The sequence below is a fragment of the Streptomyces cylindrosporus genome (assembly GCF_022698165.1).
GTDB lineage: Bacteria > Actinomycetota > Actinomycetes > Streptomycetales > Streptomycetaceae > Streptomyces > Streptomyces cylindrosporus.
Genome location: NZ_JALDAY010000010.1, coordinates 284,739 through 341,899 on the forward strand (window position 1 = coordinate 284,739; position 57,161 = coordinate 341,899).

Below are 57,161 nucleotides of genomic sequence, written 5' to 3' on the forward strand. Positions count from 1 at the left end.
AACCGCGAGGACATGATCGACCCCGCCATCCTGCGCCCCGGCCGCCTGGACGTGAAGATCAAGATCGAGCGTCCGGACGCCGAAGCCGCCAAGGACATCTTCGCCAAGTACCTGACCGAGCGCCTCCCGCTGCACGCCGACGACCTCGGCGAGCACGGCGGCAGCAAGACGACCACCGTCGAGAGCATGATCCAGACGGCCGTCGAGCACATGTACGCGGAATCCGAGGAGAACCGCTTCCTGGAGGTCACCTACGCCAACGGTGACAAGGAAGTCCTCTACTTCAAGGACTTCAACTCCGGCGCCATGATCGAGAACATCGTCGGCCGCGCCAAGAAGATGGCGATCAAGGACTTCCTCGACCACAACTCGAAGGGTCTCCGCGTCTCCCACCTCCTCCAGGCGTGCGTGGACGAGTTCAAGGAGAACGAGGACCTGCCCAACACCACCAACCCGGACGACTGGGCCCGGATCTCCGGAAAGAAGGGCGAACGGATCGTCTACATCCGTACCCTCATCACCGGAAAGCAGGGCGCGGACACCGGACGCTCCATCGACACGGTGGCGAACACCGGTCAGTACCTGTAACGAACAGGGCGGCTGCGGGTGCCCTCACCGGGGTACCCGCAGCCGACTGTTTTGCGGGCAACTAACCGGAACAAAGGCGAGCAAGGCAATGACGCAAATGATCTCCCCACCAGCGCAAAGCCGTTCTAGGCTCTTCGGTACCGCCGAGTCGCGCAGTGCGGGGACGGGCACCGCACACGCACCGGAGCGCCAGCGGTACTTGAGCGCCGCCCCCGACCGAGGGCGCCGCCGGGCAAGGAGGGCCGCATGACCGTACGGCGAGTAATGGGCATCGAGACGGAGTACGGCATCTCCGTCCCCGGCCACCCCAACGCCAATGCCATGCTCACCTCGTCCCAGATCGTCAACGCCTACGCGGCGGCGATGCACCGGGCCCGCCGGGCCCGCTGGGACTTCGAGGAGGAGAACCCGCTGCGGGACGCGCGGGGCTTCGACCTCGCCCGCGAGGCCGCCGACGCCAGCCAGCTCACCGACGAGGACATCGGCCTCGCCAACGTGATCCTCACCAACGGTGCCCGGCTCTACGTCGACCACGCACACCCCGAGTACAGCGCCCCCGAGGTCACCAACCCGCGCGACGCCGTGCTCTGGGACAAGGCCGGCGAGCGGATCATGGCGGAGGCCGCCGAGCGCGCGGCCCAGCTGCCCGGCGCCCAGCCGATCCACCTCTACAAGAACAACACCGACAACAAGGGCGCCTCCTACGGCACGCACGAGAACTACCTGATGAAGCGGGAGACCCCCTTCTCGGACATCGTGCGCCACCTGACGCCCTTCTTCGTCTCCCGCCAGGTCGTCACCGGGGCCGGCCGCGTCGGCATCGGCCAGGACGGGCACGAGCACGGCTTCCAGATCAGCCAGCGCGCCGACTACTTCGAGGTCGAGGTGGGCCTGGAGACCACCCTCAAGCGCCCGATCATCAACACCCGCGACGAGCCCCACGCGGACGCCGAGAAGTACCGCCGCCTCCACGTGATCATCGGCGACGCGAACCTCTCCGAGATCTCCACCTACCTCAAGCTGGGCACGACCGCCCTGGTCCTGTCCATGATCGAGGACGGCTTCATCGCCGTCGACCTGGCCGTGGACCAGCCCGTCCGCACCCTCCACCAGGTCTCCCACGACCCGACGCTCAAGCGCCTGGTCACCCTCCGCAGCGGCCGCACACTCACCGCGGTCCAGCTGCAGATGGAGTACTTCGAGCTGTCGCGCAAGTACGTCGAGGAGCGCTTCGGGTCGGACGCGGACGAACAGACCAAGGACGTCCTGACCCGCTGGGAGGACACCCTCAACCGCCTGGAGAACGACCCGATGAGCCTGGCCGGCGAGCTGGACTGGGTCGCCAAGCGCGAGCTCATGGAGGGCTACCGGCGCCGTGACGGCCTCGACTGGGACGCCGCCAAGCTGCACCTCCTCGACCTCCAGTACGCCGACGTACGGGCCGAGAAGGGCCTCTACAACCGCCTGGCGGCCCGTGGCCGCATGAAGCGGCTGCTGGACGAGGCGGACGTGGAGCGGGCCCGTACGAAGCCGCCGGAGGACACGCGCGCGTACTTCCGCGGACGCTGCCTGGAGCAGTACGCGGACGACGTCGCGGCCGCCTCCTGGGACTCCGTGATCTTCGACCTGCCGGGCCGCGACTCCCTGCAGCGCGTCCCAACCCTCGAACCGCTTCGCGGAACGCGAAATCACGTCAAGGAGCTCCTGGACCGCTGCCGGACGGCGGAAGACCTGGTCAGGGTGCTCTCCGGCGGCTGAGGGGGTACCCGGACGACCTCGGCCGGACAGGGTGGAAAGTCCGCCGTCCGGGAATCATCGAGGTGGTCCTCGTACGTTGGAGAAACTGCAGGGCCATTGTCGGACCCGGCTTGTAGGGTCTGATCATCACCGATCGGCAGGAATGCCGACCTGTCGACCATGTCGGGCGAACTGAGCGGGGTGAGGGTTATGGCAACCAAGGACACCGGCGGCGGCCAGCAGAAGGCGACGCACTCGACCGAACAGGCCGAGGAGCAGACGCAGGAAGCACAGGCCTCCGAGGACCTCAAGGAACGACACGAGAAGCTGTCCGACGACGTGGACTCGGTTCTGGACGAGATCGACGACGTACTCGAGGAGAACGCCGAGGACTTCGTTCGAAGCTTCGTTCAGAAAGGTGGCGAGTAGCCTTCGGATCGAAGGTTGCGGGGGATGTGGAGTTGGCAAGCGAAGGGGACGTGAAGCGCTGCTCGCGGTGCACAGCAGTCAAGCCGCGAGCAGCCTTCGCCCGTAACAAGTCAGCCCGAGACGGCCTGCAGGCTTACTGCAAGGAGTGCTGGTCCGCATATCACCAGGCTCGGCAACTGGCCAAAGGGAAGAACGTCCGGCCCAGGGTGGAGACATCAGAGGGACACAAGCACTGTCGTGGCTGCGGGCAAACCAAGCCGCACAGCGAATGGCACCGCAACGTGACGGCGTCGGACGGTCTTGCCACGTGCTGTAAGGCGTGCAAGGCGGCGCGAGGCAGGCGGGGCCACCTCAAGCGCCAGTACGGCATGACCGAAGCCGAGCGTGACGAAATGGTCGCCTCTCAGATGGGGCTCTGTGTGATCTGTCTGAACGCTCCGGCCGTTCATGTGGATCACTGCCACAAGACGGGTAAGGTCCGAGGCGTACTGTGCTTCAACTGCAATTCGGCCATCGGCAAGTTGGGAGACGATCCTGACGCCGTCCGCCGGGCCGCCGCTTACTTGGAAGGAAACGCGTGGAAGCCAACACTCGTAGCACCGGGCGTCTACCAGCTGCCTTCCTGACGCCTGGGTCCTCGTCGTTCATGGACTTTCTCTCCGAGCACCAGCCCGAGATGCTTCCCGGCAACCGGCAACTGCCGCCCACCCAGGGCGTGATCGAGGCGCCGCACGGCACCACGATCGTCGCCGTGACCTTCCCGGGCGGTGTCGTGCTCGCCGGTGACCGCAGGGCCACCATGGGCAACGTCATCGCGCAGCGGGACATCGAGAAGGTGTTCCCGGCGGACGAGTACTCGGCCGTCGGCATCGCCGGCACGGCGGGCCTCGCCGTGGAGATGGTGAAGCTGTTCCAGCTGGAGCTGGAGCACTTCGAGAAGGTCGAGGGCGCGCAGCTGTCCCTCGAAGGCAAGGCGAACCGTCTGTCGACCATGATCCGTTCCAACCTCGGCATGGCCATGCAGGGCCTGGCCGTGGTGCCCCTGTTCGCCGGATACGACGTGGACCGCGCGAAGGGCCGCATCTTCTCCTACGACGTCACGGGCGGCCGCAGCGAGGAGCACAACTTCGCGGCCACCGGCTCCGGCTCGATCTTCGCGCGCGGCGCCATGAAGAAGCTCTTCCGTGCCGACCTGACCGAGGACCAGGCCACCACCCTCGTGGTCCAGGCCCTCTACGACGCGGCCGACGACGACTCGGCGACCGGTGGTCCCGACGTCGCCCGCCGGATCTATCCGATCGTCACCGTGATCACCGAGGACGGCTTCCGCCGGCTGAGCGAGGACGAGTCCTCCGAGATCGCCCGCTCGATCCTGGAGCGGCGTCTGGAGCAGCCCGACGGCCCGCGGGCCGCGCTGCTGTAGCGGCGGCCGGATCTTGTGAAGGTGATCGCAGTGACCTCGACAGAAAGGGACGGATAACCGGTGTCGACGCCGTTCTATGTCTCACCCCAGCAGGCCATGGCCGACCGGGCCGAGTACGCCCGCAAGGGCATCGCCCGAGGACGCAGCCTCGTCGTCCTGCAGTACGCCGACGGCATCGTCTTCGTCGGCGAGAACCCGTCCCGCGCGCTGCACAAGTTCAGCGAGATCTACGACCGCATCGGCTTCGCGGCCGCCGGCAAGTACAACGAGTACGAGAACCTGCGCATCGGCGGTGTCCGCTACGCCGACCTGCGCGGCTACACCTACGACCGTGACGACGTGACCGCCCGGGGTCTCGCCAACGTCTACGCCCAGACCCTGGGCACCATCTTCTCCTCGGCGGGTGAGAAGCCGTACGAGGTGGAGCTGGTGGTCGCGGAGGTCGGCGAGACGCCGGACGGCGACCAGATCTACCGGCTGCCGCACGACGGTTCGATCGTCGACGAGCACGGCTCGGTCGCGGTCGGCGGCAATGCCGAGCTGATCAGCAACTACCTTGACCAGCGTCACCAGGACGGCATGTCCCTGGCCGAGGCCCTCAAGCTGGCCGTCCAGGCCCTGTCCCGCGAGTCGAACGGCACCCAGCGGGAGATCCCCGCCGAGCGCCTGGAGGTCGCGGTGCTGGACCGCACCCGCCCGCAGGCCCGCAAGTTCAAGCGCATCGTCGGCCGTCAGCTGGCCCGGCTGCTGGAGGCCGGTGGCGCGGCCACCGAGGCCGAGAGCGCGGAGAACGGCGAGAGCTCCGAGAGTTCCGAGGACGAGTAGCCCGCCTCGCCTTCACCCCTTCTGTGCCCCGGCCGGTCCTCGGCCGGGGCACAGGGCGTTCAGGAGGCCCCCGGAGGCGCTGTGGAGCCCCGTACGACCAACTCGACGGGGATGTCCCCGCCCTCGGGCGTGCGGCCGTCCAGGACCGCCAGCAGGGCCCGCATGCCGCGCTCGCCGAACAGTTCGGCGTCCAGGCGCACGGTCGTCAGCTCGGGGTCGAGCGCGGTGGCCAGGGCGAGGTCGTCCAGGCCCGTGACGGAGACGTCGTCGGGGATGCGCAGGCCCAGGCGGCGGGCTGCCTTGTAGGCGCCGGCGGCCAGCTTGTCGTCGTCGCAGACGAGGGCGGTGGGTCGGGGGCCGGGCGCGGCGAGGGCCGCCGCGGCGGCGGTCAGGGCGTCCTCGATGGAGATCGGTGCGCGGACCGTGCGGATGGAGGTGCCGGGTACGGCGGCGAGGCGGGCGGCGAGTTCACGCGCGCGTACCTCGAAGGTCCAGGAGGGCACGTCCGCCGCCAGGTGCAGGAAGCGGCGGTGGCCGAGGTCCAGCAGATGCGCGGCGACCTGGCGGACGCCGTCCGCGATGTCCAGGTTCACCGTGGCCGCGCCCAGGCTGCCCTCGGGGTCGCTGTCCAGCATCACCAGGGGCAGCTGGTCGCCGCGGATGGCGGTGAGGGCGTCGGCGGCCATGGAGGAGGCGATCACGCCGTCCAGGGCCGCCTGGGCGGACGCGAAGGGGTCGCGGGCCGGGCCGACGCCCTCGGGGGAGGGGTACAGGACGACGCCGAAGCCGTGGTCGGCGGCCACGCGCGCGGCTCCGGTGTAGACGCCCGCGAAGAACTCCGTCGTGAGGGCCGGGACGACCAGCAGGACGGTCCGGGTACGCCCGAGGCGCAGGTTGCGGGCGGCGAGGTTGGGCCGGTAGCCCAGGTCGCGGGCGGCCTGGCGGACCCGCTCGGCGGTCGCCTCCGCGACCCGGCCGCGCCACTTGTCGCCCAGGACGAGCGAGACGGCCGCCTGGGAGACCCCGGCCGCCTGGGCGACGTCACGGCTGGTCGGGCGCGTGCTGCTGCGTGCCACCGTGGACCCGCTCCTTCGCCTGGACGTGTGAACAGCGCACATGGTACGTATGGGAGGCGGGGTTATACGTAAAACTTGGAGGCGGGACGACATGGCGGCGGGATACGTCGAGATCCTCAGGACCAGGCACGCCGCCCGACTGCTCGCCGGGACGCTGGTCGGCCGGCTGCCGTGCGCCGTCGCCGCGATCGCCGTCGTGCTGTTCGTCCGCGCCGAGGGCGGCTCCTACAGCCTGGCCGGCGGACTCGCCGCCGCATACGGCGTCGCCAACGCCGCCGGGCAGCCGCTGCTCGGCCGGCTCGTCGACCTGTACGGCCAGCCGCGCATCCAGCTGCCCGCCGCGGTCCTGTCCGCGCTCGCCATGTCGGCCTTCGCGTTCACGGGCACCGAACCGGCGGCCCTCGCGTACGCGTGCGTGGCGCTCTCCGGGCTCTTCACGCCGCCCCTGGAGGGCGGGCTGCGGGCACTGTGGTCCTCGGTGCTGCGCGGCGAGAGCCAGGTGCAGACGGCGTACGCGATGGACGCGGTCGCCCAGGAAGTCATGTTCACCGTCGGACCGTTGCTGGTGACCCTGTGCGTGTCGCTGTGGTCGGCGCAGGCGGCCCTGGTGCTCGTCAACGTCGTCGGCGTGCTGGGCGCCCTCTCCGTGGTCCTCTCGCCGCCCTCGCGCGCGTGGCGTTCGGCGCCGCGCGAGGCGCACTGGCTCGGCGCGCTGCGCTCGCCCGGACTGCTCGTCCTGCTCGGCGCGTTCCTGGCGGTGGGGATGGCGCTCGGCTCCATCGCGGTCGCGGCCGTGGCGTACGCCGACGACCACGGCGGGGACGCGGTGTACGGCTGGCTGATGGCCGCCATCGGGCTGGGAGCGCTCGTCGGCGGCACGGTGTACGGGGCGCGGCAGTGGAGCGGGCCGCCAGAGCGGCGACTGCGGGTGCTGGTCGCCCTTCTGGCGGTGTGTTACCTGCCGCTCACCCTGACGCCGGGCCCGGTCGCCATGACGGTGCTCACGGCCGTCGCCGGGCTCTTCCTGGCGCCCTGTCTCGCGTGCGCGTTCGTGCTGGTCGACCGGCACGCCCCACGCGGCACCGTCACCGAGGCCTTCTCGTGGATTGTGACGACGTTCACAGTCGGTTCCTCGGTCGGAACGGGCCTCGCGGGCCCGGTCGTAGAGGCCGGAGGAGCCGTGTGGGGCTTCGCCGTACCAGGTGTCGCGGGGGCCGTCTCACTGCTGGTCCTGCTGGCCACAGGACGGGTCCTCGCAGCTCCCGCGGGCCGGGCGGTCGTTGCGGCTTCATCGGAAAATGATCCAAACCGTGCGGTCGAACCCCGTTTCAGCACAGGGGATCGGGCGTAATGTTCACTCATGGACCGCCGCATTTTCGGGCTGGAGAACGAGTACGGCGTCACATGTACGTTCAGGGGACAGCGCCGCCTGTCTCCCGACGAGGTGGCGCGGTACCTCTTCCGCCGTGTCGTGTCATGGGGCCGCAGCAGCAACGTCTTTCTGCGAAACGGCGCCCGCCTCTATCTCGACGTGGGATCACATCCGGAATACGCGACACCCGAATGTGACAACGTGACCGAACTGGTCACCCACGACAAGGCCGGCGAACGCATTCTGGAAGGGCTTCTGGTAGACGCCGAACGACGCCTGCACGAGGAAGGAATCGCGGGCGACGTCTACCTCTTCAAGAACAACACCGACTCGGCGGGCAACTCCTACGGCTGCCACGAGAACTATCTCGTCGCACGCCACGGGGAGTTCTCCCGGCTCGCGGACATCCTCATTCCGTTCCTCGTCACGCGCCAGCTGCTGTGCGGCGCGGGCAAGGTGCTGCAGACCCCGCGCGGGGCCGTCTACTGCGTCAGCCAGCGCGCGGAGCACATCTGGGAGGGCGTCTCCTCGGCGACGACCCGCTCCCGGCCCATCATCAACACCCGCGACGAACCGCACGCCGACGCCGAGCGCTACCGCCGCCTGCACGTCATCGTGGGCGACTCCAACATGTCCGAGACGACCATGCTGCTCAAGGTCGGCGCCACCGACCTGGTGCTGCGCATGATCGAGGCGGGCACCGTGATGCGCGACCTGACCCTGGAGAACCCGATCCGGGCGATCCGCGAGGTCAGCCACGACATCACCGGCCGGCGCAAGGTGCGCCTGGCCAGCGGACGCGAGGCCTCCGCACTGGAGGTGCAGCGCGAGTACTACGAGAAGGCCGTGGACTTCTGCGAGCGCCGCGGCATCCGCACCGGCACCGTCGAGCAGGTCCTGGAGCTGTGGGGCCGCACGCTGGACGCGATCGAGGCCGAGGACCTCGACCGGATCGGCACCGAGATCGACTGGGTCATGAAGTACAAGCTCATCGAGCGGTACCGGGCCAAGCACAACATGACCATGTCCCACCCGAGGGTCGCGCAGATAGACCTCGCCTACCACGACATCCACCGCCGTCGTGGCCTGTACTACCTGCTCGAGAAGAAGGGCCAAGCGGCCCGGATCTGCAACGACTTGAAGATCTTCGAGGGCAAGTCCGTTCCCCCGCAGACCACTCGGGCCCGGCTGCGCGGCGACTTCATCCGCAGGGCCCAGGAACAGCGCCGGGACTTCACCGTCGACTGGGTCCACCTCAAGCTCAACGACCAGGCACAGCGCACGGTGTTGTGCAAGGACCCGTTCCGATCGGTGGACGACCGGGTGGAGAAGCTCATCGCGGGAATGTGAGCAATGTGAGCAACGCGTTCCGGTGAAAGGCCGGAACGCAACACGGGCGCCGTACGTTTCCAGTGCGGCGCCCTTCTCACGCCGTAGAGTTGCGCGCACGCCATCCACAAGATCGACCGATACGAGGCCCCAACCGTGCGCCGACGCTCCCTACTCATCGCCGTACCCGCAGGACTGGTCACGCTCGCCGGCTGCGGCGACGACAAGAAGTCCGACTCGAGCAAGGCGAGCGACAGCGCGTCGCCCTCCGCGTCGGCCACCTCCGCCGCGCCCCCGCCGAAGATCGTCGACGGCCCGCTGCCGGCCATCACGGCGGGCACCACGTTCGGCACCAAGCCGACCGTCGCCAAGGGCACGGGTGACCCGTCGAAGCAGCTCGCGGTGAAGACGGTCATCGCCGGCAGCGGCAAGAGCGTCGCGGAGAACGACTACATCCAGGCCCACTACCTCGGCCAGATCTGGGACACCGCGAAGGTCTTCGACAACTCCTACGACCGCAAGACCCCGCTGCTGATCCAGCTCGCCCAGGGCAGCATCATCGACGGCTGGCGCTACGCCCTGCAGGGCAAGAAGGTCGGCAGCCGCGTCATGTTCTCCGTCCCGCCCACCTGGGCGTACGGCACCTCGGGCAACTCCCAGGCGGGCATCAAGGGCACCGACACGCTGGTGTTCGTCGCCGACATCCAGGACACGTTCAACGCGACCAGCTCCGCCAAGGGCACCGACGTCGCGCAGAGCGACGCGAGCCTGCCCAAGGTCGGCACCAACACCGACGGCAAGGCGCCCTCCATCGACGTCCCCAAGACGGACGCGCCCACCAAGCTGGTCGCGAACTACGTCATCGAGGGCGACGGCGACAAGGTCACCGCGGACAGCACGGTGCTCGTGCAGTACAAGGGCGTGCTCTGGGACGGCGGCAAGGAGTTCGACTCGACGTACGGCCGCAAGGCGCTCACGTCCTTCTCGCTCCAGCAGGTCGTCAAGGGCTGGGCGCAGGGTCTGACCGGCAAGAAGGTCGGCAGCCGCGTCCTCATCGTCGTCCCGCCCAAGCTGGGCTACGGCGACAACCCGCCGTCCGGCAGCGGCATCAAGAAGGACTCCGTGCTGGTCTTCTCCGTGGACATCCTCGCGAAGATGTAAGGCCCACAGGGTGTAAGACTGTGTTGTTGCCTTTCCGCAGACAAGCAGGAGCTAGAGACGTGAGCATCGAGAAGCCCGAGATCGACTTCCCGGGCGGCGAGCCCCCGGCGGACCTCGAGATCAAGGACATCTGGGAGGGCGACGGCGCGGTTGCGCAGGCGGGCCAGACCGTCACCGTCCACTACGTGGGCGTGGCCTTCAGCACCGGCGAGGAGTTCGACGCCAGCTGGAACCGCGGCCAGCCGTTCCGCTTCCCGCTGGGCGGCGGCCGGGTCATCAAGGGCTGGGACCAGGGCGTGCAGGGCATGAAGGTCGGCGGCCGCCGCCAGCTGACCATCCCGGCGCACCTCGCCTACGGCAACCAGAGCCCGACCCCCGCGATCAAGCCGGGCGAGACCCTGATCTTCGTGGTCGACCTGGTCGCCGTCTGACCGTCGGTTGTGACCGGACCCGATCAGCTGGGGCCCATGCCTGTCCGGGCATGGGCCCTCGGCTTTTGCCACGCCACTTCGGGGCGGTACGGTCATCGTCGTAAAGGACCATAGGGAGGCGAAGGGCGTCGATGGCCATTGCCAAGGCCGAGCGGCTGATGAACCTGGCGCTGTGTCTGCTCGGGACCCGGCGGCCGCTCAGCAAGCGCGAGCTGCGTGAGTCCATCGAGGCCTACCTGGAAGCGAGCTCCGAGGACGCCTTCAGCCGGATGTTCGAGCGCGACAAGGACGATCTGCGCGAACTCGGCCTGGTCATCGAGACCGTCGAGAACCTCGACGGCGAAATGGGCTATCTGGCACGCCGTGACAGCAACCGGCTGCCGCCCATCACCCTCGACGCCGAGGAGGCCGCCGCCCTCGGTCTCGCCGCCAAGGTGTGGCAGCAGGCCCGGCTCGCGGGCGCGGCGAGTGGAGCCCTGCAGAAGCTGCGCGCGGCCGGCCTGCCCGAGGACGTCGACCCGTACGAGGCCCACGGCGCCCTGGAGCCCCGCATCCCCGTGCACGAGACCGCGTTCGAGCCGCTGATGCTGGCCTGCCGCGACCGCCGCCCGGTCGTCTTCGACTACCGCAAGGCCACCGCCGCCCACCCCGAGACCCGGCACATCGAGCCCTGGGCCCTGGAGTGCTGGCGCGGACACTGGTACCTCGCCGGCTGGGACCGCGACCGGGGCGCCGAGCGGGTCTTCCGGCTGTCCCGGATCACCGGCAAAGTGCGCAGCCGCAACGGCGCCTTCACCGTCGAGGTGCCCGACGTCGTCACCGTCCGCGAGACCGTCGCGAGCTGGGCCGGCGAGACCGCCGACCGCTCCGCGCTGATCCGGCTGCGCTCCGAGGCGGGGTACCCCCTTCGGGCGAAGGCCACCGCGGTACGGGAACTCGGGGACGGCTGGGACGAGTTGGAGATTCCGTACGGCCACGGGCTCGATGCCTGGCTGGTGGAGTTCGGGCCGGACGTGGTGGTGCTGGAGCCGGCCGAGCTGCGCGCGGACGTGGTGGACCGGCTGCGTGCCGTGGCCAAGGGCTGAGGGGGAGCGAGCAGGACAGTGGCAGGCAAACCGGTCAGGCCCGTGAACGCCATCGACCAGACCCGGCGGATGCTCTCCCTGGTGACCTATCTCAAGGAGCGGCCCGGGGCCCGGGTCGAGGACGTCGCGCGTGCCTTCGGCATCACCGAGGACGAGCTGGTCTCCGACCTCGATGTGCTGCCCATGTGCGGCACCAGCTTCCGCGGCGGCGACCTGCTGGACATCGACACCGACGGTGAGCGCATCTGGTGGCACAACCCCGCCGCCCTCGGCGAGGAGACCGCCGATCCGCTGCGGCTGGCCGCCGACGAGGCGACCGCGCTGCTCGTGGCCGCCCGGGCCGTGGCCACGCTGCCCGGCCTGCGCGAGGGCGACCGGCAGGCGCTGCTGCGGGCCACCGCCAAGGTGGAGGCCGCGGCCGGCGAGGCGGCCGGGGCCAGCTCCCGGCTGTCGGTGACCTTCGAGGCCGAGGGCGGCGTCTTCGCCGACGTCGACCGGGCCATCTCCGAGCGCCGCCGGCTGTGGATCCGCTACTACTCGCCGGCCCGCGACGAGGTCACCGAGCGCGAGATCGACCCCATCCGCCTGGTCAGCGTCGGGCACACGTACGTGGAGGCCTGGTGCCGCCGCTCCGAGGCGCGCCGTACCTTCCGGCTCGACCGGGTCGCCGAGATCAAGATCCTGGACGAGCCCTCCGCGCCGCCCGAGATCGAGCTCAGGGACCTCTCGGAGGCGCTGGTGCAGCCGGCCGCCGAGGACCCGGAGGTCGTCGTCGAGGTCGGTCCCGGCGGCCGCTGGGTCGCCGAGTACTACCCGCACGACAGTGCGGATGAGCTTCCGGACGGCGGGCTGCGTATTACCCTGCGCACGCCCGACCCGGCCTCGCTGCGCCGCCTCGCGCTGCGGCTCGGGCGGGACGGCCGGATCGTCTCGCCGCACGACCTCGCCGACAGCGCCCGCCGGGCGGCCCGCGAGGCGCTGGCGGCGTACGACGGGGTCGAGGCGGGGCACGACGGGCAGCAGCGGGACCACGGGCAGCGGGACCACGGGCAGCGGGACCACGGGCAGTACGACAGGCGGGAGCAGGAGCTTTGAGCGAGTCGTCGGTGGCTGGTGTGCAGGGGATGTCGGTGGCGTCCGCGTTCGCCGGGATGAGAAGTGTCTCGGCCGTGGTGTTCCGGGCCGGCTGCCCCGACTGCCGGGGCAGCTTCGAGCTCGCCGCGAGTGCCCTGCGACTCGCCATCGGCGCCACCAGCCGCTCCACGTTCTACTCCTTCACCTGCCCCGACTGCGGCGCCTCGGTCCGCAAGCCGGCCGGTGAGCGCATCGTCGAGCTGCTGACCGGCGGCGGGGTGCGGACCTTGCGGCTGCACACTCCGTAAGAGGGTCTAGGCTCGGCGTCATGTTCTGGCCGATGTTCGCGGTAGCTGTGGGTTTCCTGGGTCTCGCCGTGCTCGGGGTGTTCGCCGTGCGGGTGTTCCTGGCGGCGCAGCGCCTCGGCAGGCAGGTCACGGACTCGGCGCGCCGCATCAACAGGGCCGCCGAGGATCTGGAGCGGGCCGCCGTGAGCACCGCCAGAGCTGTGGACTCCCTCTGAGTCCCGCTGTGCGGAAGGTGTGAGTCCTGCGCCGCAGGCGGTTTGGGTCACTTCGACCTGTCACCCGGGCCACACTGGCAGGTACGCTGCTGGTCGCGGCCCGGAGAACGAGGCGCGGACCGCTGACCGGGAGTACGCACGGGGATTGCCTCACGTTTACCCCTGAGCGTTACGATCGCTGCCAACACGGTCGATCGGACAAGTGTCCGACCGGTCGGACAGCATCCCACCCCCAGCCGCCTCGGTGAGAAGGTAAAGACTTATGTTCGGAAGGCTCGGCGCCCCCGAGATCATTCTCATCCTCGTCGTCATCATCCTGCTGTTCGGCGCGAAGAAGCTTCCCGACATGGCGCGCTCGCTCGGCAAGTCCGCCCGCATCCTCAAGAGCGAGGCGAAGGCGATGAAGGAAGAGGGCAGCAGCACGGCCACCCCGGCCGGCCCGCCGAACACCGGCGAGCAGTCCTCGGCGCAGCGCACCATCCAGGCCTCTCCCGGCGACGTGACCAGCTCGCGCCCGGTCACCGAGCCGACGGACACCACCAAGGCCTGATGCAGGGCCGGACGCCTCCGGCCTGCCGCACGAGATGAGGACGTGGGTTGCCCAAGTCTGCCCGCAAGCAGGAGAAGGATCCCGAGGGGCGGATGCCCCTTGCGGATCACCTTCGTGAGCTCCGCAACCGGCTCGCGAAGGCGATGCTGGCCATCGTGGTCGTCACGGCCGTGGCCGCCTTCTTCTACAACGACATCATCAACATCATCACCAAGCCGGTGCTGGACTCCGTCGGCTGCTCGCAGACCTTCGAGCAGCTGCAGAACTCGCACCAGAAGAGCCAGCAGTGCGCGCAGATCACGATCAACGGTCTGCTCACGCCCTTCACGCTGGCCCTCAAGGTGTCCCTGATGGCCGGTGTCGTGCTCGCTTCTCCGGTGTGGTTGTACCAGCTGTGGGCGTTCGTCGCCCCCGGCCTGCACAAGCACGAGCGCAAGTACGCCTACGCGTTCGTCGGCACGGGCGTGCCCCTGTTCTTCGGTGGCGCCTACTTCGCCTACGCGGTGCTCCCGACCACGGCGAAGGTGCTGATCGGCTTCACGCCGAAGGACGTCAACAACCTGCTGCCGCTCGACGATCTGCTCGACCTCGTGACGCGCATGGTGCTCGTCTTCGGTCTCTCCTTCGAGCTCCCGCTGCTGCTGGTCATGCTCAACCTCACCGGGGTGCTGAGCGGCAAGCGGATGCTCGGCTGGTGGCGCGGCATGATCATGGGCATCACGGTGTTCGCGGCGGTCGCGACCCCGAGCACCGACCCGCTCTCCATGCTGGCGCTGGCCGGTCCGATCTGGGTGCTGTACTTCGGAGCCGCGATCTTCTCCCTGCTGAACGACCGCCGCAAGCGCCGCCGCGAGGAGGAGGGCCCCGCCGACGACGAGGCCTCCGACCTGGACCTCACCCCCGAGGACATCGGGGAGGTCGAGACCGTCTCCGCGAGCCGGGCGCTGCCCGAGCAGGCGAGCACGGACCGGGTCAACGGCTACGACGACGTGACCTGAGCCCCCGCTCACAAGCACAGACGAGAGGTGCCCCGTCCCTGGTGACGCGGGCACCTCTCGGTGTTTGACGGCCCGGGTTCCGGATAATGATCGTCCTGTTGTCAGTGGGGCCCGGTACGCTCGAAAGCACGATGACAGAGGACCTCTCACCGGCCGAGCGGTACGCGGCTGCCCGCAGTCGCGCTGCCGAGCAGGCCACCGCGCTCGCCTCCTTCCGCGAGATGTACGACTTCGGCCTCGATCCCTTCCAGATCGAGGCCTGCCGGGCACTCGAAGCGGGCAAGGGAGTGCTGGTCGCCGCGCCCACCGGCTCCGGCAAGACGATCGTGGGCGAGTTCGCCGTCCACCTCGCCCTCCAGCAGGGCAAGAAGTGCTTCTACACGACACCCATCAAGGCGCTGTCGAACCAGAAGTACGCCGACCTGTGCCGCCGTTACGGCGCCGACAAGGTCGGCCTGCTGACCGGCGACAACAGCGTCAACTCCGAGGCCCCGGTGGTCGTCATGACCACCGAGGTGCTCCGGAACATGCTGTACGCCGGCTCCCAGACCCTCCTCGGCCTCGGTTACGTGGTCATGGACGAGGTGCACTACCTCTCCGACCGCTTCCGGGGCGCCGTATGGGAAGAGGTGATCATCCACCTTCCCGAGTCGGTGACCCTGGTGTCCCTGTCGGCCACCGTGTCGAACGCCGAGGAGTTCGGCGACTGGCTGGACACCGTGCGCGGCGACACCGAGGTGATCGTCTCCGAGCACCGGCCGGTGCCGCTGTTCCAGCACGTGCTCGCCGGACGGCGGATGTACGACCTGTTCGAGGAGGGCGAGGGCAGCAAGAAGGCCGTCAACCCCGACCTGACCCGGCTGGCCCGCATGGAGGCCCAGCGGCCGTCGTACCAGGACCGCAGACGCGGCCGTGCGATGCGCGAGGCGGACCGGGAGCGGGAGCGCAGACAGCGCTCCCGCGTATGGACGCCGGGCCGCCCCGAGGTCATCGAGCGGCTCGACGCCGAGGGCCTGCTGCCCGCCATCACGTTCATCTTCAGCCGCGCCGCCTGCGAGGCCGCCGTACAGCAGTGCCTGTTCGCGGGGCTTCGGCTGAACGACGAGGAGGCGCGGGAGCAGGTGCGCACCCTGGTCGAGGAGCGCACGGCGTCGATCCCGACCGAGGACCTGCACGTCCTGGGCTACTACGAGTGGCTGGAGGGCCTGGAGCGCGGTATCGCGGCCCATCACGCGGGGATGCTGCCGACGTTCAAGGAGGTCGTCGAGGAGCTGTTCGTGCGGGGGCTGGTGAAGGCCGTGTTCGCCACGGAGACGCTGGCCCTCGGCATCAACATGCCCGCGCGCTCCGTGGTGTTGGAGAAGCTCGTCAAGTGGAACGGCGAGCAGCACGCGGACATCACCCCGGGCGAGTACACGCAGTTGACCGGGCGTGCGGGGCGTCGGGGGATCGACGTCGAGGGTCATGCCGTCGTGCTGTGGCAGCGCGGGATGAGTCCCGAGCACCTTGCGGGGCTGGCGGGCACGCGCACGTATCCGCTGCGGTCCAGCTTCAAGCCGTCGTACAACATGGCGGTCAATCTCGTCGAGCAGTTCGGGCGGCACCGCTCGCGTGAGCTGCTGGAGACGTCGTTCGCGCAGTTCCAGGCCGACAAGTCGGTCGTCGGGATCTCCCGGCAGGTGCAGCGCAACGAGGAGGGGCTCGAAGGCTACAAGGAGTCCATGACCTGCCACCTCGGGGACTTCGAGGAGTACGCGCGGCTGCGGCGCGAGCTCAAGGACCGGGAGACCGAGCTGGCCCGGCAGGGAGCCGCCGAGCGGCGGGCCGAGGCCGCGGTCGCGCTGGAGAAGCTCAAGCCGGGCGATGTCATCCATGTGCCGACCGGGAAGTACGCCGGGCTGGCGCTGGTGCTGGACCCCGGGCTGCCGGCGGGCCGGTCGAACGGCCATCGCGGGTTCGAGCACCACGACGGGCCCCGGCCCCTGGTGCTGACCGCCGAGCGGCAGGTCAAGCGGCTGGCCTCGATGGACTTCCCGGTGCCGGTCGAGGCGCTGGAGCGGATGCGGATCCCGAAGTCCTTCAACCCCCGCTCGCCCCAGTCCCGTCGGGACCTCGCGTCCGCGCTGCGGACCAAGGCGGGGCACATTCCGCCGGAGCGTGCGCGCAAGAAGCGGTCGCAGGCCGCCGACGACCGGGAGATCGCCCGGTTGCGTACGGCGATCCGGGCGCATCCCTGCCATGGGTGCAACGAGCGTGAGGACCACGCGCGTTGGGCCGAGCGCTACCACCGGCTGCTGCGCGACACCTCGCAGCTGGAGCGGCGGATCGAGGGGCGGACCAATACGATCGCGCGGACCTTTGACCGCATCGTCGCGCTGCTGACCGAGCTGGATTATCTGCGGGGTGACGAGGTCACCGAGCACGGCAAGCGGCTGGCCCGGCTGTACGGCGAGCTCGATCTGCTGGCCAGTGAGTGTCTGCGGGCCGGGGTCTGGGAAGGGCTCGGGCCCGCGGAGCTCGCGGCTTGTGTCTCGGCTCTGGTGTACGAGGCGCGGGTCGGGGACGACGCGATGGCGCCGAAGCTGCCGTCCGGGAAGGCCAAGGCCGCGCTGGGGGAGATGGTGCGGATCTGGGGGCGGCTGGACGGGCTCGAGGAGGAGTTCCGGATCACGCAGTCCGAAGGGGTCGGGCAGCGGGAGCCTGATCTAGGGTTCGCCTGGGCCGCGTACATGTGGGCCTCCGGGAAGGGGCTTGACGAGGTCCTGCGGGAGGCGGAGATGCCGGCCGGGGACTTTGTGCGGTGGTGCAAGCAGGTGATCGATGTGCTGGGGCAGATCTCGGCGGCGGCTCCGGTTTCCGGTGGGGAGGGGTCGACTGTGGCGAAGAATGCGCGGAAGGCTGTTGATCTGTTGCTGCGGGGGGTTGTGGCCTACTCGTCTGTGGGGTGACGGGTTTGGGGCGCGGGTGCGGGTGAGTGGGGGCTGGTCGCGCAGTTCCCCGCGCCCCTTTGGGGCGCGTCAGTTTTGCCCGTGTTTCAAATAGTTGCGCCAGCTTCCGTACGACGTGATGTCTTCGGCATTGCCCAGTGCGCTGGGCTCACACAAGAAGCCGGGGGTGCTCGTGCCGTCCGACAACTGCACGCTGCCCAGGGTCATCGGGCGGGGGAGTGTGGTCAGCAGGTGGCCCAGGCCCGCTGCCGGTAGGCGCCAGACCTCGGTCTCGATCTCGGCTCCGCCCTCGCCCACGTACACCAGCCCCGGCTTCGGCGGTTCCGTCCTCAGCGCGTGCAGGCGGTAGGCCGGGGCCGTCGTGGTCGTGCGGTCCAGGCGGGCGCCCAGGGACAGGAGTTGGGGGTTGAGGGGCTGGCCCGTGAGGTGGGCGCCCACCACTGCCAAGCGGGTTTCCGGCTGGAGGAGTGTTGCGATTCTCGCCAGGCGGTCGTCCGTGAACGCCGGGCCGATCAGCATCACGCCGAACGGGAGGGCGTTCACCTCGCCAGCGGGGACGGCCACCGCCGCCAGGTCGAAGAGGTTCGTCGAGTTGGTGAAGCGGCCCAGGCGGGCGTTGGCGCCCAGGGGGTCGGCCGCCACCTCGGCGAGGGTGGGGTGGCCCGGCGTCGTGGGCAGCAGGAGGGCGTCCGTGTCGGCGAGTTCGGTCAGGGCGCGGGTGCGGAGGGCTGCCAGGCGGTCCATGTCGGCGTACAGGCGGTGGGCCGGGATGTCGCGGGCTCGGGTGATGATGCCGGCGACCGTGGGGTCCAGGCCCTCGGCGTTGTCCGCTGTCGCCTTGTCGATGAATGCCCCCACCGCCGTGTAGCGCTCGGCCACGAACGCACCCTCGTACAGCATCGCCGCCGCCTCGGTGAACGGCGTCAGATCGAGAGTGCGGATGTCCGCGCCCGCCTCGGCGAGCTGCCGTACCGCCGCCTCGTACGCCTGCGCCCAGCCCTCGTCCAGCTCGCCGAGCTGGTCGAGCGGGGGGACCGCGATGCGCCAGGGACCCGGGGTGCGCTGGGGGAGCGGCGGGAGTTCGCGGGCCGGCGGGGAGGTCATGAAGGACAGGGCCTGTTCGGCCTCCGGGAGGGTGCGGGCGAAGACCGTCACGCAGTCGATGGAGGCACAGGCCGGGACCACGCCCGTCGTCGGGACCAGGCCCCGGGTCGGCTTGAGGCCGACGATGCCGTTGAAGGCCGCCGGGACCCGGCCCGAGCCCGCCGTGTCCGTGCCGAGGGCCAGGTCGACCAGGCCGAGGGCGACCGCGACCGCGGAGCCCGAGCTGGAGCCGCCGCTGATGCGGGCCGGGTCGTGGGCGTTGCGGACAGCGCCGTGCGGGGAGCGGGTGCCCACCAGGCCGGTCGCGAACTGGTCCAGGTTGGTCGTGCCCAGGACGATCGCACCGGCCGCGCGGAGGCGGGCGACCACCGGCGCGTCCGCTTCGGGTTCGTAGGCGTACGCAGGGCAGCCCGCGGTCGTCGGCAGGCCGGCCACGTCGATGTTGCCCTTGGCGGCGAGCAGGCGCCCCGCGAGGGGGAGTTGCTCCCCGGCTGCGACGCGTTCGTCCAGCGCCCGGGCCTCCGCCTCGACCTCGTCCCGCGGGCGCAGGTCGATCCAGATCTCGGGGCGGTCCACCGCCTCGATGCGGGCGTAGGCGGCGCGGACTCGGGAGACGGTGGTGGACATCGCTCGTTCCTCTTTCAGTTCGCGGCGGGGGCCAGGACGACCAGTGCCGTTCCCGCCTCCACCTGGTCGCCCGGCCTGGCCAGGATCTCCGTCACCACGCCGGCCGTCGGCGCGTGCACCCTGGACTCCATCTTCATCGCCTCCAGGCTGAGGAGTGGCTGTCCGGCGGTGACCTCGTCGCCGGGCTCGACGTTCAACTGCCAGACCGACGCGGCGAATTCGGCCTCGATCAGGTGGCCGCCGGGCGGGACCGTCACCTCGGCCGGGGGAGGTGCCGGTGTGCTCGCGGCCTCCGCCCGGGTGAACTCGCCCGCCGCCTCCCAGGCGTCCCGCTCGGCCCCGAAGGCCGTCTGCTGCCGGGTCCTGAACTCCCGTATCGAGTCCGCGTGTTCGGCGAGGAAGGCGCGGTGGTCGGCGAGCGAGAAGGTGCCCTCCTCGATGCGGGGGACGAAGCGGCCCGACGTGATGTCGGCCCGGAGTTCCAGGAGTTCGTCCGCGTCGACCGGGTACCACTTGACGCGGTCGAAGAAGCGCAGCAGCCAGGGGGAGCCGGGTTCGAATGCTCCGCGCTGCTGCCAGGCCGACCAGACCTGGGTGGTGCGGCCGACGAACTGGTAGCCGCCGGGGCCCTCCATGCCGTAGATGCACAGGTAGGCGCCGCCGATGCCGACCGAGTTCTCGGCGGTCCAGGTGCGGGCCGGGTTGTACTTCGTCGTCACCAGGCGGTGGCGCGGGTCCAGGGGAGTGGCGACCGGGGCGCCCAAGTAGACGTCGCCCAGGCCCAGTACGAGGTACTCCGCGTCGAAGACCGTGGCGTACACGTCGTTCACCGAGTCCAGGCCGTTGACGCGGCGGATGAACTCGATGTTCCAGGGGCACCAGGGCGCGTCGTCGCGGACGCCCGCCATGTAGCGGGCGATCGCCTCGCGGGTCGCCGGGTCGTCCCAGGAGAGGGGGAGGTGGACGGTGCGGGAGGGGACGACCAGTTCGTCGGTGGGGGGCAGGGCCGCCGTGATCTCCCTTACCAGGGCCAGGAGTTCGTGTTGGGGGAGGCGGGCCGGGTTCGTCTGGATCTGGAGGGAGCGGATGCCCGGTGTGAGGTCCGTGATGCCGTCGAGCTCGGCTTCCGTGACCGCCTCCATCAGGGCGTGGACGCGCATGCGCAGGGCCAGATCGAGCTGCATCTCGCCGAATTCGACCAGCAGGTTGTCGTCGCCGCTGCGGCGGAACGTCACATCGCCGTCCCGGGCCAGTACGCCGCCGTCCACGATCTCGGGGCGCGGCGAGCCGTCGACCGTCACAGGGACGAACTTCACGGTGTCGCCCGGCCGCAGCTGGCCCAGCTTCCAGCGTTCGGTGCTCAACACCGTTGCCGGGCAGACGAATCCGCCGAGGGAGGGGCCGTCGGGGCCGAGCAGCACCGGCATGTCGCCGGTGTAGTCGACGGCGCCCACGGAGTACGGGGTGTCGTGGATGTTGGACGGGTGCAGGCCCGCCTCGCCGCCGTCGGTGCGGGCCCAGCGCGGCTTGGGGCCGACCAGGCGGACACCGGTGCGGGCCGAGTTGAAGTGGACCTTCCAGTCGGCGGCGTAGAAGTCGCGGATGTCGTCCTCGGTGAAGAACTCCGGTGCCGCGTGCGGGCCTTCGACCGCGCCGATGTGCCAGGTCGAGCCGTAGGAGGGGCGGTCGGCCACCGGCGTGCCCTCGGCCGTGGCTCCGCCGTGCAGCACGTCACCCGTGCGCAGCGCCCGGCCGCCGTGCCCGCCGAAGCGGCCCAGCGTGAAGGTGCTCGCGCTGCCGAGGAAGGAGGGTATGTCGAGTCCGCCGCCCGCGAACAGCACGTAGGTGCGCAGGCCGTGTCGGTCCGGTGCGCCGATCCGCAGCAGGGCGTTCGCGGGCACCGTCACCGGCTCCCACTGGGGGACCGGCCGCCCGTCCACGCTCACTTCCGCCGGGGCGCCCGTCACACACACCGTCGTCGGGTGCGAGAACCTCAACGACGGTCCCTGGAGCGTGCATTCGAGGCCCGGGGCGCCCTCCTGGTTGCCGAGTGCGCGGTTGCCGAGGCGGAAGGCGAGGTCGTCCATCGGGCCGGACGGGGGCACGCCGACCTGCCAGTAGCCGGTGCGGCCCGGCCAGTCCTGGACGGTGGTGAGGGTGCCGCCGGAGACGACCTCGATGCGCGGGGTCGGGTCCGCCACGGCCGCCAGGGTCGCCGTCGAGTGGGCCGCCGTCGCGAAGTCCCGGTCCTTGAGCGCGGCCCGTACCAGTCCCAGGTTCGTCTCGATGCCGTCGACCCGGGTACGGGAGAGGGCCTCGTCGAGCCGCTCCAGCGCGTGGGCGCGGTCGGTGCCGTACGCGATGACCTTCGCGAGCATCGGGTCGTACGACGTCGTCACCTCGGTGCCGGTCTCCACCCAGCCGTCGACGCGCACGCCCGGCGGGAACTCGACCCGCGTCAACAGGCCCGCGCTCGGCCGGTGTTCGCGCGAGGGGTCCTCGGCGTAGAGGCGGGCCTCGACGGCGTGGCCGCGCGGTGCGCCGGGGTCGCGCACGACCTCGCGCTCGCCGCGGGCCAGGCGCAGCATCCAGGCGACCAGGTCGACGCCGTAGACCTCCTCGGTGACCGGATGCTCCACCTGGAGGCGGGTGTTGACCTCCAGAAAGTAGGCCTCCTCGCGGGCGGCGTCGTACACGAACTCGACCGTCCCGGCGGAGCGGTAGCCGACGGAGGCGCACAAGTCGCGGGCGGAGGCGGCCAGTTGCTCGCGCACGCGGGGCGGGAGCCCGGGTGCCGGCGCCTCCTCCACCACCTTCTGGTTGCGGCGCTGGAGGGAGCAGTCGCGGTCGCCGAAGGTGACGACCCTGCCCTCGCCGTCGCCGAAGACCTGGACCTCGACATGGCGGGCGTGCTCCACCAGGCGCTCCAGGAAGACGCCCGCGGAGGAGAAGGAGGCGGCGGCGACGCGCTGCACCCGCTCCCAGGCGTCGGCCAGTTCATCGGCCGACCGACATGCCGACATACCGATACCGCCACCGCCTCCGGTCGCCTTGAGCATCACCGGATAGCCGATCGCCGCGGCCCTCGCGTGGGCCTCCTCCAGCGACGCCAGCAGACCCGTCCCGGGCGCCAGCGGCACCCCCGCCGCCTCAGCCGCCGCCCGCGCGGTGTGCTTGGCGCCGAACAGTTCCAGCTGCTCGGGCGTCGGGCCGACGAACACGATCCCGGCGTCCTCGCAGCGGCGCGCGAAGGCCGCGTCCTCGGACAGGAAGCCGTAGCCGGGGTGGATCGCGCCCGCGCCGGAGTCCTTGGCCGCCCTCAGCACCAGGTCGGCGTCGAGGTACGACTCCTTCGCGGGCGCCGGGCCGAGCCGTACCGCCTCGTCGGCGAGCCGGACGTGCGGGGCCGAGCGGTCGGGGTCGGAGTACACGGCGACCGTGCGCAGGCCCAGTTCGCGGGCGGTGCGGATGATCCGTACCGCGATCTCGCCCCGGTTGGCGACCAGCAGCTTGTCGAAGCTCATGCGGCTTCCCCCGTGGCGGCGGCCTCGATGGTCATCTCCACGGCCGTCGGCTCGAAGCCGTTGCACGGGTTGTTGATCTGCGGGCAGTTGGAGACCAGGACGAGGACGTCACGCTCGGCGCGCAGGGTCAGCTTCAGGCCCGGCGCCGAGAGACCGTCGACGATCCCGAGCGTGCCGTCCTTCTCGACGGGCACGTTCATGTACCAGTTGATGTTGGAGACGAGGTCGCGCTTGCCGAGGCCGTGCTTGGCGCCCTCCGCCAGGAAGTTGTCCACGCAGGCGTGCTGGGACCAGGTGTGGTGGCCGTAGCGGAGGGTGTTCGACTCCTTGGAGCAGGCGCCGCCGACCGTGTCGTGGCGGCCCACGTCGTCGGCGGTCAGCGTCATCAGCGGGGTGTGCTCGTTGGACATCAGCACGCTGCCCGTGGTCAGGAAGATGCCGCCCTGGGCGTGGATGGTGTCGGGGGCGCTGTAGCGGACCGAGGTGTCGTGGGCGTCGTAGACGAGGAAGTCGACGGCCTGGTTTCCGCGCAGGTCGGTGATGGTCAGCGTCTGGCCCGTGCGGATGACGGACGACCAGGAGGCGCGGGCCGGCACCACGCTCTTCGTGCTCATGCGAGCCCCCTTGCGGCAAGGAATTCGGCGGTGTTCAGGAAGGCGCGGCGGCCCTCGGGCGTGGCTTCCCACAGCGGGTCGCCGGGTGCGGTCGGCGCGGCGCGCCAGGCCAGGACCTCCAGCGGGGTGCTGACGTAGTCGGGGCGCGGGTCGGCCGGGTGCGGAACGTTGGCGATCAGCACGGTCAGGTCCTGCTCGGCGCGGAGCGTGACGCTGCCGCCCGGGCCGGTCGAGCCGGTGAAGTCGAGGGAGCCGTCCTCGCGGACCTGCACGCCCTGGAAGAAGGAGAGCGAGGGCGGCAGGTCGCGTGGCTCCAGGCCGTTCTTCGCGGCCGCCAGCTTGAACAGCTCACGGCCGGCGGGGGAGCCGGACTGCGGGGTGCCGTCGCCGTACCGCTCGGTGTTGCGTACGAGGGTGGAGGTGCCGCACAGCGCGTCGTGCCGGCCGGAGGTGTCGGCGACGACGCTCGCGAGCACCCGGCCCTGGTCGGACAGGAGCAGCCGGTCCTCGCCGAGGTAGGCGTTCCACTGGACCTTGACCGTGTCGGCGACGTTCAGCCGCTCCCAGGGCCGGTCGGCCACGTACAGCAGCAGATGCGCGCAGGCGTCGCCGCGCAGGTCGGTCAGGCGCAGCTCGGTGCCGCGGGCCAGGACCCGGTGCGTGTAGTTGCCGCCCGCGACGGTCTCCGCCCAGACCAGATGGCCCGCCGCACAGGGCGGGTCCGGCCAGTCGACGGCCGGGACCACGGGCATGGCCTCGGCGCGGGTGCCCTCCTGGGCGCGGGCGTGGTCGCGGGCTCCGTACGTGGTCTCTGTGGCCATCGCGGGACCTCCGGGTGCGGGCGGACGGTTTTCGCCGGGGGCATTGCCGGCGGCTTTCACCGGGGGGTATTTCTGTCGCTCGACAGAAATTAGGCGCGGGGCGGGTCGTCGGCGTTGCCCGCAGGTTGCCGGTCGGTTACCGACCTCTCACCGGGATCGCCCGCAGACCGCCGCTGACCTGCGTGTGCGAGGATCGAGGCCATGGGGACGACAGGTGGGCGCCGGGTCGGCAGGCCGCGGGCCGCGCAGCGGCCGGACAGCGGACTGGAGCCGCGCGACGAACTCCTCTCCGCCGCCGCCGAGTTGTTCACCACCCGGGGTTACGCGGCCACCACCACGCGTGCGGTCGCCGAGCGCGCGGGCATGCGGCAGGCCTCGATGTACCACTACGTCTCCGGCAAGGAGGAACTCCTCGCCGAGCTCCTGGAGTCCACGGTCACGCCCTCGCTGGCGTACGCCCGTGAGCTCCTCGCCGACGACAGCGTCCCGGCCGAGGACCGGCTGTGGGAGCTGTGCCGCACCGACGTCGAGCTGCTGTGCGGCGGCCCGCACAACCTCGGCGCGCTGTATCTCCTGCCCGAGGTGCGGGCCGAGCGGTTCGCCGGCTTCCACGCCGTGCGCGCCGAACTCAAGGACGCCTACCGGCAGTTGCTCGCCGCGACGGACGCCGGTGGTGCGCTCGCCAAGAGCGAGCTCGACCTCCGTACGGACCTGCTGTTCGGGTTGATCGAGGGCGTGATCCTGGTGCGCCGCTCGGGCTCCGAGCGTCCGGTGCCGGTGTTCGCGGAGGCCACGGCGGACGCCGCGCTGCGCATCGCCGGCGCCTGAACCACGCCCGGGTCACGGGTCCGGGCCGGACTTCACCCCTCACGGTGAGTGATCATCGTATGCCCGTTCGCCGTGACGCATCGTGTTCGATCGGGGGCGCAGCGTGTAAATGGAGTGAGCGTACTCGCTTCGCGCGCCCTGTTTCAGGCGGTTGCTGAATATGACACGGCGATGATCCGGTCGGACTAAGCTCGCCCGCAGCGCACCGAGTTGAGATGTATTCGTGCGCTTGTTCCCTATATGTGCGACTCCGAGCCGATTCGTTTCAGAGGGCTTACATGGTGAGTGTTCAATCCCCTCCCGGCCGCCGTGAACTTCCCTACGCGCGCGTGCTGTTGCTCCCCGCGATACTGATGGCCGCGGCGACCGGGGCCGCCGTCGCCGTGGTGTCCGACCCGGCCCGGGCCGCCGTCGGCTGGTGTGGCGGCGCCGCCACGCTGCTGGTGATCGCCGCGGCGGCCGAGGCCGTACGGCGCGGCCGCAGCCTGCGGGCCCTGCGCGACCAGACCGCCCGTCACACTGCGTATCTGGAGCAGCGTCTCGCCGGGCACGAACAGCAGATGCTCCGCATCGCGCACGAGATCGCGCCGACCGCGATCTACTGGTTGCGCAAGGGAAATTCGCCCGCAGAGGTGATTCGCCAACTCCCGAACGTCGACCCGAGCTACGCCGAACTGTCCGAGGGGCAGCTGCGGTTGCTCCGGACGGTCCTCGACATCGTCGACAATGAGGAAGCAATGCGGGACTCCTCGCAGCGCTCCTTCGTCAGCATCGCCCGCCGCGTTCAGGCGATCGTGCACCAACAGGCCAAGGAACTCCGGGAGATGGAGGAGGACCACGGCCGCAACCCCGAGGTCTTCGACGACCTGCTGCGCATCGACCACGGCACCGCGCTGATCGGCCGGCTGGCCGACTCGATCTCCGTCCTCGGCGGCGGCCGCCCCGGCCGTCAGTGGCCGCAGCCCGTCCCGCTGTACAGCGTGCTGCGCGGCGCCATGTCCCGGATCCTGGAGTACCGGCGCATCTCGCTGGACAACATCGCCAAGGTCAACATCCGCGGCATCTCCGTCGAGCCGGTCATCCACGCCTGCGCCGAGCTCCTCGACAACGCCACCCGCTACTCGCCGCCGCAGACCAAGGTGCACGTCACCGCGACCGAGGTGCAGACCGGCATCGCGATCGAGATCGAGGACGCCGGCGTCAGCCTCAGCGAGGAGGCCCGCACCAAGATCGAGAACCTGCTGGAGCAGGCCAAGGCCGGCGTCGACGTGCAGGAGCTCGGTGAGTCCCCGCGCCTGGGCTTCGCCGTCGTGGGCCGCCTGTGCAAGGCGTACGACATGCAGATCGCGCTGCGTGCCTCGGCGTACGGCGGAGTCCGCGCCGTGCTGGTCGTGCCGCGCGTGATGACGACCGAGGACGAGGCACCCGGCCTCGCCCACGGTATCGGCATCACCTCGGCGCCCAAGCTCGACATCGGCGGGATCGAGGGTCCCAAGCGCCCCGTCAAGCGGCGCCGTCCCACCAGCCCCCGCATCCCCGCCGGCGTCTCCATGGAGGACGAGGTCCCCGTCGTCACCGAGTGGACGGCCGGCGGGCTCCCGCAGCGGCGCAGCCGGGTCAAGACCCCGCTCAGCGTGCGCCTCGCCCAGCAGGCCGCCGCCGAAGAGGCCGAGCGGGAGGCCCGGGAGTCCCGGCCCGCCTGGGCGACGCCCGAGCCGGAGCCGGAACCGGAGGAGAAGGACGAGCCCGAACCGGGGCTCTGGGTCGAGGCGTTCTGGAACGGCCTGAAGGGCACCCCCGACCCGTTCGACATTTCCCAGCCGACCAACGAGCCGGCCCGTGTTGAGGCCGACGAGGAGAGGGACCCCAAGTGATCCAGCAGCGAGCCAACTTCGACTGGATGCTCAAGGATCTCGCCGACGGAGTACCCGGCATCGAGATGATCGTGGTGCTCTCCGCCGACGGCCTGCGCATCGCTCGCTACGGAGGTGATCCCGACGCGGCCGACCGCGTCGCCGCGGCCTGTGCGGGCCTGCAGAGCCTCGCGGGTGCCGTCGCCCAGGAGATCCCGGACAGCGACGGCCGCATGAAAATGGTCCTCATCGAGATCAACGGCGGCTACTTCTATCTGATGGCCGCCGGCCCCAACGCCTACCTCGCGGTCCTGTCCGACGTGGTCGCCGAGCCGGGCCTCATGAGCAACCGCATGCGCGACCTCGTGGTCCGCATCGGCGCCCACCTCACCAGTCCGCCCCGGCGCAACGGGCAGGCCGTATGACTCCTCCGCAACGCCGGCGGCGATTTCCCAAGCAGGAGCCGCCGCCACCCCCGCAACCCGCCAAAGAGGGCGTCGAGAAGGCCCCGGAACGGCTGTACGTCGTCGCCGGACCGGACGGCGAGCGGGCCGACATCGACCTGGTCACGTTAATCGTGGCGCGCGCGGATCCGCCGGCCTCGGCCACCCCGGAGCAGTCGGCGACGCTCCGGCTCTGCGCGGCCCCCCTCTCGGTGGCCGAGCTCTCGGCCTATCTGAACCTGCCGTTCAGCGTGGTGACCGTGCTGCTCACCGACATGCTGACGGCCGAGCTGGTGCAGGCGCGCGCCCCGATCGTCCGGCAGGCGCTCCCCGACCGTTCCCTTCTCGAAGCGGTGATGCATGGACTTCAAAGGCTCTGACACCATCCCCGGACCACGCTCGGAGGATCATCTGCCGCACACGGCCGAGGCCGCGGTGAAGATCGTGATCGTGGGCGGCTTCGGAGTCGGCAAGACGACGATGGTCGGTTCGGTCAGCGAGATCAGGCCGCTGACCACCGAGGAGACGATGACGCAGGCCGGCATCGGGGTCGACGACAACTTCGGCTCCGACACCAAGACGGCCACCACCGTCGCCATGGACTTCGGCCGGATCAGCATCACCGACCAGCTGGTGCTGTACCTCTTCGGCACGCCCGGCCAGGAACGCTTCTGGTTCCTGTGGAACGGCTTGTTCGAGGGCGCGCTCGGCGCGGTCGTGCTGATCGACACCCGGCGCCTGGAAGTCAGCTTCGACGTCATAGGGCGACTGGAGGAGCGAGGCGTGCCCTTCGTCGTCGCCGTCAACTCCTTCCCGGACGCCCCCCGTTACCCGATCGCGGAGCTGCGCACGGCCCTCGACCTGCCCGAGGAGATCCCGATCATCGAGTGCGACGCGCGCCGCCGGGCGTCCAGCAAGGACGTCCTGATGACACTGATGCGCTTCCTGCACGCGCTGGCGCTGGCGAAGGCGCCGGCGTGACGCCCGTACATCCCTGACCCACGACCCATCACCTCTCTCCCGTACATCGGAACCACCTCAGCTTCGGAGCGACCATCGTGACGCCTGAACCCCGATTCCCGACCGGCACCGACGCACCCACCACCGCCCCGCCCCCCGGCTGCCCCGCCCACGGCCTCGGCCCCGGCGGGCTGCGCCGGCTGTACGGGCCGGGGGCGGAGGATCTCGGGGCTGTGTACGAAGAACTCCGGGCCCAGCACGGCACGGTGGCACCGGCGCTGTTGCACGAGGATGTGCCGATCTGGGTGGTGCTCGGCCACAGCGAGAACATGCACATGGTGCGCACGCCCTCGCAGTACTGCCGTGACCCCCGGCTGTGGAGCGCGATGCATGACGGCACGATCAAGCCCGACCACCCGCTCCTGCCGCACTTCGCCTGGCAGCCCGTCTGCAGCCACGCCGAGGGCGACGAGCACCAGCGGCTGCGCGGCGCGGTCACCGGCGCCATGTCGACCATCGACCACCGGGGCATCCGCCGCCACATCAACCGCGCGACCCAGCACCTCGTCAACAAGTTCTGCGAGAGTGGCAGGGCCGAACTGGTCAGCCAGTTCGCCGAACACCTGCCGATGGTGGTGATGTGCCAGATCTTCGGCATGCCCGAGGAGTACAACGACCAGCTCGTGCATGCCACCCGCGACCTGCCCAAGGGCACCGAGACCGCCCTTGCCAGCAACGCGTACCTCATGGACGTCCTGATGCGGCTCACCGCCCGCCGCCGGGCCCAACCCGAGGACGACTTCACCAGCCACCTCATCAGGGACCCGGCAGGGCTCAACGACGACGAGGTCGGCCAGCACCTGCGCGTCGTCCTGATCGCCGCGTACGAGACCACCACCAACCTGCTCGCCAACGTACTGCGGGTGGTGCTCACCGACCCACGGTTCCGCGCCCAGCTCAACGGCGGCGAGATGACGGTGCCCCAGGCGGTCGAGCAGTCCCTGTGGGACGAGCCGCCGTTCAGCACCATCCTCCCCTACGTCGCCAAGCAGGACACCGAGCTGGGCGGCCAGGCCATCCGCAAGGGCGACGCTCTCCTCTTCGGCATCGCGCCGGGCAACGTCGACCCGCGCGTCCGCCCGGACCTCACGGCCAACATGAAAGGCAACCGCTCCCACCTTGCCTTCGGCGGCGGCCCCCACGAGTGTCCGGGCCAGGACATCGGCCGCGCCATCGCCGACGTCGGCGTCGACGCGCTGCTGACCCGCCTTCCCGACATCCAACTCGACTGCGAGGAGGACGAGTTGAGCTGGGTGTCGTCCATCTCGAACCGGCACCTGGTGGAATTGCCGGTGAGGTTCACCCCCAGACCCCAGCAGGACGTCATGACGCGGCCCGAGCATCCGGCGGCAGTGCCGCGTCCCAGCAACTGGCAGGTCACCGCACCACAGCTGCACAAGGCGGTTCCGGAACCCGTCACTCCGGCCCCCGCTCCGACGCCGACGCCCACGGTGACTGTGACGCCGGAGCCGGCCACCCGGCCGGGTGTTTTCCAGCGGCTCCTGCGCTGGTGGCGGGGCGACTGAGCCGACCGGCCATCGGCGCTACCCGGTCCACTCGTCGTACGACGACCAGGCCTGCAGCGCACGTGGGCTGACGAAACGGTGCTCGTGCCCCGTGACCGGATCGGTGAACTCCAGGCCCCGCGCCAGCAATTGGAGCGGACGCCGGAAGTCACCGGCCGGCACGGGGCCGGTCACCACCGGATAGAGGGGATCGCCGAGGATCGGGACCCCCAAGGCGCTCATGTGCACCCTGAGCTGGTGTGTCTGCCCGGTACGCGGCAGCAGACGGTACCGGGCACGCCCGTTCCGGTGCTCCAGCAGCTCGATGCTGCTGACGGCGTTGGGCTCGCCGTCGACCTCGCGGGCCGCCAGGATCCCGCGCTCCTTGACGATCCGGCTGCGCACGGTGCGTGGCAGGGCCAGTGAGGGGTCGTACGGGGCCACCGCCTCGTACTCCTTCGCCACTCGCCTGTCACGGAACAGCGCCTGGTAGGCGCCGCGCTCCTCGGGCCGCACGGTGAACAGCACCAGTCCGGCAGTCAGCCGGTCCAGCCGGTGCGCCGCGCCCAGCGCGGGGATGCCCAGTTGCCGCCGCAGCCGTGCCAGGGCCGTTTCGGCCACATGGCTGCCGCGCGGGGTGGTGGCCAGGAAATGCGGCTTGTCGGCGACCACCAGGTGCTCGTCCCGGTGGAGGACGTCGATCGTGAACGGCACGGGCTCCTCGTCGGGCAGCTCCCGGTGGAACCACAGGAACATCCCCGGCACGTATTCCATGTCCCGTGGCACAGGACGCCCGGCGGCGTCCACGATCCGTCCGGCGTCCAGCATCTCGTCGATCACCCCGGCCCCGGCCGCGAGCCGCGCCACGAGGTGATCCCGCACGGTCGCCCACGCGTCCCCGGCCGGCAACCGCACCCGTACCGGATCCACCCCTGCGCGCTGTGGCAGGGGAGAGGGCGGAGGGTGGCTGCGGCGTCTCATCACGATCAAGTTTACGAGGTGATCGCGATGCAGGTCCGCGGCGGCTGAAGGGTGCGCAAGTAGCGACGGGGCTCGGCGTTCGGCCGACAGCGACCAAGCATGGCACAGCCGGTGTCAAGCCCCGTCCTCTTCGCTGAACTTGCCCCTTCTTGCTCCCCCGTGTGCCTCCCGTGCGCCGTTTTTGGCGCGTAATGTTCGAGCATCTGCCTTTCGCGCACGGGTAGTTACTCGTGCGCGGTCGGTTGATGGCCGAGCCCGTCCGTCCTGGGCGCGAAGGAGCTGCGAATGACACTCGAGCTGACCTCAAACCCGGCGCACTCCGGCGGACTGCAGGTGGCCGCAGGAGCCGTGGAGTCCACCCTGGTGGTGCCGCCGCTGTGGTGTCCGATCGAGCCACGGGTCCACCCAGCGGTGGACCGGATCGAAGAGCGCATTCGCCCCTGGTTCGCCGGGTTCGGCTTGGACCGCCGCTCGCTGATGCGAGGGCGGGCCGCCCGGGCAGCCACCTGGACATGCGGGGTCGCACCCGACGGCGACGAGCACCGGCTGCAGTTGTTCGCCGACTGGGTCTGCTGGGCGTTCGTGTTCGACGACCACTTCACCGACTGCGGTCCCATGATGGCCGACCCCGCGGCGTACAACTCCATGGTGTGCCGGATGCTGGCTCACCTGGAGCATCCGGAGATGGCCCACCTGGACGGCAACCGGTTCAGCCTCGCGCTGCGGGATCTGTCCGTGCGGATGAGGGCGTCCGCGCCGGCGTCCTTGGTGGAGCGGTGGATCGCCGACCACTACAGGTGGTTGCTGGGCAGCGCGTGCTCGGTCAGCGACCGCTCCGCGGCCCGCACACGGAGTCTGGACGAGCACCTCATAGTGGGGGTCCTGGACCGCGCCGAGCACATCACGACTCTCATGATCCAATTCTGCGAGGGCACCGACCTTCCGCCTCGCGAGTCGGCCCGGCCTCACGTGCAGGCCATCACCGGAGCCGCCCAGGTGCTGCATGCCGGCTACAACGACGTGGCCTCCTACTGGCACGAGCGCCACCAGCACTCCCTGGAGTCGAACCTCGTCCACATCCTGCAGCGTGAGCATCGCTGTTCTCCCCAGGACGCGATGGCCGAGGCCGTCGCCGTGCTGGACGGCATCATGCTGCTCTTCGTGGAACTGCGCCAGCAACTCGCCCGCACCGCCGGCCCCGAGCTGCGCCGCTACCTCGATCAGCTCGCCCACAAGATCCGCGGCAACAGTGACTTCCAGCGCACCGCTCCCCGCTACACGACCGCCCTGGACATCGATTCCGCCACTGTGCATCAGGTTCCTGCCGCGCCCGGCGTCCCGTTGTACGAGTACGCCGACAAACCCTCCGTCGTCCGCCGCGACCCGCCCGCGAAAGCCATCTCTTGGTGGTGGGACCTGCTTGACCGCTGAGAGCGAGGCCCCGTGACCTGGGCGGCCATGACGAGCGAGACCGTCCTCGCTGCCGTCGCCGAGCACAGCCCCGACGCCGAATGACGCCGCACACAGCCTGCCGACCCCCGGTGCCGCAGACCGACAGCAGAGGGAAGAAGCCATGACATCCGCTCCAGTCCGCATACCGACAGTCGGCACTGCCCCCGGTGCTGTCCCCCTCCTCGGGCACGCCCTGACCTTGCTGCGTGACCCTCTGGGATTCCTCCGCTCGCTACCCGCCCACGGAGAACTGGTCGCGATCCGACTCGGCCTCCAGCGCGCCTACGTCCTGTGCACCCCGGAACTGACCCACCACGTCCTCACCGACGACCGCACCTTCGACAAGGGCGGCCCCATGGTCGACCGGACACGGGACGCCCTCGGCAACGGCCTGCCCACCTGCCCACGCTCACAGCACCGCGGCCAACGCCGCCTCATACAACCCGCCTTCACAGCCGCCCGCATCGCCGATTACGCGTCGATCATGGAACGCGAGGTGAGGGCCATCACCGACCGGTGGCAGACCGGCAAACCCATCGACGTCCTGGCCGACATGCAAGTCCTCACCGGCCGCATCCTGGTCGCCACCATGTTCGCCCGCATCTCCGACCGGCGGACCACTGAAATTCTCGACATCCTCAAGGCCATCCAGGACGGCTTCCTCCTGCGGATAGCCCTCCCCGCCTGGGCGCAAAACCTCCCTGTCCCTGCTTTACGCCGCTCCCAGCGCGCCCGAACGCGCCTGCGCGCACTCGTCGGCGACATCATCGACCACCGTCGCGCCACGCCTGACAGCCAGAGCCATCGCGACCTGCTGTCCACCTTCCTGGCCCCGTCCGACGACGCCACTGACGGCACATCCGGCCTGACCAAGGACGAAATCACCGATCAGTGCCTGAACTTCTTCTTCGCCGGCACCGAGACCACCGCCAGCCTCCTGGCCTGGTCCCTGCACCTCCTCGCCCAACACCCCGAGGTCGAACGGCAGCTCCACACCGAGACCGACCGGGTCCTCAGCGATCGCGCCGCATCGCTGAAGGACCTGCCGCGCCTCGAAGTCACCGGCCGGATCCTCACCGAGACCCTGCGTCTGTACCCCGCTGGTTGGCTCATCACCCGGACCGTCACCCGGGACACCGAACTCGCCGGGCAACCTCTGGCCGCAGGGACCCCTCTCGTCTACAGCCCCTACCTCATCCACCATCACTTCGGCCATTACCCCGACCCCGAGCAGTTCGCCCCGGACCGATGGAGGGACATCCCCGGCTCTCCCTCACGCCAACCCGCCTTCGTGCCGTTCGGTGGCGGCGCCCGCAAGTGCATCGGCGACCAGTACGGCATCACCGAAGCCACTCTCGCCCTGGCCACCATCACGGCCCGGTGGAAACTCCGCCCCGCGCCGGGCGTGCGCGTGCGAAGCAACGCGGGAATCAGTCTCGCTCCCCGAGGCCTCCGCATGATCGCAACGCCCCGCAGTACGGCCTCAGCGCTGGACCATGTGTCTTTAATCAAGGCGGACGTCGACAGACCGCTCAACTATTGAGTCGGTTCCGGAGCAGCCCTGGCAGGTTCCACGGCAGCCGGCACGTGCCGTGCACGTGCCCACTGGTACAGGGCCCCCAGCCCAACGGTGACGCCGAGGAACAGCACCGTGAACCACTGGAAGTACCAATGCCCGCCCGCCGGGTCGTACACCTCCGCCCTCGGCCACGCCAGGTTGACCGTCATCGCCAGGCCGTAGGCGAGCGCCAGGGCGTTGACCGGGATGCCCCAGCGGCCCAGGGAGAAGAGCTTCGCGCCCGTTTCGTCGGTGCCCTCCGATGTGAACTCGCCGCGCCAGCGGCGTGCCAGGAGCGGCCCCGTGACCATCGCGTACGCGAGGTACAGCATCACGATGCAGGTCGTGCCTATGGCCAGGAAGGCGTCCGGGGACGCGAAGTTGAGGAGGAGCAGGGCCGCTGCCAGGACGCCCACCACCAGGGCGGGGGCGCTGGGCATGCCCGTGCGCGGGTTGACTCGGGCCAGGCGTGCGGAGAACGGGAGTTGGGCGTCCCGGGCCATCGAGAAGAGCATGCGGCAGGCCGCCGTCTGGATGGCCAGGGTCGCCACCGCGATCGCGACCACGACGTCGGCCAGCAGCACCTTGCCGACCCCGTCGCCGAGGCTGCTCGTCAGGACGTAACTCAGGCCGTCGACGCCCAGATGGCCGTCGGTCAGGCTGGGCGCCGCGAGCAGGCCGCCGAGGATGATCAGGCCGCCCAGCAGGCCCGCGGCGCCGAGCGCGGTGAGGATGGTGCGGGGCGCGGTGCGGCGGGGGTGGTGCGTCTCCTCGCTCATCTCGCCCGCGCTGTCGAAGCCGATCATCACGTACGCCGCGGTGAACGAGCCGACCGCAAGTGCCCCGAACAGGCCCGTACTCGCCGCGCCCGTGGTGTGGAACGTGATGCCGGGGGAGCGCTCGGAGTGAGTCAGCAGCAGGACGATGATGAGGACCGCGCCGATGATCTCGGCGGTGACGCCGACCCGGTTGATCACCGACATCACGCGGTTGTCGAGGACGTTCACCAGCGTGGTGAGGACCAGCAGGATCACGCCGAGGACCGCCGCGTTCGCCGCGCCGTCCGATGACGTCACCGCCGGGTCCGTGCCCACCAGCTGGAAGCCCGACCAGATCGCCGGCAGCACCATCTGCAACGCCAGCGCCGCCGCCGCGACCACCACGATCTGGCCGATCACCATGATCCAGCCCGCGAACCAGCCGAAGGCGGGCGTCGAGAGCCGGGACGACCACTGGTAGATCGCGCCCGAGATCGGGTAGCGCGCCGCCAGTTCGGCGAAGCAGGCCGCCACCAGCAGCTGCCCGAGCAGCACCGCCGGCCAGGTCCAGAAGAATACGGGGCCGCCGAACGCGTACCCGAAGGCGAAGAACTGGAAGACCGTCGTCAGGACGGAGATGAAGGAGAAGCCCGCCGCGAACGAGGCATAGCGGCCCAGGCTGCGGTGCAGCTCCTGGCGGTAGCCGAACTCCGCGAGCGAGGCGTCGTCGGGGGAGTGTGGCGGATCGGGGCGTACGTCGGAGGGGCTGGTTGTCGTCACGGCGGCACCTGCCTTGGGCACGAATTCCTGTCGGGCGACAGAAATTAGGGACGCGGTGTTTCACCCGCGTCACGCCGCCATGTCCGCGACGGGCCCAAGTCCTCACGCCCTTGCGGTGGCCCACAGAACGCGATACATCGTGTGTATTGACGGTGGCGAGTGCTCGCGATATGTTCGGCTACGGATATTCGGTTACGAGGTCACGGAGGTGGTGGTCATGAAGCGCCGCAAGCTCAGCAATCCGCTCGCGCTCGCCGTGATGGTCACCCTCTGGCAGAAGCCGATGCATCCGTACGAGATCGCCCAGACCCTGCGCAGCCAGGGCAAGGACTCCAGTACGAAGATCAACTACGGCTCGCTCTACACGGTCGTGCAGAACCTGGAGAAGCACGGCTTCGTCGAGGTCACGGACGTGCAGCGGCAGGGAAACCGCCCTGAGCGGACGGTCTACGGGCTCACCGAGGCCGGGCGCGAGGAGTCGACCGAGTGGATGTCGGACCTGCTGGCCGTCCCGGCCAAGGAGTTCCCGATCTTCGAGAGCGCGCTGTCCTTCCTCGGGGTCATGCATCCCGACGAGGTGGTGCGGCTGCTGGAGCAGCGGCTGAAGGCCCTGGAGGTCGACGTGGCCAGCGGCCGTGGAGCGCTGGAGAAGCTCTACGAGTCCGTACCGCGGCTCTTCCTCGTGGAGATCGAGTACCAGCTGCACATGGTCGAGGCGCAGGCCGAGTGGGTCCGGGGCTTCGTTGAGGAGATCCGGAAGGGCTCACTGCCCGGCGTCGACGGGTGGCGCCGCTTCCACGAAACGGGGGAGCTGCCACCGGAGTTCACCTAGCGCGTCACAACGAAAGGACCCCGACCGGGCTGTTGCAGCAGCCCTGCCGGGGTCGCGAACCCCGAGCTGAATCCGCCGAAAGGCACATCCGGGCGATCGAGGTGCGGCACACCCAGGATAGCCCGGTGCTCTTCAAGCGGATCAGTGGATCAGCAATGGATCAGTGGATCAGCGGATCGGACGTATCGCCGTACATCCGCCCAACCATGGAGAGCAGTCGTCATGAGCAGTACCCGTGCGCCCGCCGTCGAGGCGCGACAGCTGATCAAGACCTACCGCGGTGACGTCACCGCCCTCAACGGCATGGACGTCACCGTCGAACCGGGCACCGTCTTCGGGCTCCTCGGCCCGAACGGCGCCGGCAAGTCCACCACCGTCAAGATCCTCACCACCCTCGCCCAGCCCGACTCGGGCACCGCCACCGTCGCCGGGCACGACGTGCTGCGCCACCCCGACCGGGTGCGCCGCGCGATCGGCGTGGTCGCCCAGAGCTCCGGCGCCGACCCGGTCGCCACGGGCCGCGAGAACCTCCAACTTCAAGGCAGGCTCTACGGGTTGAAGGGCGCCGCCCTCGACAGGCGGGTGGCCGAGCTGCTCGACCGCTTCAGCCTCGCCGAGGCCGCGGGGCGCCCGGTCAAGGGCTACTCCGGCGGTATGCGGCGCCGGCTCGACGTGGCCCTGGGACTGGTGCACCGACCCGAGGTGCTCTTCCTGGACGAGCCCACCACCGGGCTCGACCCCGAGGCCCGCACCGCGATGTGGGACGAGATCGACCGGCTCGCGGGGGAGGAGGGGCTGACCATCCTGCTCACCACGCACTATCTCGACGAGGCCGACCGGCTCGCCGAGCGCATCGCCATCGTCGACCGGGGGCGCGTGGTCGTGGAAGGCACCCCCGACTCCCTCAAGGGCGAACTGCGCGGTGACGCCGTTCACTTGGAGCTGCGGGAAGCCGTCGGCGAGGCCGGCCGCACTCTGCTCGACGGCGCCCTGAACGGGCTGCCCGGCATGCACGAGGTGCTGGTCGACGGACGCCGGATCAGCGTCCGGGCCGACGACGGGGCAGCCGCCGTACCCACGCTGCTCGGTGCTCTGGAGCGGGCCGGGGTCGGTGTCGCCGCCGCCACCGTCGCCCGGCCCTCGCTCGACGACGTCTACCTCCGCTACGCCGGCCGCCGTTACTCCGAGGCCGACGCCGAAGCCACCGAGAGCCTCGTCCTCGCCGGAGGTGCGCGATGAGCACGGCCGTCTCCCAGACCTGGTACATGACGCAGCGTCAACTCATGGTGTTCACACGGCAGCCCGCCTACGCGATCATCACCCTGATCCAGCCGGTGATCTGGCTGTTCCTGTTCGGCAACCTCTTCAAGAAGGTCGTCGAGCTGGGCGGCTTCGGGACCACGACGTATCTCGACTACCTCGTCCCGGGCGTGGTCGTGATGAGCGCGCTCAGCTCCAACATGTGGGCCGGCATGGGCACGTTGGAGGAGATCCAGCGCGGTACCCTCAACCGCTTCCTGACCACGCCGGTCAGCCGGGCCGCGCTGATGAACGGCAACGTCGTCAACAACGGGCTGATCACCGCGTTCCAGTCGGTCGTCATCGTGCTGCTGGCGCTGGCCGGCGGCGCCGACTACCCGGGCGGCGTCGGCGGCATCGCGATCCTGGTGCTCGCCGCCGTACTGCTCGGCACCGTCTTCGGGGCGCTGTCCAACGCGCTGGGCATGCTGGTCCAGGAGCGGGAGTCGATCATCGGCATCAACACCTTCCTGCTGCTGCCGCTGACCTTCCTGTCCTCCGCCTTCATGGCGCCGTCCCAGATGCCCTCCTGGATGCGGCACATCGCCGACTTCAACCCGCTCAACTGGGCGATGGTCGCGGGCCGTTCGGCAATCTCCGAGCACCCCGACTGGGGTGACGTGCTCAGCCGCGGCGGGGCGCTGCTGGCGCTCGCGGTGGCGGCGGTGTGGCTGTCGATCCGGACGTTCCGGTCGTACCAGCGTTCGGTGTGAGTACGGCGAAGGGGCGGCACCCGCGAAACGGGTGCCGCCCCTTCGTGCGTCTCACGCGGCCGGCGCCGCGCCCTCCTGCTCCGCCTCGATCCGGGCGTTCCACTCCCGCTTGGAGGCCTGCCAGCCGTCCTCGTTGTGGCCGAGCCGCCAGTAGCCGGAGATCGACAGGTCCTCGCGGGGGATCTGCAGGTCGACCCGGAGCAGCTGGCGCAGCTCCTTCACGAAGTGCGCCTCGCCGTGCACGAACGCGTGCACCCGGCCCGCCGGGAACTCCAGCGCCCGTACCGCCTCCACCAGCAGCTCGCCGACCGGCCGGTCGCCGCGGTGCAGCCAGACGACCTCCACGTCGGAGTCGATCTTCTGCTCCTCCTCGGGGCCCGACACCTCCACGAAGGCGTGCGCCGTGACGCCTTCGGGCAGCGCCTCCAGGGAGCGGGCGATCGCGGGCAGCGCGCTCTCGTCGCCGGCGAGCAGATGCCAGTCGGCCTCCGGGCTGGGCGCGTAGGCGCCGCCGGGGCCCATGAAGCGCACGGTCTCGCCCGGCTGGACGCGCATCGCCCAGGGGCCTGCCAGCCCCTCGTCGCCGTGGATGACGAAGTCCAGGGTCAGTTCGTGCGATGCGGGATCGAAGGCCCGCACGGTGTACGTGCGGGTCACCGGCCACTGCTCGCGCGGGAGTTCCTCGCGGATCCGCTCCATGTCGAAGGGCTCCGGATAGGTCACGCCGGGGGCCGGAGGGAACAGCAGCTTGACGTAGTGGTCGGTGCAGGTGTCGGCCGGGAAGCCGGCCAGAGCCTCGCCGCCGAGGACCACGCGCTGCATGTGCGGGGTCAGCCGTTCTGTGCGGACGACCTGCGCGGAATGGGGCTTCCGCGGCCTCCGAGCCGGACGTTCTGCCATGACGGCCTCCCATGCTTCCTTGCTAAGGCTTACCTAAGTTAGCACCTCTCCCCCTGGCAACACCCTAATGAGAGCCCTGTTTCTGAAAACGGGAACAATGTTTACGTATGGAGTGTGGTCAGCAGCCGGTGCAGCGACCCGCCCAGCCCCCACCGTGTCGCCAGTTCGTCCAACGCCGCCGGGTCGCGCGGGGTGCGCGGCAGTGCCGTGTCGACGTCCGGAAGGGGGACGTCGTCGGCGACCTTGACCACCTTCGGCGCCACGGCGACGTACGGCCGCGACTCGTCGAGCCGCTTGCGCTGCGAGGGCGTCAGCTTCGCCTTCGGGTCCTCGACCGCGGCCATGATCCCGGCCAGGTCCCCGAACTCGGCCAGCAGCTTCGCCGCCGTCTTCTCGCCGATGCCCGGGACGCCCGGCAGCCCGTCGCTCGGGTCGCCGCGCAGCAGCGCCAGATCCGCGTACCCCCTGCCGTCGACCCCATACTTCTCGCGCAGCCACGCCTCGTCGGTCAGCTGCAGGGTGCCGACGCCCTTGAGCGGGTACAGCACCCGGACGCCCCGTGCGTCGTCCACGAGTTGGTACAGGTCGCGGTCGCCGGTGACGATGTCGACCGGGATCTTCGCGTGCGCCGTGAACGTGCCGATCACGTCGTCCGCCTCGTACGGCTCGACGCCCACGCGCGCGATGCCCAGCGCGTCCAGGACCGCCTCGATCACCGGCACCTGCGGCGAGAGCGTGTCCGGCACCTCCTCCTCGTCCGGGCCCGTCGCGTGCTCCTCGGCGACGCGGTGTGCCTTGTAGGAGGGGATCAGGTCGACCCGCCACTGCGGGCGCCAGTCGGCGTCCATGCAGGCGACCAGATCGCTCGGCCGGTGGTCCCTGACCAGCCGGTCGATGAATTCCAGCAGCCCGCGCACGGCGTTCACCGGCGTGCCGTCCGGGGCCTTCACGGACTCCGGGACGCCGAAGTAGGCGCGGAAGTAGAGCGAGGCGGTGTCGAGGAGCATCAGTCGTCCGGTCACGCTCGCATCATGCCGTACGGCACTGACAGTCACCCGCCGGCGAGCAGCCACCGCCACCGCGGTACCTCGGTGACCAGGGTCGACGCCACCAGCAACGACACGAGCACGGCCGCCCAGGCCGGCATGACGATCCATGCGGAGACGACGGCCGCGACCAACTGCAGCAGCACGAGCAGGATCGTGGCCCACCCCGGAACCGCGACGAGCACGTTCGCCTTGTCGCCCGGGGTGGAGAAGACGGTCGGCAGACCGATCAGCACCAGCACCGACAGCATCGCGAGCGGCCAGGAGTGCGACCACAGCGCCCACGGAGTGGCGACCCATGCCACCAGTTCCGTCGCGAAGCGCAGCGCCGACGCACGCCGGTCGTCAGGTCTCTCCACGGTCGCCCCCGTCACGCCCACACCGATGTGAAGTACCGGCGGTGATCCTACGCACTGGTTGTGAACTGAACCACTCACGTGTTTGACCTGGTCGGGCGGGGGCAGGCGCGGCCCCGTTCCCCACCCCCAGGAGACGAGAGGCACGCGTGTCAGCGAGACTTGAGGCCGAACAGCTCTACAAGGTCTTCGGCAGGCGACCGGAGGCCGCCGTCGAGCGGCTCCGGCAGGGCGCCGACCGGGAGGAGCTGCGCGCCGACGGCACCACCGCCGCCGTGATCGACGCCTCCTTCACCGTCGAGCCGGGCGAGATCTTCGTCGTCATGGGCCTGTCCGGCTCCGGCAAGTCCACGCTGCTGCGCATGCTCAACGGCCTGCTGGAGCCGACCGCCGGACAGGTGCGCTTCGACGGCCAGGACCTGACCGGGCTCGGCGCCCGCGACCTGCGCGCGGTGCGCGCCCGGAAGATCAGCATGGTCTTCCAGCACTTCGCGCTCTTCCCGCACCGCAGCGTGCTGGAGAACGCCGCCTACGGCCTGGCCGTGCAGGGCGTGCCCCGCGCCGAGCGCGAGCGGCGCGCCGGCGAGGCGCTGGCCCTGTGCGGACTGGCCGGGTGGGAGAAGTCCTGGCCCGACGAGCTGTCCGGCGGCATGCAGCAGCGCGTCGGCCTCGCCCGCGCGCTCGCCACGGACGCCGACCTGCTGCTGATGGACGAGTCCTTCAGCGCCCTGGACCCGCTGATCCGCCGCGACATGCAGGACCAGCTGCTCCAGCTCCAGCAGACCCTGAAGAAGACGATCGTCTTCATCACCCACGACCTCAACGAGGCCATGCGCCTGGGCGACCGCATCGCCGTCATGCGCGACGGCCGCATCGTCCAGAACGGCACCGCCGAGGACATCCTCGTCCGGCCCGCCGACGACTACGTCGCCTCCTTCACCAAGGACGTCGACCGCTCCCGCGTGCTGACCGCGTCCGCCGTCATGGACACGGACGTCCGCGGCGACGAGGCCGACTGCGGCTGCACGAGCGGCTGCGAGACCGCCACCCCCGACACCCCGTTCACCGAACTCTGTGCGATCAGCGCCCGGTTGAGCCACCCGGTGGCCGTCCTCGACGACAGCCGCGAACTCGTCGGCGTGGTCACCGGGCAGCGCCTGGTCGGCTTCCTCGGCGACGAGAGGGCGGTGACCCGTGCCTAGGATCCCGCTCGGCGACTGGGTCAACGACACGGTCGACTGGCTGCTCGGCCACGCGTCCTGGCTCTTCGACTTCCTCAAGACCGTCTTCACGGGCACGTACGACGGGATCGAGACCGTCCTCCAGGCGCCCGAACCCCTCCTGCTCGCGGGCATCTTCGCCGTGCTCGCCTTCTGGCTGCGCGGCACCCTCGCCGGTGTCCTCACCTTCGCGGGCTTCGCCTTCATCGACTCCCTCGAACTGTGGGACGACGCGATGGTCACCCTGTCGCTCGTCCTGGTCGCCACGATCATCGCGCTGGTGATCTCCGTGCCGGTCGGCATCTGGGCCGCCCGCTCCGACCGGGTCAGCGGCCTGGTCCGCCCGGTCCTGGACTTCATGCAGACGCTGCCCGCGATGATCTACCTCATCCCGGCGATCCTGTTCTTCGGCACCGGCGCCTCCGCGGGCATCGTCGCCACCCTGATCTTCGCGCTCGCCCCCGGCGTCCGCATGACCGAGCTGGGCATCCGCCAGGTCGACAGGGAACTGGTCGAGGCCGCCGAGGCGTTCGGCACGACACCCCGGGACACCCTCCTGCGCGTCCAGCTGCCGCTCGCCCTGCCGACCGTCATGGCCGGCGTCAACCAGGTGATCATGCTGGGTCTGTCCATGGCCGCGATCGCCGGCATGGTCGGTACCGGCGGCCTCGGCGGCGACGTCAACGAGGCCATCGGCCAGCTGAACGTCGGCCTCGGCTCCGAGGCGGGCGTCGCCATCGTCATCCTCGCGATCTACCTCGACCGCATGACGAGCGCACTGGGCACCCAGGTCTCCCCGCTCGGCCGCCGGGCCGCCGCCAAGGCCCGCGCCGCGCAGGGGCTGAGGATCTGGTCGTACCGTCCGAGCCCGCAGATCGCCGTGGTGGGCGTCGTGGTCCTCGCCCTCGTGGCGGGCGGCATGGGCGTCTTCGGCGGCAGCGGCGGCGGCACCGCCCCCGTCGCCGACGCCGAGAACGTCGGCCAGGGCAAGAAGGTCACCATCGGATACGTCCCCTGGGACGACGGCGTCGCCTCCACCTTCCTGTGGAAGGAGATCCTGGAGGAGCGCGGCTACCAGGTGGACGCCAAGCAGTTCGACGCGGGCCCGCTCTACACCTCCGTCGCCTCGGGCAACGCCGACTTCATGACGGGCGCCTGGCTGCCGACGACCCACGAGCAGTACTGGAAGAAGTACGGCGACCGGCTGGACGACCTCGGCGCCTGGTACGGCAGGACCTCTCTGGAGCTGACCGTCCCCTCGTACATGAAGGACGTCGACTCGCTCTCCGACCTCAAGGGCAAGGCCTCGGAGTTCGGCGGGAAGATCACCGGCATCGAGTCCAGCGCCGGTGAGATGGCCCTGCTCAAGAGCAAGGTCCTCAAGGCGTACGGCCTCGACAAGGAGTACCAGGTCGTCGACAGCTCCACGCCGGCGATGCTGGCCGAGCTGAAGCGGGCGTACAGCCAGAAGAAGCCGATCGTCGTCACGCTCTGGTCGCCGCACTGGGCGTACAACGACTACGACCTCAAGAAGCTCAAGGACCCGAAGGGCGCCTGGGGTTCGGGCGACGGCATCCACACGGTGGCCCGCAAGGGCTTCGCGGACGAGAACCCGGCCGTGGGGCGCTGGCTGAAGAACTTCAAGCTGGACGAGAAGCAGCTCACCGGCCTGGAAGCCGAGATCAACAAGGCGGGCAAGGGCAAGCAGCAGGACGCCGTGCGGGCCTGGCTGAAGAAGAACCCGGGACTGGTCGACAAGCTCGCCCCGGTGCGGGGCGCCGGGACCGCTGCCGAGGCGAAGCGGCCGGTGAACGTCGCCTGGTTCCCCTGGGACGAGGACATCGCCGTCACCTACCTCTGGAAGAACGTCCTGGAGCGGCGCGGCTACAGGCTGAACCTGAAGCAGATGGACGTCGGCCCCGTCTACACCGGCCTCGCCTCCGGCGACCTGGACGTCAACTTCGACGCCTGGCTGCCGTATGCCCAGAAGAACTACTGGGACAACAGCAAGGACAGACTGAAGGACCTCGGTACCTGGTACCGACCGACCTCGCTGGAGGTCGCGGTGCCCTCGTACGTCAAGGGAGTGAAGTCGTACGAGGACCTCAAGGGGAAGGCGAGCACCTTCGGCGGGAAGATCATCGGGATCGAGCCCGGCACCGGTGAGATGAACCTGCTCAAGAACAAGGTGCTGCCCGGCTACGGCCTGGACAAGGAGTACAAGGTCGTCGACGGCTCCACGCCGGCGATGCTGGCCGAGCTCAAGCGCGCCTACGCCAAGAAGCAGCCGGTCGCGGTCGTGCTCTGGTCGCCGCACTGGGCCTACAGCCAGTACGACCTCACCAAGCTGAAGGACGACAGGAAGCTCTTCGGCGAGGGCAACACGATCCGGACCATCGCGAACGAGAAGTTCCCCGAGCAGTACCCCCAGCTCACCAAGTGGATCAAGGGCTTCCGTATGAGCGAGGGTGAGCTCGGCAGCCTGGAGGCCGAGATCAACAAGTACGGGCAGGGGCACGAGGAGCAGGCGGTCGCCGCCTGGCTCAAGGCGCACCCCGACATGGTGGGCCGGATGACCCCGTGACCCCCTCGGGTACGGTAAGGATTCGGCCAACCACATAGCGCTACGCCAATACCCGAGCTTCGGCGCCCTGCCGGCCGGAAGATCCGGCCGTTCCCCCGACGCGCCACGCAGACCTTCCCGTCGCGCCGGGCGCCCCGGACATCACCGGGGCGCACGGCGCGACGGTCGCATCGCCCGGCCATCGCCGCGCCGGCCGCCAACTCGCCCCCGGACCACGGGACTTCGCGCCCCGGAAGGCAAGGCCTGATCACAGGCCTGATCGCGCCGGCCGGGCTTGGGTAAATGCCGGGAACACATGCGGCCGCGCACGCCTTGAAACCAGGAGGGACCCGGCCGCGCCGACCGGGGACCGGACACCTCGGGGGTCGGCGGACGTACGCCTACGATCCCCGCCGTACCGGCCGACCGGTCGGCGATCCGCACCCCGGAGGCAGCCGCGCCCGCGCCGGTCCGGGCCCGCCGCTCCCCGCAACGACCCGGGCGGGCGCCCGGCACGGCTGGTCAGCGTCTTCGCCCCGAAGGAGGGTTCCGGGCCCCGGCGAGGCCCGGGAACTGGTCTACTGGCGAGAGTTGGCGAATTGACCGCACGCAGTGTTTACGGGTGTGTGACGGGCACGTGAAACGGTTTGCCGAACCTGCGTAAGGTGCAGAGAACTCATCAGAAGTACTCATACGAAATGTTCGGGCCGACGAGCGAAGGAAGGAGCCGGAGCCATGGGCGACCACAAAGACGACCACAAGGACCAGCCCCTGCGCGTGGGCGCGGCCGTGCGGCGACGCCGCCGGGCCCTGGAACTCACCCTCGCCGTCGTGGCCGAGCGCAGCGGCCTGTCGGTGCCCTTCCTGAGCCAGGTCGAGAACGACAGGGCCCGGCCCAGCCGCACCTCCCTGGAGAAGGTCGCCGACGCCCTGCGGACCACCGCGGTGGAACTGCTCGCGGCGGCCGACCCGGCGTGCAGCGTGGACGTGGTGCGCGTGGAGGCGGGCGAGTTCGCGGGTGAGCCGCGGGTGCGATCCCTGGTGCGCGGTCATCACCAGATGCACGCCTCGGAGTTCATCGGCGACCATGACGCGGGCCGCGAATTCCAGTACCGCAACGACCAGTTGATGTACGTCGCCGACGGCGCGGTGGAGATCGAGGCGGAGGGCCGCGCGTACCGGCTCGGCCGCGGCGACACGCTGTACCTGACCGGCGGGGTGCGGCACCGGTGGCGGGCGACCGTGCCGGACACGCGGCTGCTCGTCGTCGCGGTGGCGGAGCACATCGAGGCGGTCCGGGACCGGTCCCGGTAGTGCCGCCGCGCGTCGTCTCGCTCGTCCCGTCGCTGACGGAGGCCATCGCGCTGTCCGTGCCGGGCGCCCTGGTCGGCGCCACGGACTGGTGCAGCCATCCCGCGGACCTCGACGTCACACGGGTCGGCGGCACCAAGAACCCCAAGCCGGAGCAGATCCTCGCGCTCGCGCCGGACCTGGTGATCGCCAACGAGGAGGAGAACCGCGAACCCGACCTCGCGGCCCTGCGCGCGGCGGGCGTCGAGGTCCTGGTGACGGAGGTGCGGGACGTCCCGCAGGCCTTCCGCGAACTGGCGCGGGTGCTCACGGCATGCGGAGCGGGCACCCGCCCGCGCTGGCTGGACGAGGCCGAGAAGACCTGGTCGGAGCTGCGCCCACCGGACCGCCGTACGACCGCGGTCGTCCCGATCTGGCGCCGGCCCTGGATGGTCCTGGGCCGCGACACCTTCGCGGGCGACGTCCTGTCCCGCCTGGGCGTGGACCACGCCTACGCGAACCACCCCGAGCGCTACCCCCGCGTCCCGCTCGACGAGCTGCGGGCGACGGCCCCGGACGTCGTGGTCCTGCCCGACGAGCCGTACGCCTTCACGGCCGAGGACGGCCCGGAGGCGTTCCCGGGGCTGCCCTGCGCGCTTGTGAGCGGACGTCATCTCACCTGGTACGGGCCGTCGTTGGCCGAGGCGCCAGGGGCGCTGGGCGAGGCATTGCGAGCAGCTCTCCGCTGACCAGCCCGCGCGTCGTGTGCACGGCCGCGGTGCCCCAGGCGGCGACGAGGACGACGTACAGCCCGACGGCGAGCCAGTCGTACACGACGAGCCCGGTGTGCCGGGCCAGCGCCTCCGCGCCCGTGACACAGGTGCCGACGGGGAAGGTGAACGCCCACCAGGTCATGGCGAACCCCATGCCGTTCCGGCGGGCCCGCACCACGTGGGCGCCGGCGAGGGCGAGCCACAGCATCGCGAACCCCAGAACCGGCACGCCGTACAGCACGGCGAAGACGCCGAAGCCCTCGCTGTAGGGGGCGGGCACGACGCCGGGGGCGAAGTCCGCGAACTTGCCGACGGCGGTGGTGGACTGCCCGAGTGGCCCGAGGACGAGGAACAGGGTCGGGGTGAGCGCGAGCGGCAGCGGCCCGCCGGTGATCAGCCGCCCGAAGACCAGCGGCAGCATCAGCAGGGTCGCGAGCAGACTGACCCCGAACATCGCGAAGCAGGCGAGGAGCAGCGTCTCCCGCGGCTGCCCCGACGGCAGATACGGCACCAGCAGCGGCCCGAGCGCCGCGGACACCATCGGCGCGACGAGAGGCAGCAGCCACACCGGAGTCGCCTGCGCCGCTTCCACCTCGTGTCGTACGGCCATGAGGTACGGGACGGCGACGGCGGCCGTGAGTCCGATGACCGTCCCGGCGCCGAACAGCACGGCGTCGAGGGACAGGGCGGCGTCGCGGCCGATCCAGTCCCGGCCGACGGTGAGGGCACCGCCGCCGACGGCCAGCAGGGCCATGGACAGGCAGCCGTAGAAGGGCGCCATGGCCGGGTCGAGGAGGTGGGCGCGGGCCTGGTCGCGGTGGTGGGTCCAGTGCACGGCGCGGGCGGCGAGCAGTGCGACGAGCAGACCGAGGGAGAGCGCCCAGACGGCGGCGAGGAGAACGCGGGGGACGGGCACGGGGAGCGCGACGCCCGCGGTGGCGACGATCGCGGTACCCATGACGGAGGCGTACCAGTTGGGTCCGAGGTGACGGACCGAAACGGCGCGCGGAAGGGGCTGGACTGTGGTGACCATGCTTTCACCGTCTCGCCGCCCGTCGCTCCCGACCAGGGAGTCTCCCTCTATGAGGACATAAGCTGGAGTTATGAGCAACGAGGAGGAGCGGGCGACGCCACCCGGCTCGCTGTCGCACCGGGTGCCCGATCTCGGCGCGCTGGAGCTGCTGCTGGCGGTGGCGCGGCTGGGGAGTCTGGGCGGGGCGGCGCGGGAGGTGGGGATCACTCAGCCGGCGGCGAGCAGCCGGATCCGGTCGATGGAACGGCAGCTGGGCGTGGCGCTGGTGGACCGTTCACCGCGGGGCTCGCGGCTGACGGACGCGGGTGCGCTGGTGACGGACTGGGCGCGGCGGATCGTGGAGGCGGCGGAGGCCTTCGACGCGGGGGCGCAGGCGTTGCGGGACCGGCGGGACTCGCGGCTGCGGGTGGCGGCGAGCATGACGATCGCCGAGTATCTGCTGCCGGGCTGGCTGCTGGCGCTGCGGGCGGGACGGCCGGACACGGCGGTGTCGCTGCTCGCGGGGAACTCGGCGGCGGTGGCGGAACGGCTGCTGGCGGGTGAGGCGGACCTCGGCTTCGTCGAGGGGGTCAGCGTCCCGCCGGGCCTGGACTCGGCGGTCATCGCCCACGACCGGCTGATCGTGGTGACGGCCCCCGGCCACGCGTGGGCCCGCCGACGCCGCCCGCTGGAGGCGTCGGAGCTCGCGGCGACCCCGCTGATCCTCCGCGAGAAGGGCTCGGGAACCCGCCAGGTCCTGGACGCGGCCCTGGGCGGCCTGGCCCGCCCCCTGATCGAACTCTCCTCGACGACAGCGGTGAAGGCGGCGGCGGTGAGCGGCGCGGGACCGGCAGTGCTGAGCGAACTGGCGGTGGGGGAGGAACTGGCGATGCGGCGGCTGGTGCGGGTCCCGGTGGAAGGGGTCGCGCTGGCACGAGACTTGCGAGCGGTGTGGCCGACGGGGCACCGGCCGGTGGGGCCGGCGCGGGAGCTTCTGTCGTTGACGCGGGGCAAATCCGGCCCTTCCGGCGCTTGAAAACCCTTGGCGTGCCACCACCGACTGCCCGCACCATGAACCGCATGACCACGCCCGCCCCGCCCGCCGCAGGCGTCCGTACCCCTTGGGAAGCCCTCCCGGACCACGTGCGCACCGCCGTCGCGGACGTGCTCGGCGGCAGCCCGGTCGTCCAGGCCGTCACCCAACCCGGCGGCTTCTCCCCAGGCGTCGCCGCCCGCATCCGGACCGCCGACGGCCGCCGTGCCTTCGTCAAGGCGGTCAGCGCGGACACCAACCCCGACAGCCCCGCCCTGCACCGCACCGAGGCCCGCAACACCGCCGCCCTCCCGCCGCACGTCCCCGCTCCCCGCCTCCTCGGCACCTACGACGACGGCACCTGGGTGGCCCTGGTCCTTCAGGAGGTGGTCGGCCGTCAGCCTCATGTCCCTTGGCGGCAGCCGGAGTTGCGGCGCGTGCTCGACGCGGTTGCGGAGCTCGGCCGTGCCCTCACCCCCTCCCCGGCAGCCGCCCCGCCCGTGGGCGAAGCCCTCGCCGACGCCTTCGCCGGCTGGCGACGCCTGTGCGCTCAGCCGGAGCACGAGCTGCGGGGCCGCCTCGACGCCCGCACCCTCGCCCAGCTGCCCCGGCTCGCCGGCCTGGCCGCGGGCTGGGCCGACGCCGCGTCCGGCGACACCCTCGCCCACGCCGACCTGCGCGCCGACAACATGCTGCTCACCGCCGACGACCGTGTCGTCTTCGTCGACTGGCCGCACGCCGTGCGCGCCGCGCCGTGGTTCGACCTGCTGGTCATGCTGCCGTGCGTGCGGGCACAGGGCGGGCCGGACCCGGAGGAGGTGTTCACGGCGCATCCGCTGGGCCGGGACGCGGACCCGGACGCGGTCACCGCGACCTTGGCCGGGCTGGCCGGGTTCTTCATGGAGAGCGCCCTGCAACCGCCCCCGCCGGGCCTCCCCACCCTGCGGCCCTTCCAGCGGGCCCAGGGCGAGGCGGCACTGGCGTGGCTCAGGACCCGGTCGAAGACGCCGTAGCGGCCTGCACCAGCGCCCGCATGACCCGGTCGTCCTCGCCCATCTCCGGGTGCCACTGGACGCCGAGTGCCCAGCCCTCGGCCGACGGGAGTTCCACGGCCTCCACCGTGCCGTCCTCCGCGTAAGCCGACGGGATCAGGCCGGTGCCCAGGCGGTCCAGGGACTGGTGGTGGTACGTCGGTACGGACGTCTCCTCGGGGACGATCGACGCGTACCGCGTCCCCGGTACCGGCTTGACCGGGTGGCTGCCGAAGACGCCCACCACCTCCGCGTGCCCCTCGATGTGCTGGACGAGCGTGCCGCCCAGGGCGACGTTGAGGAGCTGCATGCCGCGGCAGATGCCGAGGAGGGGGGTGCCCGCGGACAGGGCCGCGTCGATCAGGGCCAGCTCCCAGGCGTCCCGGGCGCGGGCCGGCGGGCCGGTGCGGGGGTGTGGCTCGGCGCCGTAGTGGACCGGCTCCACGTCCGGGCCGCCCGCGATGACCAGCGCGTCGAGGCGGGCCACCGTCGCCGCCGCCAGCTCCGGCGCGTCCGGTGGCAGCATCGCGGCGAGGCCCCCGGCCCGCTGCACCAGCCGCGGATAGCCGGCCGGCAGCAGCGCCGCCTCCAGCTCCCACACGCCCCAGCGCGCCCCGGCCTCCAGATACGTACTGACACCGATCAGCGGCCTGCCGCTCATGCGTCCTCCCCGCAATGGATTGCCCTCATACCTTTGCCGAGGAAGCGGCCGAAGGGCAAGAGCACCCGGCGCTCACGCCGCGGCATCGCCGCCATGACCGCGCTCACGCCGGAAACCTTCGTCGCGGCATTGCCGCCATGGCCGCGCTCATGCCGGGAATCTTCGTCGCGGCATCGCCGCCATGGCCGCGCTCTCCCCGCGGACCTTCGTCGAGGCGCCGCCGCCATACCTGCGGTCACGCCAGGCCCCCCCCCCGCGACAGCAGCGTCGTCCCCGCGCCACGCCAAGGCCCCCACGGCATCGCCGCCTTCCCTGCGCTCACGCCAGGCCCCCCGCGGCAGCAGCGCCGTCCCCGCGCTCACGCCAGGCCCCCCGCGGCAGCAGCGCCGCCCCCGCGCTCACGCCAAGAACCCCCGCAGCAGTGCCGCCGTCCCCGCGCAGTGCTCCCGCATCATCTCCCGTGCCCCGTCCGCGTCCCCGTCGAGGACCGCCTCCACCAGGGCGATGTGCTGCCGCTGGGAGTGTTCGAGGTTGCGTACGAGGAGTGGGATGCAGTCGAGCAGGTCGTTCACCGACGCCCGTACCGCCGCGTACTGCGCGGTCAGCGTCGGTGAGCCGCACAGTTCGGCCAGCGTCAGGTGCAGCAGCGTGTCCAGGCGGCGGTAGTCGGCCAGGGGCGCGTCGTGCGTGCGGGCGAGGGCCTCGCGCAGGCGGTCCGTCTGCTCCGCCGTCAGCCCGTGCGCCGCGCACAGGCCCGCCGCCCCGACCTCCAGCACCTCCCGGAAGCGCAGCACGTCCTCGATGTCGACCTCGGCGATCCGCCGCCGCAGCTCGTCCTCGCCGCCCGCGTCCGTGCGCGGCAGCACGAAGGTGCCGCCGTAGCGCCCGCGCCGCGACTCCACCAGCCCCTGGTCCTGCAGCACCTTGAGCACCTCGCGCAGCGTCACCCGGCTGATCCCCAGCCGCTCCGCCAGCTCCCGCTCGGCCGGCAGCCGCTCGCCCCCCGGCACCAGACCCAGCCGTACCACCTGCAGGATCTGCTCCAGCGCCTCCTCGAAGCCGTTCCCCGCCCGCACCGGCCGCAGCACCGGCGTCAACCGGTCCTCAAGGCTGCCGTCAGGATCCAGCGACATCCGGCCGTACCCCCTTCCCAAGCAATGGTTCTCGGCAATACCTTATGGCTTCCGGCCCGGTCGAAAAAGCGCAGCAGCCGAAGGAGCCCTCCCGTGGCAGACCGCACACCCCCGCTGAGCGTCGAGGAGCTGCACGCCCTCGTCGCGAGCGGTGAGATCGACACTGTCGTCCTGGCCTTCCCGGACATGCAAGGGCGTCTCCAGGGCAAGCGGTTCGCCGCCCGCTTCTTCCTCGACGAGGTGCTGCACCACGGCACGGAGGGCTGCAACTACCTGCTCGCCGTCGACACCGAGATGAACACCGTCGACGGGTATGCCATGTCCTCCTGGGACCGCGGCTACGGCGACTTCGCCATGCATCCGGACCTGTCCACCCTGCGCCGCGTCCCCTGGAACGCCGGTACGGCCATGCTCATCGCCGACCTCGGCTGGAACGACGGCTCGCCCGTGGTCGCCGCCCCCCGCCAGATCCTCCGCCGCCAGCTGGACCGCCTCGCCGAGCACGGCTTCACCGCCAAGGTCGGCACGGAGCTGGAGTTCATCGTCTTCAAGGACACCTACGAGCAGGCCTGGGACGCCAACTACAGAGGGCTCACCCCGGCGAACCAGTACAACATCGACTACTCGGTGCTGGGGACCGGCCGCATCGAGCCCCTGCTCCGCCGGATCCGCAACGAAATGGCGGGCGCCGGCCTGACCGTCGAGTCCGCGAAGGGCGAGTGCAACCCCGGCCAGCACGAGATCGCGTTCAAGTACGACGACGCCCTGGTCACCTGCGACCAGCACGCCATCTACAAGACCGGCACCAAGGAGATCGCCGCCCAGGAAGGCGTGTCGATCACCTTCATGGCCAAGTACAACGAGCGTGAGGGCAACTCCTGCCACATCCACCTCTCGCTCGCCGACGCGGCCGGCAACAACGTCATGCCCGGCGACGGCGAGGGCGGCATGTCCGACGTCATGCGGCACTTCCTGGCCGGGCAGCTGGCGGCACTGCGCGACTTCTCGCTCCTCTACGCCCCCAACATCAACTCCTACAAGCGGTTCCAGCAGGGCTCGTTCGCCCCGACCGCGGTCGCCTGGGGGTACGACAACCGGACCTGCGCCCTGCGCGTCGTCGGTCACGGCCGCTCGATGCGGTTCGAGAACCGGCTGCCCGGCGGTGACGTCAATCCCCATCTCGCCGTCGCCGGACTGGTCGCGGCCGGGCTGCACGGCATCGAGCAGAAGCTGGAGTTGCCCGAGGCCTGCGCGGGGAACGCGTACACGGCCGAGTACGAGCACGTCCCGACCACCCTGCGCGAGGCCGCCGAGCTCTGGGAGAACAGCCCGATCGCCAAGGCCGCCTTCGGCGACGAGGTCGTCGCGCACTACCGCAACATGGCCCGCGTCGAGCTGGAGGCCTTCGACGCCGCGGTCACCGACTGGGAGCTGCGCCGCTCCTTCGAACGCATGTGAGAGGTCATTCCTTGTCGTACGAGCATGAGCTCCAGGTCCTCAACCCGGCCACGGAAGAGGTCATCGCGACCGTACCCGCCGCCACGGCCGCCGACGTGGACGCCGCCGTCGCCCGGGCGGCCGGGGCACAGTCCACGTGGGCCGCGCTCCCGCCCGCCGACCGGGCCCGGCTGCTGCGCTGGTTCGCGGTCGCCGTCGACGAACACCTCGAGGAACTCGCCCGGTTGGAGGTCCGGGAGGCCGGGCACACCGTCGGCAACGCCCGCTGGGAGGCCGGCAACGTCCGAGACCTGCTCGACTACGCGGCCGGCGGCGTTGAACGCCTGACGGGCCGCCAGATCCCGGTGGCCGGCGGCCTGGACGTCACCATCCTGGAACCGCTCGGCGTGGTCGGCGTCATCGCGCCCTGGAACTTCCCCATGCCGATCGCCGCCTGGGGCACCGCGCCCGCGCTGGCCGCCGGCAACGCCGTACTCCTCAAGCCCGCCGAGACCACCCCGCTGACCGCGCTGCGCCTGGCCGAACTCGCCCTGGAGGCAGGGCTTCCCGAGGGCCTCTTCCAGGTGCTCCCCGGCCACGGCCCCGTCGCCGGCGACGCGCTCGTCGAGCACCCGGGAGTCGCGAAGATCGTCTTCACCGGGTCAACGGCAGTGGGCAAACAGGTGTTGGCCAAGGGGTCGGCGCTCCTCAAGCGCGTCACCCTCGAACTCGGCGGCAAGAGCCCCAACATCGTCTTCGCCGACGCCGACCTCAAGGCCGCCGTCGACCCCTTCTCCTTCCTCGACAACTCCGGCCAGGACTGCTGCGCCCGCACCCGGATCCTGGTCCAGGAGTCGGTGTACGACGAGGTGTCCGCGCTCCTCGCCGACGCGCTCGCGGCCGTGGTCGTGGGCGACCCGGCCGACGAGAAGACGCAGATGGGCCCGCTCATCTCGCGCCGGCAGCTGGACCGGGTGCGCGGGTACGTCCCCGAGGACGCCCCCGCCCTGCGCGGCAGCGCGCCCGAGGGCCCCGGCTTCTGGTTCCCGCCCACCGTCCTCACCGGCGAGCGGCCCGACTCCGCCGCCGCCCGCGAGGAGATCTTCGGGCCGGTCGCCGTCCTGCTCCCCTTCACCGACGAACAGGACGCGGTCCGCCTCGCCAACGAGACGCCGTACGGCCTCTCCGGCTCCATCTGGACCCGGGACGTCGGCCGCGCGCTGCGCGTCTCGGGGGGCGTCCGGGCCGGCAACCTGTCCGTCAACTCGCACTCCAGCGTCCGCTACTCGACCCCCTTCGGCGGCTTCAAGCAGTCCGGCGTCGGCCGCGAGCTGGGCCCGGACGCCCTTTCCGCCTTCACCGAAACCAAGAACGTCTTCATCAGCACGGAGGCCTGACCGCTCATGACAGAAGAAACCATCTGCCGCCGCCTGGTGGGCCGTACGGCCGTCGTCACCGGAGCCGGCAGCGGCATCGGCCTCGCCACCGCGCGTCGACTCGCCTCCGAGGGCGCGCACGTCGTCTGCGGCGACGTCGACGAGCCCCGCGGCAAGGCGGCCGCCGACGAGATCGGCGGGATCTTCGTGAAGGTCGACGTCACCGACCCCGAGCAGGTCGAGGCGCTCTTCAGGACTGCCTTCGACACCTACGGCAGCGTCGACATCGCCTTCAACAACGCGGGCATCTCGCCGCCCGACGACGACTCCATCCTGGAGACCGGCCTGGAGGCCTGGAAGCGCGTCCAGGAGGTCAACCTCACCTCCGTCTACCTGTGCTGCAAGGCCGCCATCCCCTACATGCAGCGCCAGGGCAAGGGCTCCATCATCAACACCGCCTCCTTCGTGGCGAGGATGGGCGCGGCGACCAGCCAGATCTCGTACACCGCCTCCAAGGGCGGCGTCCTCGCCATGTCCCGCGAACTCGGCGTGCAGTTCGCCCGCGAGGGCATCCGCGTGAACGCCCTCTGCCCCGGCCCGGTCAACACCCCGCTCCTGCAGGAGCTGTTCGCCAAGGACCCCGAGCGCGCCGCCCGCCGGCTCGTCCACATCCCGGTCGGCCGGTTCGCCGAGGCCGAGGAGATCGCCGCCGCCGTCGCGTTCCTGGCGAGCGACGACTCCTCCTTCGTCAACGCCACCGACTTCCTGGTGGACGGCGGAATCGCGGGCGCGTACGTCACGCCCTTGTAGGGACGAACCGGTACGGTCCACGCGTATGCGACACCTTCTCGCGTGGACCCTGCTGGCGGCCGCCACAACCCTGGCGGCCGCGCCCGCATCCCCATCCACGGGCGCCAACTGCCCCCATCTGTCAACCACTTGGTACGGCGACAACCGCGCTCACCTGCAACAGGTGATCGACGAACGCGGCACCTGCTCCGGCCCCGCCCGGCACCCGGTCGCCGTCTTCGACTGGGACAACACGGTCACCAAGAACGACGTCACCGACGCCACCCTCTCCTGGGCCCTGCGCCACGACAAGCTCCTGCGCCCCGCCCGCTGGAAGGACACCAGCGCCTGGCTCACCGAGGCCGCCGACAAGGCCCTGACCAAGGCCTGCGGCACCGGCACGCCCGAGCCGCTGCGCACCTCCACGAACCCCCGCTGCACGGACGAGATCCTCGACATCCGCGAGAACGCCACCACCGCGTCCGGCGCCCCCGCCTTCGCCGGCACCTGGAACCACCGCCGCACGGTCCCCCAGTACGCCTGGGTCCCCCAGCTGTTCGCCGGCCGCACCCCCGCGGAACTCGCCTCCTACGCGCGCGAGGCCCGCACGGAGGCCCTCACGGCACCCATCGGCGCCACCCGCACCCTCGGCACCCACACGGTCCCCGCCTACGTCCGCTACTACGCCCAACAACGCGACCTGATCCGCACCCTCCAGCGCGCCGGATTCGACGTCTACATCGTCTCGGCCGGCTCCGAACCGATCACCGAGGTCTGGTCAAGGGGCGTCGGCATCGACGCCGACCACACCATCGCCATCCGCTCGGTCCTCGACCGCCGCGGCCGGATCACGACGTGGAACCAGGGCTGCGGGGGCGTCCCCGCGACCCGCGGCACCGCGATCCCGTACATCGACGGCAAGCGCTGCTGGATCAACCAGGAGATCTACGGCGTCCAGGGCCCCGCCGCCTGGCAGCGGCAGCCGTGGCCGCGCCGCCCGGCCCTCGCGGCCGGGGACGCCGACACCGACGTCACCTTCGTCGGCGACGCGACGGGCGCGCACCTGGTCCTCAACCGCAACAAGCCGGAACTGATGTGCCGCGCCCACGACGACGCCGACGGCCACTGGCTGATCAACCCGATGTTCATCGACCCCTTGCCGCGCCGGACCGACCCCTACCCGTGCTCGACGACGGCCTACAACGCGCCGGACGGCAGCCGGGGCCCGGTGCGGCGCGAGGACGGTTCGGTGGTCCCGGACCAGCCGGACACCATCTAGCCGATCACCGATCACCGATCACCGATCACCGATCACCGATCACCGATCACCGATCACCGATCACCGATCACCGATCAGAGGAAGGTGTGTCCCTCTCCGCGATACGTCGGGACGGTCGCCGTGACCGCGTCGCCCTCCACCAGGTGCAGCACGTCGAACCGCTCGCACAGCTCGCCCGCCTTGGCGTGCCGGAACCACACCTTGTCGCCGAGCAGCAGGTCGTCGGCCGGGGAGCCGAGCAGCGGCGTCTGCACCTCGCCGGGGCCCTCCTGGGGGTCGTACCGCAGACCCTCGGGGAGGTAGGGCACGGGAAGCCGGTCGCGGCCGGGCGCGCCGGAGGCGGGGTACCCGCCGCCGAGGACGGTCACGACCCCCACCCCCGGCCGCCGCACGACGGGCTGGGCGAACAGCGCGGCCGGACGCCCGGTGAAGGAGGTGTAGTTGTCGAAGAGCCGCGGCACGTACAGCCCCGACCCGGCACCGATCTCGGTGACGGCGTCCTCGCCGGCGGTGAACTGCACACTGCCGGTGCCGCCGCCGTTGACGAACTCCAGCTCCGGTACGACCGCCCGCACCGCGCGCACCACCTCGGCACGCCGCTCGGCAAGCTCCCGGCGGGCGGTGGCCTGCATCAGCCGTACGGCACGGGACCGCAGCGGCCGCCCGGCGACCGAGTCGCCCACGCCGGCGATATGACCCTCGTACGCCATGATCCCGACGACCTTGAACCCGGGCCGCCGGGCGACGGCGCGGGCGAGGTCGGCGACCTGGGCGGGGGAGTGGAGCGGCGAGCGGCGGGCGCCGACGCGCACGCGACCGCCGAGGAGCTTGAGGGAGGTGTCCAACTCCAGACAGACACGGATGACTTCACGACCGCCGTCCCTGGCCTCGTCGATGAGGCGGAGTTGCGCGGGGTCGTCGATCATCACGGTGACGGCGGCGGCGAGCTTGGGGTCGGCGGCGAGTTCGGCGAATCCGGCGCGGTCGGCGGACGGGTAGGC

The 57,161-nt window shown here is 70.7% G+C and carries 52 protein-coding genes (2 of these 52 cut by a window edge); 38 read left to right on the forward strand and 14 right to left on the reverse strand.

The genetic code is table 11. The features are described 5' to 3' along the window. From arc to prcA, 6 genes are all read left to right on the forward strand, one after another. Positions 1-588: the 3' portion of a proteasome ATPase gene (gene arc, locus MQP27_RS32110; protein ID WP_242770616.1), read on the forward strand. Its footprint begins 1,179 nt before the window's first position; only the last 588 of its 1,767 coding nucleotides appear in the window; its start codon lies beyond the left edge, outside the window; its stop codon occupies positions 586-588. Between the two features lie 246 nt (positions 589-834). After that, positions 835-2,346: a depupylase/deamidase Dop gene (gene dop / locus MQP27_RS32115; RefSeq protein ID WP_360841294.1), complete on the forward strand. Its 1,512-nt coding sequence runs from the start codon at positions 835-837 to the stop codon at positions 2,344-2,346. Between the two features lie 189 nt (positions 2,347-2,535). Next, entirely contained in the window at positions 2,536-2,754 is a 219-nt protein-coding gene (locus MQP27_RS32120; protein WP_073899701.1) for a ubiquitin-like protein Pup, read from the forward strand. A gap of 32 nt (positions 2,755-2,786) precedes the next feature. Continuing rightward, entirely contained in the window at positions 2,787-3,380 is a 594-nt protein-coding gene (locus tag MQP27_RS32125; RefSeq protein ID WP_278196841.1) for an endonuclease VII domain-containing protein, read from the forward strand. Then, positions 3,332-4,177: a proteasome subunit beta gene (prcB, locus tag MQP27_RS32130; RefSeq protein WP_242770619.1), complete on the forward strand. Its 846-nt coding sequence runs from the start codon at positions 3,332-3,334 to the stop codon at positions 4,175-4,177. The genes MQP27_RS32125 and prcB overlap by 49 nt, the downstream gene beginning before the upstream one ends. Positions 4,178-4,237: 60 nt before the next feature. After that, positions 4,238-5,002, forward strand: coding sequence for a proteasome subunit alpha (prcA, locus tag MQP27_RS32135; protein ID WP_242770624.1), 765 nt, complete (start codon positions 4,238-4,240; stop codon positions 5,000-5,002). 59 nt (positions 5,003-5,061) lie between these two features. Here prcA and MQP27_RS32140 read toward each other — a convergent pair whose 3' ends face one another. After that, on the reverse strand, positions 5,062-6,078 hold the full coding sequence (locus tag MQP27_RS32140) for a LacI family DNA-binding transcriptional regulator (RefSeq protein ID WP_242770627.1): 1,017 nt from the start codon (positions 6,076-6,078) through the stop codon (positions 5,062-5,064). A gap of 91 nt (positions 6,079-6,169) precedes the next feature. Here MQP27_RS32140 and MQP27_RS32145 point away from each other — a divergent pair, with 91 nt between their 5' ends. The 11 genes from MQP27_RS32145 to MQP27_RS32195 all read left to right on the forward strand — a co-directional run bounded on the left by MQP27_RS32145 (position 6,170) and on the right by MQP27_RS32195 (position 17,549). After that, positions 6,170-7,429, forward strand: coding sequence for an MFS transporter (locus MQP27_RS32145; protein WP_242770630.1), 1,260 nt, complete (start codon positions 6,170-6,172; stop codon positions 7,427-7,429). A gap of 9 nt (positions 7,430-7,438) precedes the next feature. Beyond that, complete coding sequence (pafA, locus tag MQP27_RS32150; RefSeq protein WP_028801611.1) at positions 7,439-8,800, forward strand: Pup--protein ligase; 1,362 nt, start codon at positions 7,439-7,441, stop codon at positions 8,798-8,800. Positions 8,801-8,935: 135 nt separating this feature from the next. Beyond that, complete coding sequence (locus tag MQP27_RS32155; RefSeq protein WP_242770633.1) at positions 8,936-9,940, forward strand: FKBP-type peptidyl-prolyl cis-trans isomerase; 1,005 nt, start codon at positions 8,936-8,938, stop codon at positions 9,938-9,940. 59 nt (positions 9,941-9,999) lie between these two features. Further along, positions 10,000-10,371: an FKBP-type peptidyl-prolyl cis-trans isomerase gene (locus tag MQP27_RS32160; RefSeq protein ID WP_242770636.1), complete on the forward strand. Its 372-nt coding sequence runs from the start codon at positions 10,000-10,002 to the stop codon at positions 10,369-10,371. A 131-nt stretch (positions 10,372-10,502) separates the two neighbouring features. After that, positions 10,503-11,456 carry a helix-turn-helix transcriptional regulator gene (locus MQP27_RS32165; protein WP_242770638.1) on the forward strand — a complete coding sequence of 318 codons (954 nt, stop codon included), beginning with the start codon at positions 10,503-10,505 and terminating at the stop codon, positions 11,454-11,456. 18 nt (positions 11,457-11,474) lie between these two features. Beyond that, entirely contained in the window at positions 11,475-12,551 is a 1,077-nt protein-coding gene (locus tag MQP27_RS32170; RefSeq protein ID WP_242770640.1) for a helix-turn-helix transcriptional regulator, read from the forward strand. Next, entirely contained in the window at positions 12,548-12,838 is a 291-nt protein-coding gene (locus tag MQP27_RS32175) for a hypothetical protein (protein ID WP_242770642.1), read from the forward strand. Before MQP27_RS32170 ends, MQP27_RS32175 begins: the two co-directional genes overlap by 4 nt. Positions 12,839-12,858: 20 nt before the next feature. Beyond that, positions 12,859-13,053 (forward strand): hypothetical protein, encoded by a 195-nt coding sequence (locus MQP27_RS32180; RefSeq protein WP_242770644.1) that lies wholly within the window; start codon positions 12,859-12,861, stop codon positions 13,051-13,053. A 262-nt stretch (positions 13,054-13,315) separates the two neighbouring features. Further along, positions 13,316-13,603, forward strand: a complete 288-nt coding sequence (gene tatA, locus MQP27_RS32185) for a Sec-independent protein translocase subunit TatA (protein WP_242770646.1) — start codon at positions 13,316-13,318, stop codon at positions 13,601-13,603. A 92-nt stretch (positions 13,604-13,695) separates the two neighbouring features. Beyond that, on the forward strand, positions 13,696-14,601 hold the full coding sequence (gene tatC / locus MQP27_RS32190; protein ID WP_242771268.1) for a twin-arginine translocase subunit TatC: 906 nt from the start codon (positions 13,696-13,698) through the stop codon (positions 14,599-14,601). A gap of 86 nt (positions 14,602-14,687) precedes the next feature. Then, complete coding sequence (locus tag MQP27_RS32195; RefSeq protein WP_242770648.1) at positions 14,688-17,549, forward strand: DEAD/DEAH box helicase; 2,862 nt, start codon at positions 14,688-14,690, stop codon at positions 17,547-17,549. 69 nt (positions 17,550-17,618) lie between these two features. Here the strand turns inward: MQP27_RS32195 and atzF are convergent, their stop codons facing one another. From atzF to MQP27_RS32215, 4 genes are read right to left on the reverse strand one after another with little or no spacing between them, the layout of a single operon-like run. Further along, entirely contained in the window at positions 17,619-19,280 is a 1,662-nt protein-coding gene (gene atzF, locus MQP27_RS32200; RefSeq protein WP_242770650.1) for an allophanate hydrolase, read from the reverse strand. A 14-nt stretch (positions 19,281-19,294) separates the two neighbouring features. Continuing rightward, positions 19,295-22,804, reverse strand: coding sequence for a 5-oxoprolinase/urea amidolyase family protein (locus MQP27_RS32205; RefSeq protein WP_242770659.1), 3,510 nt, complete (start codon positions 22,802-22,804; stop codon positions 19,295-19,297). Further along, complete coding sequence (locus MQP27_RS32210) at positions 22,801-23,418, reverse strand: urea amidolyase associated protein UAAP2 (RefSeq protein ID WP_242770661.1); 618 nt, start codon at positions 23,416-23,418, stop codon at positions 22,801-22,803. The genes MQP27_RS32205 and MQP27_RS32210 overlap by 4 nt, the downstream gene beginning before the upstream one ends. Continuing rightward, a complete protein-coding gene (locus MQP27_RS32215; protein ID WP_242770663.1) occupies positions 23,415-24,239 on the reverse strand; it encodes an urea amidolyase associated protein UAAP1 in 825 nt (274 codons plus the stop codon). The genes MQP27_RS32210 and MQP27_RS32215 overlap by 4 nt, the downstream gene beginning before the upstream one ends. 201 nt (positions 24,240-24,440) lie before the next feature. Here MQP27_RS32215 and MQP27_RS32220 point away from each other — a divergent pair, with 201 nt between their 5' ends. From MQP27_RS32220 to MQP27_RS32245, 6 genes are all read left to right on the forward strand, one after another. Next, positions 24,441-25,067, forward strand: a complete 627-nt coding sequence (locus MQP27_RS32220) for a TetR/AcrR family transcriptional regulator (protein WP_242770665.1) — start codon at positions 24,441-24,443, stop codon at positions 25,065-25,067. A gap of 278 nt (positions 25,068-25,345) precedes the next feature. Next, positions 25,346-26,941, forward strand: coding sequence for a sensor histidine kinase (locus MQP27_RS32225; RefSeq protein ID WP_242770667.1), 1,596 nt, complete (start codon positions 25,346-25,348; stop codon positions 26,939-26,941). Further along, positions 26,938-27,345, forward strand: a complete 408-nt coding sequence (locus MQP27_RS32230; protein WP_058926362.1) for a roadblock/LC7 domain-containing protein — start codon at positions 26,938-26,940, stop codon at positions 27,343-27,345. Before MQP27_RS32225 ends, MQP27_RS32230 begins: the two co-directional genes overlap by 4 nt. Beyond that, positions 27,342-27,743, forward strand: coding sequence for a DUF742 domain-containing protein (locus MQP27_RS32235; RefSeq protein WP_242770670.1), 402 nt, complete (start codon positions 27,342-27,344; stop codon positions 27,741-27,743). Before MQP27_RS32230 ends, MQP27_RS32235 begins: the two co-directional genes overlap by 4 nt. Beyond that, positions 27,724-28,344, forward strand: coding sequence for a GTP-binding protein (locus MQP27_RS32240; protein WP_242770672.1), 621 nt, complete (start codon positions 27,724-27,726; stop codon positions 28,342-28,344). The genes MQP27_RS32235 and MQP27_RS32240 overlap by 20 nt, the downstream gene beginning before the upstream one ends. Positions 28,345-28,421: 77 nt before the next feature. Beyond that, positions 28,422-29,909, forward strand: coding sequence for a cytochrome P450 (locus tag MQP27_RS32245; RefSeq protein WP_242770674.1), 1,488 nt, complete (start codon positions 28,422-28,424; stop codon positions 29,907-29,909). A gap of 18 nt (positions 29,910-29,927) precedes the next feature. Here MQP27_RS32245 and MQP27_RS32250 read toward each other — a convergent pair whose 3' ends face one another. Next, positions 29,928-30,869, reverse strand: coding sequence for an RluA family pseudouridine synthase (locus MQP27_RS32250; RefSeq protein WP_242770676.1), 942 nt, complete (start codon positions 30,867-30,869; stop codon positions 29,928-29,930). A 285-nt stretch (positions 30,870-31,154) separates the two neighbouring features. On the opposite strand from MQP27_RS32250, the gene MQP27_RS32255 reads away from it, so the two are divergent. Further along, entirely contained in the window at positions 31,155-32,300 is a 1,146-nt protein-coding gene (locus tag MQP27_RS32255) for a terpene synthase family protein (protein WP_242770678.1), read from the forward strand. A gap of 142 nt (positions 32,301-32,442) precedes the next feature. Beyond that, positions 32,443-33,864 carry a cytochrome P450 gene (locus tag MQP27_RS32260; RefSeq protein WP_278196789.1) on the forward strand — a complete coding sequence of 474 codons (1,422 nt, stop codon included), beginning with the start codon at positions 32,443-32,445 and terminating at the stop codon, positions 33,862-33,864. Here MQP27_RS32260 and MQP27_RS32265 read toward each other — a convergent pair. Further along, a complete protein-coding gene (locus MQP27_RS32265; RefSeq protein WP_242770682.1) occupies positions 33,858-35,417 on the reverse strand; it encodes an amino acid permease in 1,560 nt (519 codons plus the stop codon). The two genes, MQP27_RS32260 and MQP27_RS32265, sit on opposite strands and share 7 nt — an antisense overlap. A gap of 217 nt (positions 35,418-35,634) precedes the next feature. Between MQP27_RS32265 and MQP27_RS32270 the strand changes: the two genes are divergently transcribed. From MQP27_RS32270 to MQP27_RS32280, 3 genes are all read left to right on the forward strand, one after another. Further along, positions 35,635-36,249 carry a PadR family transcriptional regulator gene (locus MQP27_RS32270; protein WP_242770684.1) on the forward strand — a complete coding sequence of 205 codons (615 nt, stop codon included), beginning with the start codon at positions 35,635-35,637 and terminating at the stop codon, positions 36,247-36,249. 222 nt (positions 36,250-36,471) lie between these two features. Further along, positions 36,472-37,488, forward strand: coding sequence for an ATP-binding cassette domain-containing protein (locus tag MQP27_RS32275; protein ID WP_242770686.1), 1,017 nt, complete (start codon positions 36,472-36,474; stop codon positions 37,486-37,488). Further along, entirely contained in the window at positions 37,485-38,261 is a 777-nt protein-coding gene (locus MQP27_RS32280; RefSeq protein ID WP_242770700.1) for an ABC transporter permease, read from the forward strand. The genes MQP27_RS32275 and MQP27_RS32280 overlap by 4 nt, the downstream gene beginning before the upstream one ends. Before the next feature lie 51 nt (positions 38,262-38,312). Here MQP27_RS32280 and MQP27_RS32285 read toward each other — a convergent pair whose 3' ends face one another. From MQP27_RS32285 to MQP27_RS32295, 3 genes are all read right to left on the reverse strand, one after another. After that, positions 38,313-39,161: a siderophore-interacting protein gene (locus MQP27_RS32285; protein WP_242770702.1), complete on the reverse strand. Its 849-nt coding sequence runs from the start codon at positions 39,159-39,161 to the stop codon at positions 38,313-38,315. A 101-nt stretch (positions 39,162-39,262) separates the two neighbouring features. Beyond that, complete coding sequence (locus MQP27_RS32290) at positions 39,263-40,183, reverse strand: 5'-3' exonuclease (RefSeq protein WP_242770704.1); 921 nt, start codon at positions 40,181-40,183, stop codon at positions 39,263-39,265. 29 nt (positions 40,184-40,212) lie between these two features. Next, on the reverse strand, positions 40,213-40,566 hold the full coding sequence (locus MQP27_RS32295; RefSeq protein WP_242770706.1) for a hypothetical protein: 354 nt from the start codon (positions 40,564-40,566) through the stop codon (positions 40,213-40,215). A 146-nt stretch (positions 40,567-40,712) separates the two neighbouring features. On the opposite strand from MQP27_RS32295, the gene MQP27_RS32300 reads away from it, so the two are divergent. The 4 genes from MQP27_RS32300 (at position 40,713) to MQP27_RS32315 (ending at position 46,385) form a co-directional block, all read left to right on the forward strand. After that, a complete protein-coding gene (locus MQP27_RS32300) occupies positions 40,713-41,765 on the forward strand; it encodes a quaternary amine ABC transporter ATP-binding protein (protein WP_242770708.1) in 1,053 nt (350 codons plus the stop codon). Beyond that, positions 41,758-44,367, forward strand: coding sequence for an ABC transporter permease/substrate binding protein (locus MQP27_RS32305; RefSeq protein ID WP_242770710.1), 2,610 nt, complete (start codon positions 41,758-41,760; stop codon positions 44,365-44,367). The genes MQP27_RS32300 and MQP27_RS32305 overlap by 8 nt, the downstream gene beginning before the upstream one ends. A gap of 714 nt (positions 44,368-45,081) precedes the next feature. Next, positions 45,082-45,660 (forward strand): helix-turn-helix domain-containing protein, encoded by a 579-nt coding sequence (locus MQP27_RS32310; RefSeq protein ID WP_242770712.1) that lies wholly within the window; start codon positions 45,082-45,084, stop codon positions 45,658-45,660. Continuing rightward, positions 45,660-46,385, forward strand: coding sequence for a helical backbone metal receptor (locus MQP27_RS32315; RefSeq protein WP_242770714.1), 726 nt, complete (start codon positions 45,660-45,662; stop codon positions 46,383-46,385). The genes MQP27_RS32310 and MQP27_RS32315 overlap by 1 nt, the downstream gene beginning before the upstream one ends. Here MQP27_RS32315 and MQP27_RS32320 read toward each other — a convergent pair. After that, positions 46,312-47,442, reverse strand: coding sequence for a TDT family transporter (locus MQP27_RS32320; protein WP_242770716.1), 1,131 nt, complete (start codon positions 47,440-47,442; stop codon positions 46,312-46,314). The genes MQP27_RS32315 and MQP27_RS32320 overlap by 74 nt on opposite strands. Before the next feature lie 70 nt (positions 47,443-47,512). Between MQP27_RS32320 and MQP27_RS32325 the strand changes: the two genes are divergently transcribed. After that, positions 47,513-48,457, forward strand: coding sequence for a LysR family transcriptional regulator (locus MQP27_RS32325; protein WP_242770719.1), 945 nt, complete (start codon positions 47,513-47,515; stop codon positions 48,455-48,457). A gap of 44 nt (positions 48,458-48,501) precedes the next feature. Continuing rightward, on the forward strand, positions 48,502-49,467 hold the full coding sequence (locus MQP27_RS32330) for an aminoglycoside phosphotransferase family protein (RefSeq protein ID WP_242770721.1): 966 nt from the start codon (positions 48,502-48,504) through the stop codon (positions 49,465-49,467). Here MQP27_RS32330 and MQP27_RS32335 read toward each other — a convergent pair. Together MQP27_RS32335 and MQP27_RS32340 are read right to left on the reverse strand one after the other, a co-directional pair. After that, a complete protein-coding gene (locus MQP27_RS32335; protein ID WP_242770723.1) occupies positions 49,442-50,146 on the reverse strand; it encodes a gamma-glutamyl-gamma-aminobutyrate hydrolase family protein in 705 nt (234 codons plus the stop codon). The genes MQP27_RS32330 and MQP27_RS32335 overlap by 26 nt on opposite strands. A gap of 398 nt (positions 50,147-50,544) precedes the next feature. Next, on the reverse strand, positions 50,545-51,279 hold the full coding sequence (locus tag MQP27_RS32340) for a FadR/GntR family transcriptional regulator (RefSeq protein ID WP_242770725.1): 735 nt from the start codon (positions 51,277-51,279) through the stop codon (positions 50,545-50,547). A gap of 93 nt (positions 51,280-51,372) precedes the next feature. Here MQP27_RS32340 and MQP27_RS32345 point away from each other — a divergent pair, with 93 nt between their 5' ends. The 4 genes from MQP27_RS32345 to MQP27_RS32360 are packed head-to-tail and all read left to right on the forward strand — an operon-like array spanning position 51,373 to position 56,160. Continuing rightward, entirely contained in the window at positions 51,373-52,737 is a 1,365-nt protein-coding gene (locus tag MQP27_RS32345) for a glutamine synthetase family protein (RefSeq protein ID WP_242770727.1), read from the forward strand. Between the two features lie 11 nt (positions 52,738-52,748). Next, positions 52,749-54,113: an aldehyde dehydrogenase family protein gene (locus MQP27_RS32350; RefSeq protein WP_242770729.1), complete on the forward strand. Its 1,365-nt coding sequence runs from the start codon at positions 52,749-52,751 to the stop codon at positions 54,111-54,113. A 6-nt stretch (positions 54,114-54,119) separates the two neighbouring features. Continuing rightward, positions 54,120-54,902, forward strand: a complete 783-nt coding sequence (locus tag MQP27_RS32355) for a 3-oxoacyl-ACP reductase (protein WP_242770731.1) — start codon at positions 54,120-54,122, stop codon at positions 54,900-54,902. A gap of 25 nt (positions 54,903-54,927) precedes the next feature. Next, the gene (locus MQP27_RS32360; protein WP_242770733.1) at positions 54,928-56,160 is read left to right on the forward strand and encodes an HAD family hydrolase; all 1,233 of its coding nucleotides are present in this window, start codon (positions 54,928-54,930) and stop codon (positions 56,158-56,160) included. A 74-nt stretch (positions 56,161-56,234) separates the two neighbouring features. Here the strand turns inward: MQP27_RS32360 and MQP27_RS32365 are convergent, their stop codons facing one another. Next, on the reverse strand, positions 56,235-57,161 hold the 3' portion of the coding sequence (locus MQP27_RS32365; protein ID WP_242771271.1) for an amino acid deaminase/aldolase. It continues 276 nt past the right edge of the window; the window shows 927 of its 1,203 coding nt (coding positions 277-1,203); its start codon lies beyond the right edge, outside the window; it ends in the stop codon at positions 56,235-56,237.

Bases quoted from the DNA above. Each gene is read 5' to 3' on its own strand.
- MQP27_RS32355 (WP_242770731.1), top strand. From the start codon at position 54,120: ATGACAGAAGAAACCATCTGCCGCCGCCTGGTGGGCCGTACGGCCGTC.
- MQP27_RS32310 (WP_242770712.1), top strand. From the start codon at position 45,082: ATGGGCGACCACAAAGACGACCACAAGGACCAGCCCCTGCGCGTGGGC.
- MQP27_RS32220 (WP_242770665.1), top strand. From the start codon at position 24,441: ATGGGGACGACAGGTGGGCGCCGGGTCGGCAGGCCGCGGGCCGCGCAG.
- MQP27_RS32250 (WP_242770676.1), bottom strand. From the start codon at position 30,869: ATGAGACGCCGCAGCCACCCTCCGCCCTCTCCCCTGCCACAGCGCGCA.
- MQP27_RS32165 (WP_242770638.1), top strand. From the start codon at position 10,503: ATGGCCATTGCCAAGGCCGAGCGGCTGATGAACCTGGCGCTGTGTCTG.
- MQP27_RS32240 (WP_242770672.1), top strand. From the start codon at position 27,724: ATGGACTTCAAAGGCTCTGACACCATCCCCGGACCACGCTCGGAGGAT.
- MQP27_RS32335 (WP_242770723.1), bottom strand. From the start codon at position 50,146: ATGAGCGGCAGGCCGCTGATCGGTGTCAGTACGTATCTGGAGGCCGGG.
- MQP27_RS32225 (WP_242770667.1), top strand. From the start codon at position 25,346: ATGGTGAGTGTTCAATCCCCTCCCGGCCGCCGTGAACTTCCCTACGCG.
- MQP27_RS32360 (WP_242770733.1), top strand. From the start codon at position 54,928: ATGCGACACCTTCTCGCGTGGACCCTGCTGGCGGCCGCCACAACCCTG.
- MQP27_RS32275 (WP_242770686.1), top strand. From the start codon at position 36,472: ATGAGCAGTACCCGTGCGCCCGCCGTCGAGGCGCGACAGCTGATCAAG.
- MQP27_RS32260 (WP_278196789.1), top strand. From the start codon at position 32,443: ATGACATCCGCTCCAGTCCGCATACCGACAGTCGGCACTGCCCCCGGT.
- MQP27_RS32215 (WP_242770663.1), bottom strand. From the start codon at position 24,239: ATGGCCACAGAGACCACGTACGGAGCCCGCGACCACGCCCGCGCCCAG.
- MQP27_RS32205 (WP_242770659.1), bottom strand. From the start codon at position 22,804: ATGAGCTTCGACAAGCTGCTGGTCGCCAACCGGGGCGAGATCGCGGTA.
- tatA (WP_242770646.1), top strand. From the start codon at position 13,316: ATGTTCGGAAGGCTCGGCGCCCCCGAGATCATTCTCATCCTCGTCGTC.
- MQP27_RS32340 (WP_242770725.1), bottom strand. From the start codon at position 51,279: ATGTCGCTGGATCCTGACGGCAGCCTTGAGGACCGGTTGACGCCGGTG.
- pafA (WP_028801611.1), top strand. From the start codon at position 7,439: ATGGACCGCCGCATTTTCGGGCTGGAGAACGAGTACGGCGTCACATGT.
- MQP27_RS32270 (WP_242770684.1), top strand. From the start codon at position 35,635: ATGAAGCGCCGCAAGCTCAGCAATCCGCTCGCGCTCGCCGTGATGGTC.
- MQP27_RS32285 (WP_242770702.1), bottom strand. From the start codon at position 39,161: ATGGCAGAACGTCCGGCTCGGAGGCCGCGGAAGCCCCATTCCGCGCAG.
- MQP27_RS32235 (WP_242770670.1), top strand. From the start codon at position 27,342: ATGACTCCTCCGCAACGCCGGCGGCGATTTCCCAAGCAGGAGCCGCCG.
- atzF (WP_242770650.1), bottom strand. From the start codon at position 19,280: ATGTCCACCACCGTCTCCCGAGTCCGCGCCGCCTACGCCCGCATCGAG.
- MQP27_RS32180 (WP_242770644.1), top strand. From the start codon at position 12,859: ATGTTCTGGCCGATGTTCGCGGTAGCTGTGGGTTTCCTGGGTCTCGCC.
- tatC (WP_242771268.1), top strand. From the start codon at position 13,696: ATGCCCCTTGCGGATCACCTTCGTGAGCTCCGCAACCGGCTCGCGAAG.
- MQP27_RS32120 (WP_073899701.1), top strand. From the start codon at position 2,536: ATGGCAACCAAGGACACCGGCGGCGGCCAGCAGAAGGCGACGCACTCG.
- MQP27_RS32320 (WP_242770716.1), bottom strand. From the start codon at position 47,442: ATGGTCACCACAGTCCAGCCCCTTCCGCGCGCCGTTTCGGTCCGTCAC.
- MQP27_RS32195 (WP_242770648.1), top strand. From the start codon at position 14,688: ATGATCGTCCTGTTGTCAGTGGGGCCCGGTACGCTCGAAAGCACGATG.
- MQP27_RS32210 (WP_242770661.1), bottom strand. From the start codon at position 23,418: ATGAGCACGAAGAGCGTGGTGCCGGCCCGCGCCTCCTGGTCGTCCGTC.
- dop (WP_360841294.1), top strand. From the start codon at position 835: ATGACCGTACGGCGAGTAATGGGCATCGAGACGGAGTACGGCATCTCC.
- MQP27_RS32255 (WP_242770678.1), top strand. From the start codon at position 31,155: ATGACACTCGAGCTGACCTCAAACCCGGCGCACTCCGGCGGACTGCAG.
- MQP27_RS32145 (WP_242770630.1), top strand. From the start codon at position 6,170: ATGGCGGCGGGATACGTCGAGATCCTCAGGACCAGGCACGCCGCCCGA.
- MQP27_RS32325 (WP_242770719.1), top strand. From the start codon at position 47,513: ATGAGCAACGAGGAGGAGCGGGCGACGCCACCCGGCTCGCTGTCGCAC.
- MQP27_RS32330 (WP_242770721.1), top strand. From the start codon at position 48,502: ATGACCACGCCCGCCCCGCCCGCCGCAGGCGTCCGTACCCCTTGGGAA.
- MQP27_RS32280 (WP_242770700.1), top strand. From the start codon at position 37,485: ATGAGCACGGCCGTCTCCCAGACCTGGTACATGACGCAGCGTCAACTC.